Source organism: Chryseobacterium sp. ZHDP1, from assembly GCF_018603435.1.
GTDB classification, from domain to species: domain Bacteria; phylum Bacteroidota; class Bacteroidia; order Flavobacteriales; family Weeksellaceae; genus Chryseobacterium; species Chryseobacterium indicum.
In genome coordinates this window covers 3,632,578-3,690,248 of record NZ_CP075682.1, presented here as the reverse complement: position 1 = coordinate 3,690,248, position 57,671 = coordinate 3,632,578, and the positions used below count along the sequence as shown (strand labels likewise).

At 35.9% G+C, this 57,671-nt stretch carries 53 protein-coding genes and 1 riboswitch (2 of these 54 only partly in view); of the genes, 19 read left to right on the top strand and 34 right to left on the bottom strand.

Annotated elements, in window-relative coordinates; all coding sequences use genetic code 11:
- Positions 1 to 510, top strand: the 3' portion of a protein-coding gene (locus KKI44_RS16935; protein WP_214588417.1) for a response regulator transcription factor. The gene continues 171 nt to the left of window position 1, outside the view; only the last 510 of its 681 coding nucleotides appear in the window; its start codon lies beyond the left edge, outside the window; the stop codon is at positions 508 to 510.
- A gap of 59 nt (positions 511 to 569) precedes the next feature.
- On the opposite strand, the gene KKI44_RS16930 is transcribed toward KKI44_RS16935, so the two are convergent.
- Complete coding sequence (locus KKI44_RS16930; protein WP_214588416.1) at positions 570 to 950, bottom strand: winged helix-turn-helix transcriptional regulator; 381 nt, start codon at positions 948 to 950, stop codon at positions 570 to 572.
- 108 nt (positions 951 to 1,058) lie between these two features.
- Between KKI44_RS16930 and KKI44_RS16925 the strand changes: the two genes are divergently transcribed.
- Positions 1,059 to 1,661, top strand: coding sequence for an FMN-dependent NADH-azoreductase (locus KKI44_RS16925; protein ID WP_214588415.1), 603 nt, complete (start codon positions 1,059 to 1,061; stop codon positions 1,659 to 1,661).
- Positions 1,662 to 1,818: 157 nt separating this feature from the next.
- Here KKI44_RS16925 and KKI44_RS16920 read toward each other — a convergent pair whose 3' ends face one another.
- The gene (locus tag KKI44_RS16920; RefSeq protein ID WP_214588414.1) at positions 1,819 to 3,153 is read right to left on the bottom strand and encodes a dihydroorotase; all 1,335 of its coding nucleotides are present in this window, start codon (positions 3,151 to 3,153) and stop codon (positions 1,819 to 1,821) included.
- A 162-nt stretch (positions 3,154 to 3,315) separates the two neighbouring features.
- On the opposite strand from KKI44_RS16920, the gene KKI44_RS16915 reads away from it, so the two are divergent.
- The 8 genes from KKI44_RS16915 to ribA all read left to right on the top strand — a co-directional run bounded on the left by KKI44_RS16915 (position 3,316) and on the right by ribA (position 10,344).
- Positions 3,316 to 4,734, top strand: a complete 1,419-nt coding sequence (locus tag KKI44_RS16915) for a lipopolysaccharide biosynthesis protein (RefSeq protein WP_214588413.1) — start codon at positions 3,316 to 3,318, stop codon at positions 4,732 to 4,734.
- 144 nt (positions 4,735 to 4,878) lie between these two features.
- The gene (locus tag KKI44_RS16910) at positions 4,879 to 5,895 is read left to right on the top strand and encodes a sugar phosphate nucleotidyltransferase (RefSeq protein ID WP_214588412.1); all 1,017 of its coding nucleotides are present in this window, start codon (positions 4,879 to 4,881) and stop codon (positions 5,893 to 5,895) included.
- A gap of 107 nt (positions 5,896 to 6,002) precedes the next feature.
- Positions 6,003 to 6,842, top strand: coding sequence for a DUF4292 domain-containing protein (locus tag KKI44_RS16905; protein WP_214588411.1), 840 nt, complete (start codon positions 6,003 to 6,005; stop codon positions 6,840 to 6,842).
- Positions 6,839 to 8,404, top strand: coding sequence for a peptidoglycan DD-metalloendopeptidase family protein (locus KKI44_RS16900; RefSeq protein WP_214588410.1), 1,566 nt, complete (start codon positions 6,839 to 6,841; stop codon positions 8,402 to 8,404). The genes KKI44_RS16905 and KKI44_RS16900 overlap by 4 nt, the downstream gene beginning before the upstream one ends.
- A gap of 30 nt (positions 8,405 to 8,434) precedes the next feature.
- Complete coding sequence (locus tag KKI44_RS16895) at positions 8,435 to 8,641, top strand: twin-arginine translocase TatA/TatE family subunit (protein ID WP_042721620.1); 207 nt, start codon at positions 8,435 to 8,437, stop codon at positions 8,639 to 8,641.
- Positions 8,642 to 8,657: 16 nt separating this feature from the next.
- Positions 8,658 to 9,272, top strand: a complete 615-nt coding sequence (locus KKI44_RS16890) for a DUF4254 domain-containing protein (RefSeq protein ID WP_214588409.1) — start codon at positions 8,658 to 8,660, stop codon at positions 9,270 to 9,272.
- Positions 9,269 to 9,727 (top strand): hypothetical protein, encoded by a 459-nt coding sequence (locus KKI44_RS16885; RefSeq protein ID WP_214588408.1) that lies wholly within the window; start codon positions 9,269 to 9,271, stop codon positions 9,725 to 9,727. The genes KKI44_RS16890 and KKI44_RS16885 overlap by 4 nt, the downstream gene beginning before the upstream one ends.
- Before the next feature lie 20 nt (positions 9,728 to 9,747).
- Complete coding sequence (ribA, locus tag KKI44_RS16880; RefSeq protein ID WP_214588407.1) at positions 9,748 to 10,344, top strand: GTP cyclohydrolase II; 597 nt, start codon at positions 9,748 to 9,750, stop codon at positions 10,342 to 10,344.
- Between the two features lie 80 nt (positions 10,345 to 10,424).
- On the opposite strand, the gene KKI44_RS16875 is transcribed toward ribA, so the two are convergent.
- Complete coding sequence (locus KKI44_RS16875; protein ID WP_214588406.1) at positions 10,425 to 10,955, bottom strand: hypothetical protein; 531 nt, start codon at positions 10,953 to 10,955, stop codon at positions 10,425 to 10,427.
- 117 nt (positions 10,956 to 11,072) lie between these two features.
- Between KKI44_RS16875 and KKI44_RS16870 the strand changes: the two genes are divergently transcribed.
- The 5 genes from KKI44_RS16870 to KKI44_RS16850 all read left to right on the top strand — a co-directional run bounded on the left by KKI44_RS16870 (position 11,073) and on the right by KKI44_RS16850 (position 16,244).
- Positions 11,073 to 12,767, top strand: coding sequence for a glycoside hydrolase family 3 protein (locus KKI44_RS16870; protein ID WP_214588405.1), 1,695 nt, complete (start codon positions 11,073 to 11,075; stop codon positions 12,765 to 12,767).
- A gap of 44 nt (positions 12,768 to 12,811) precedes the next feature.
- The gene (gene bshA / locus KKI44_RS16865; RefSeq protein WP_214588404.1) at positions 12,812 to 13,960 is read left to right on the top strand and encodes an N-acetyl-alpha-D-glucosaminyl L-malate synthase BshA; all 1,149 of its coding nucleotides are present in this window, start codon (positions 12,812 to 12,814) and stop codon (positions 13,958 to 13,960) included.
- 281 nt (positions 13,961 to 14,241) lie between these two features.
- On the top strand, positions 14,242 to 15,516 hold the full coding sequence (locus KKI44_RS16860) for a DUF2851 family protein (protein WP_214588403.1): 1,275 nt from the start codon (positions 14,242 to 14,244) through the stop codon (positions 15,514 to 15,516).
- Positions 15,509 to 15,730 (top strand): PspC family transcriptional regulator, encoded by a 222-nt coding sequence (locus KKI44_RS16855; RefSeq protein ID WP_029297636.1) that lies wholly within the window; start codon positions 15,509 to 15,511, stop codon positions 15,728 to 15,730. The genes KKI44_RS16860 and KKI44_RS16855 overlap by 8 nt, the downstream gene beginning before the upstream one ends.
- A 1-nt stretch (position 15,731) precedes the next feature.
- Positions 15,732 to 16,244 (top strand): GNAT family N-acetyltransferase, encoded by a 513-nt coding sequence (locus KKI44_RS16850; RefSeq protein WP_214588402.1) that lies wholly within the window; start codon positions 15,732 to 15,734, stop codon positions 16,242 to 16,244.
- Between the two features lie 50 nt (positions 16,245 to 16,294).
- Here KKI44_RS16850 and KKI44_RS16845 read toward each other — a convergent pair whose 3' ends face one another.
- The 3 genes from KKI44_RS16845 to KKI44_RS16835 form a co-directional block, all read right to left on the bottom strand.
- On the bottom strand, positions 16,295 to 17,029 hold the full coding sequence (locus KKI44_RS16845) for an SIMPL domain-containing protein (RefSeq protein ID WP_214588401.1): 735 nt from the start codon (positions 17,027 to 17,029) through the stop codon (positions 16,295 to 16,297).
- 100 nt (positions 17,030 to 17,129) lie between these two features.
- Positions 17,130 to 17,906: a carboxypeptidase-like regulatory domain-containing protein gene (locus tag KKI44_RS16840; protein WP_214588400.1), complete on the bottom strand. Its 777-nt coding sequence runs from the start codon at positions 17,904 to 17,906 to the stop codon at positions 17,130 to 17,132.
- A gap of 8 nt (positions 17,907 to 17,914) precedes the next feature.
- Positions 17,915 to 18,664 (bottom strand): carboxypeptidase-like regulatory domain-containing protein, encoded by a 750-nt coding sequence (locus tag KKI44_RS16835; RefSeq protein ID WP_214588399.1) that lies wholly within the window; start codon positions 18,662 to 18,664, stop codon positions 17,915 to 17,917.
- A 180-nt stretch (positions 18,665 to 18,844) separates the two neighbouring features.
- On the opposite strand from KKI44_RS16835, the gene KKI44_RS16830 reads away from it, so the two are divergent.
- The gene (locus tag KKI44_RS16830) at positions 18,845 to 21,985 is read left to right on the top strand and encodes a UvrD-helicase domain-containing protein (protein ID WP_214588398.1); all 3,141 of its coding nucleotides are present in this window, start codon (positions 18,845 to 18,847) and stop codon (positions 21,983 to 21,985) included.
- A gap of 218 nt (positions 21,986 to 22,203) precedes the next feature.
- Here the strand turns inward: KKI44_RS16830 and KKI44_RS16825 are convergent, their stop codons facing one another.
- The 9 genes from KKI44_RS16825 to folE all read right to left on the bottom strand — a co-directional run bounded on the left by KKI44_RS16825 (position 22,204) and on the right by folE (position 31,881).
- Positions 22,204 to 22,713: a ferritin gene (locus KKI44_RS16825; protein ID WP_214588397.1), complete on the bottom strand. Its 510-nt coding sequence runs from the start codon at positions 22,711 to 22,713 to the stop codon at positions 22,204 to 22,206.
- 127 nt (positions 22,714 to 22,840) lie between these two features.
- Entirely contained in the window at positions 22,841 to 23,305 is a 465-nt protein-coding gene (locus tag KKI44_RS16820) for a hypothetical protein (protein ID WP_214588396.1), read from the bottom strand.
- Positions 23,306 to 23,483: 178 nt separating this feature from the next.
- Positions 23,484 to 24,497 (bottom strand): hypothetical protein, encoded by a 1,014-nt coding sequence (locus KKI44_RS16815; RefSeq protein ID WP_214588395.1) that lies wholly within the window; start codon positions 24,495 to 24,497, stop codon positions 23,484 to 23,486.
- A 136-nt stretch (positions 24,498 to 24,633) separates the two neighbouring features.
- On the bottom strand, positions 24,634 to 27,285 hold the full coding sequence (locus tag KKI44_RS16810; RefSeq protein ID WP_214588394.1) for a 4-alpha-glucanotransferase: 2,652 nt from the start codon (positions 27,283 to 27,285) through the stop codon (positions 24,634 to 24,636).
- A gap of 125 nt (positions 27,286 to 27,410) precedes the next feature.
- Positions 27,411 to 28,577 (bottom strand): T9SS type A sorting domain-containing protein, encoded by a 1,167-nt coding sequence (locus tag KKI44_RS16805; protein WP_214588393.1) that lies wholly within the window; start codon positions 28,575 to 28,577, stop codon positions 27,411 to 27,413.
- A gap of 356 nt (positions 28,578 to 28,933) precedes the next feature.
- Positions 28,934 to 30,400: a cysteine--tRNA ligase gene (cysS, locus tag KKI44_RS16800; RefSeq protein WP_214588392.1), complete on the bottom strand. Its 1,467-nt coding sequence runs from the start codon at positions 30,398 to 30,400 to the stop codon at positions 28,934 to 28,936.
- A 151-nt stretch (positions 30,401 to 30,551) separates the two neighbouring features.
- On the bottom strand, positions 30,552 to 30,971 hold the full coding sequence (locus tag KKI44_RS16795) for a hypothetical protein (RefSeq protein ID WP_250902205.1): 420 nt from the start codon (positions 30,969 to 30,971) through the stop codon (positions 30,552 to 30,554).
- Positions 30,972 to 31,021: 50 nt separating this feature from the next.
- Entirely contained in the window at positions 31,022 to 31,171 is a 150-nt protein-coding gene (locus KKI44_RS22735; protein WP_250902085.1) for a hypothetical protein, read from the bottom strand.
- A 44-nt stretch (positions 31,172 to 31,215) separates the two neighbouring features.
- Complete coding sequence (folE, locus tag KKI44_RS16790) at positions 31,216 to 31,881, bottom strand: GTP cyclohydrolase I FolE (RefSeq protein WP_076395046.1); 666 nt, start codon at positions 31,879 to 31,881, stop codon at positions 31,216 to 31,218.
- Positions 31,882 to 31,978: 97 nt separating this feature from the next.
- Here folE and KKI44_RS16785 point away from each other — a divergent pair, with 97 nt between their 5' ends.
- The gene (locus KKI44_RS16785; RefSeq protein WP_214588391.1) at positions 31,979 to 33,133 is read left to right on the top strand and encodes a hypothetical protein; all 1,155 of its coding nucleotides are present in this window, start codon (positions 31,979 to 31,981) and stop codon (positions 33,131 to 33,133) included.
- A gap of 90 nt (positions 33,134 to 33,223) precedes the next feature.
- On the opposite strand, the gene metF is transcribed toward KKI44_RS16785, so the two are convergent.
- The 8 genes from metF to KKI44_RS16745 form a co-directional block, all read right to left on the bottom strand.
- Positions 33,224 to 34,183 carry a methylenetetrahydrofolate reductase [NAD(P)H] gene (metF, locus tag KKI44_RS16780; RefSeq protein WP_076395042.1) on the bottom strand — a complete coding sequence of 320 codons (960 nt, stop codon included), beginning with the start codon at positions 34,181 to 34,183 and terminating at the stop codon, positions 33,224 to 33,226.
- Entirely contained in the window at positions 34,183 to 35,181 is a 999-nt protein-coding gene (locus tag KKI44_RS16775) for a T9SS type A sorting domain-containing protein (RefSeq protein WP_214588390.1), read from the bottom strand. The genes metF and KKI44_RS16775 overlap by 1 nt, the downstream gene beginning before the upstream one ends.
- 59 nt (positions 35,182 to 35,240) lie before the next feature.
- On the bottom strand, positions 35,241 to 37,901 hold the full coding sequence (gene metH, locus KKI44_RS16770) for a methionine synthase (RefSeq protein ID WP_214588389.1): 2,661 nt from the start codon (positions 37,899 to 37,901) through the stop codon (positions 35,241 to 35,243).
- A gap of 4 nt (positions 37,902 to 37,905) precedes the next feature.
- On the bottom strand, positions 37,906 to 38,997 hold the full coding sequence (locus KKI44_RS16765) for a fatty acid desaturase family protein (RefSeq protein ID WP_214588388.1): 1,092 nt from the start codon (positions 38,995 to 38,997) through the stop codon (positions 37,906 to 37,908).
- Between the two features lie 83 nt (positions 38,998 to 39,080).
- Positions 39,081 to 40,091, bottom strand: a complete 1,011-nt coding sequence (locus KKI44_RS16760; RefSeq protein WP_214588387.1) for a homocysteine S-methyltransferase family protein — start codon at positions 40,089 to 40,091, stop codon at positions 39,081 to 39,083.
- Positions 40,092 to 40,181: 90 nt separating this feature from the next.
- Entirely contained in the window at positions 40,182 to 41,348 is a 1,167-nt protein-coding gene (locus KKI44_RS16755; protein ID WP_214588386.1) for an O-succinylhomoserine sulfhydrylase, read from the bottom strand.
- Between the two features lie 170 nt (positions 41,349 to 41,518).
- Positions 41,519 to 43,063 carry an ACT domain-containing protein gene (locus tag KKI44_RS16750; protein ID WP_214588385.1) on the bottom strand — a complete coding sequence of 515 codons (1,545 nt, stop codon included), beginning with the start codon at positions 43,061 to 43,063 and terminating at the stop codon, positions 41,519 to 41,521.
- Positions 43,056 to 44,003, bottom strand: coding sequence for an alpha/beta fold hydrolase (locus KKI44_RS16745; RefSeq protein ID WP_214588384.1), 948 nt, complete (start codon positions 44,001 to 44,003; stop codon positions 43,056 to 43,058). The genes KKI44_RS16750 and KKI44_RS16745 overlap by 8 nt, the downstream gene beginning before the upstream one ends.
- A gap of 56 nt (positions 44,004 to 44,059) precedes the next feature.
- A riboswitch (SAM riboswitch) is annotated at positions 44,060 to 44,167 on the bottom strand.
- A 188-nt stretch (positions 44,168 to 44,355) separates the two neighbouring features.
- Between KKI44_RS16745 and KKI44_RS16740 the strand changes: the two genes are divergently transcribed.
- Entirely contained in the window at positions 44,356 to 46,971 is a 2,616-nt protein-coding gene (locus KKI44_RS16740) for an MGH1-like glycoside hydrolase domain-containing protein (RefSeq protein ID WP_214588383.1), read from the top strand.
- 80 nt (positions 46,972 to 47,051) lie between these two features.
- Here the strand turns inward: KKI44_RS16740 and KKI44_RS16735 are convergent, their stop codons facing one another.
- The 8 genes from KKI44_RS16735 to KKI44_RS16700 form a co-directional block, all read right to left on the bottom strand.
- Positions 47,052 to 47,477 (bottom strand): OsmC family protein, encoded by a 426-nt coding sequence (locus tag KKI44_RS16735; protein ID WP_214588382.1) that lies wholly within the window; start codon positions 47,475 to 47,477, stop codon positions 47,052 to 47,054.
- Between the two features lie 8 nt (positions 47,478 to 47,485).
- A complete protein-coding gene (locus tag KKI44_RS16730) occupies positions 47,486 to 48,202 on the bottom strand; it encodes a phosphodiester glycosidase family protein (protein WP_214588381.1) in 717 nt (238 codons plus the stop codon).
- Positions 48,203 to 48,269: 67 nt separating this feature from the next.
- A complete protein-coding gene (locus tag KKI44_RS16725) occupies positions 48,270 to 49,592 on the bottom strand; it encodes a DUF58 domain-containing protein (RefSeq protein ID WP_214588380.1) in 1,323 nt (440 codons plus the stop codon).
- Positions 49,593 to 49,651: 59 nt separating this feature from the next.
- Positions 49,652 to 50,683, bottom strand: a complete 1,032-nt coding sequence (locus KKI44_RS16720; RefSeq protein WP_214588379.1) for an AAA family ATPase — start codon at positions 50,681 to 50,683, stop codon at positions 49,652 to 49,654.
- A 90-nt stretch (positions 50,684 to 50,773) separates the two neighbouring features.
- On the bottom strand, positions 50,774 to 51,931 hold the full coding sequence (locus KKI44_RS16715) for a hypothetical protein (RefSeq protein WP_214588378.1): 1,158 nt from the start codon (positions 51,929 to 51,931) through the stop codon (positions 50,774 to 50,776).
- A gap of 12 nt (positions 51,932 to 51,943) precedes the next feature.
- The gene (locus KKI44_RS16710; protein WP_214588377.1) at positions 51,944 to 52,735 is read right to left on the bottom strand and encodes a DUF4129 domain-containing protein; all 792 of its coding nucleotides are present in this window, start codon (positions 52,733 to 52,735) and stop codon (positions 51,944 to 51,946) included.
- Complete coding sequence (locus KKI44_RS16705) at positions 52,728 to 53,687, bottom strand: DUF4013 domain-containing protein (RefSeq protein ID WP_214588376.1); 960 nt, start codon at positions 53,685 to 53,687, stop codon at positions 52,728 to 52,730. The genes KKI44_RS16710 and KKI44_RS16705 overlap by 8 nt, the downstream gene beginning before the upstream one ends.
- Positions 53,674 to 54,657 (bottom strand): stage II sporulation protein M, encoded by a 984-nt coding sequence (locus KKI44_RS16700; RefSeq protein WP_214588375.1) that lies wholly within the window; start codon positions 54,655 to 54,657, stop codon positions 53,674 to 53,676. The genes KKI44_RS16705 and KKI44_RS16700 overlap by 14 nt, the downstream gene beginning before the upstream one ends.
- A 27-nt stretch (positions 54,658 to 54,684) precedes the next feature.
- On the opposite strand from KKI44_RS16700, the gene KKI44_RS16695 reads away from it, so the two are divergent.
- Positions 54,685 to 55,425, top strand: coding sequence for an RDD family protein (locus KKI44_RS16695; RefSeq protein ID WP_108410658.1), 741 nt, complete (start codon positions 54,685 to 54,687; stop codon positions 55,423 to 55,425).
- 702 nt (positions 55,426 to 56,127) lie between these two features.
- Here the strand turns inward: KKI44_RS16695 and KKI44_RS16690 are convergent.
- The 3 genes from KKI44_RS16690 to KKI44_RS16680 all read right to left on the bottom strand — a co-directional run.
- Positions 56,128 to 56,634 (bottom strand): hypothetical protein, encoded by a 507-nt coding sequence (locus KKI44_RS16690; protein ID WP_214588374.1) that lies wholly within the window; start codon positions 56,632 to 56,634, stop codon positions 56,128 to 56,130.
- A 166-nt stretch (positions 56,635 to 56,800) separates the two neighbouring features.
- Positions 56,801 to 57,598, bottom strand: coding sequence for a GLPGLI family protein (locus tag KKI44_RS16685; RefSeq protein WP_214588373.1), 798 nt, complete (start codon positions 57,596 to 57,598; stop codon positions 56,801 to 56,803).
- A gap of 9 nt (positions 57,599 to 57,607) precedes the next feature.
- On the bottom strand, positions 57,608 to 57,671 hold the 3' end of the coding sequence (locus KKI44_RS16680) for a hypothetical protein (RefSeq protein WP_214588372.1). 248 nt of this gene lie beyond the right edge of the window; 64 of the gene's 312 nt are visible here — the last part of the coding sequence; its start codon lies off the right edge, out of view — the gene reads right to left on this strand; the stop codon is at positions 57,608 to 57,610.

Sequence of the window (57,671 nt, the reverse complement as noted above, 5' to 3'; positions counted from 1 at the left end):
GAAATGAACGGTTTTGAGGTTGCACAGCATATCAGGGAAAAAGATGCTGAAATTCCCATTATTTTCATTTCTGCCAAAGCATTGAAAGAAGACCGCATTAAAGGACTGAAAATCGGAGCGGATGATTATCTGGTAAAACCTTTCAGCATTGAAGAGCTTATTCTTAAAATTGAAGTCTTCCTGAGAAGATCTAAGAAAAAAGACTCTTCGCCACAAAAATACAGAGTCGGAAAATATGATTTTGATCCGAACAATTATACTTTACAAAATTCTGACAGCAAAGTAACACTTACTCAGAGAGAATCTGAACTGTTGTTATTTTTTATCCGTAATAAAAATACTGTTCTCAAAAGACAGGATATCCTGAAAGCAGTCTGGGGCGATGATGATTATTTTATGGGAAGAAGCCTTGATGTTTTTATTTCAAGACTGCGAAAAGTTTTTTCCGGTGAAGAAAATATTTCCATTGAAAATCTTCATGGGATTGGCTTTCGTTTTTCTGAGAAATGATTTTTTTATCTTTTGTTAATCGTAAAGGCACAAATTTTAATTTAAAATAAACGTTTTATTTAAAATTTAAAATCTTCTTTAATTTTTCGTTTATGCGTCTTTCCCCACTGCGAAAGTGCAATAATAACGGGTTTCAGGGTTCTGCTGTAATCTGTTGAGATATATTCTACGATAACCGGAGTCTGCTCTGCATGCACTACTCTTTTTACGAAACCATTCAGCTCGAGATCTTTTAATTCGTTTGAAAGAACCCTCGCCGAAATTCCGGGGATATTTCTCTGCAGATCGTTGAATCTTATATTCCCTTTATCCTGCAAGACAATAATGATTTTCAGTTTCCATTTTCCGCCGATTACATAGATTGCATCTTCAACGGCGGAAAGATTTTCTGAGCAGGCCTGCGCTGTGGCAGGACCTTCAAATTCGAGTGTATTTTCCATAAAACAGATGGTAACTAACCCAAAAGTTACCGCTAACCTTTTGTATACTGCTAACTTTTGATAAGCAAATGTACATAATTTTGCTAAAGAAATTTTAACATTTTAATAATGAAAAATATACTTCATATCATCTCAAGTCCGAGAGCTGAACTGTCGGCAAGCAGAAAACTGGGAAATGCCGTTGTAGAAAAAATTAAGGCAAAATACACAGATGCTGTTATAAAAGAACGTGATCTTGCTAAAGACCATGTTCCGTTTCTGGAAGAAAAACACATTAATACATTTTTTTCTCCGGCAGAAAACTATTCTGCAGAGCAATCTGAAATGAGCAGATATTCAGAAGGACTGATCGCAGAGCTACAGGAAGCGGACATCATTGTTGTTGATTCCCCTATGTACAATCTTTCTGTTCCGGCAACTTTAAGAGCTTATTTTGATTTCACTTCGCGGGCAGGATATACTTTTAAATACAGTGAAAATGGACCTCAGGGTTTACTGCAAAACAAAAAACTGTATATCGCTTTTACTTCCGGAAATATTTATTCCGAAGGTCCATACCAGATCTTTGACTCTAATGTTCCTTATGTAAAAAATATTTTTAGTTTTTATGGAGTTTCGGACGTGAGTGTAGTGCGTGCTGAAGGCTTATCTATTCCCGAAATTATGGAAACTTCTTTGGAAAAAGCAATTGAGGGTATTCGTATTGACTAATTTTTAACGACTGTTAGTAAATTGATCCTTGTTGAGGTTTTGAGCTTTAACAAGGATTTTTTTTGTTATCAAGTTTCGGCTAAAGCCATTTTCCGTTTTAAAATGGAAAAAGCGGACTAAAGTCCGCTCCTATTGATATCGTTCTATTTTATATTTATCACTCAACTTCAAAAAGCAAACGCTCCCCGAATTTCTGTTCATTGATTTTTCCGTTTTCGTAAACCAGATTTCCATTGACAAAAGTGTGGGTGACTTTAGAATGGAAATTCATCCCTTCCAACGGGCTCCAGCCGCATTTGTAAAGAATATTGTCTTTTTCCACCGTCCAGTTTTCGTTTAAATCAACCAAAACAAGATCTGCTTTATACCCTTCTCTTATGAAACCTCTTTTTTCAATTCTGAATAAAATGGCAGGGTTATGAGCCATTTTCTCAACAATTCTTTCTAAAGAAATTTTTCCGTTTTTGTAATTTTCCAACATTACAACCAAAGAATGCTGTACCAAAGGTGCTCCGGAAGGACATTTTGTATACACATTCTGTTTTTCTTCCCAAGTGTGAGGTGCATGATCCGTTGCAATCACATCAATTCTGTCATCCAGTAACGCTTCCCAGAGTCCGTCTTTGTCTTTTTGCGTTTTTACAGCAGGATTCCATTTGATCAGTCCACCTTTGGTTTCATAATCTTCATTGGTGAATGTTAAATGATGAACACAAACTTCCGCCGTGATTTTTTTATCTTTTAGAGGAATATCATTTCTGAAAAGTTCTGTTTCCTTCGCAGTCGATAAATGGAAAACATGAAGCCTTGCTCCTGTTTTCTTTGCTAATTCGATTGCTTTGGATGAAGATTTATAACAGGCTTCCTCACTTCTGATTAAATGATGAAATTTCACAGGAATATCTTCTCCATATTCATCCAGATATTTCTGAGTATTTGCTTTAATTGTTGCTTCATCTTCACAATGAACGGCAATCAGCATTTTTGTATTGCTAAAGATTTTTTCTAAAGTTTCAGGATTGTCAACCAGCATATTTCCGGTGGAGGAACCTAAAAACAATTTAATTCCGGGAACATTTCTTGGATTGGTTTTTAAAACTTCTTCCAGATTATCATTGGTTCCGCCCATCATAAAACCGTAATTGGCGTAAGATTTCTGAGAGGCAATTTCATATTTATCAGCCAACAACTCCTGTGTTACCGCATTCGGAACGGTATTGGGCTGTTCGATAAAACTGGTTGTTCCTCCTGCAATGGCTGCTCTGGATTCTGTTTCAATATCGCCTTTATGCGTTAATCCCGGTTCACGAAAATGCACCTGATCATCAATGACTCCCGGTAAAAGATATTTTCCCTCCCCATCAATAATCCGGTCTGCTTCTTCGGAAATTTGTGAATCTATTTTAGAAATTAAATCGTTATCCATTAAAACATCACCTTCAACGATCTTTCCTTCGTTAACGATTTTTACATTTTTGATTAAGGTTTTCATTTTTACTTTTTTTACAAATTAGAGATGGAGCTAAGCTGCCCACTTTGTCAAAGTTTAAAACTTTGACAAAGTTCTTCAAAATTAAGGTTTATGAATGAATTTTAATGCGGCTGATAAAAAATCAATTTCTAAATATTTACATTTGCATAAAAATTTCAGATTTTGAAAAAACTTCTTAACGAAACTATTATCTATGGAATCGGGGCGATTATGCCTAGGATAATTGTCGTACTGCTTAATTATCTGTTTATTAAAAATATCGACAATAGTGCTTTTGCCATTTTCACGAATCTTTATGCGCTGATTTCTTTCGTCAATATAGTCCTTTCGTTTGGTTTTGAAACCGCTTATTTCAGATTTTCCTCTGATAAAGATAATGAACAGAAGGTTTTCAACACCTCTTTTTGGTTTTTGACAGGTTTATCCTCTGTTTTTTTAATCTTGGTTTTATTATTTAATCAACCTATTGCAGATCTTTTTGATTATTCAAATACTCCGGAATTCATCAGATGGTTTGCATGGATTGCATTTTTCGACAACATTCTAGTTATTCCTCTGGCTTGGTTCAGATTTCATAACAGACCCATAAAATATACTGCAATCCGAGTAATTCAGGCTGTTTTTCAAAGTGCATTTGCAATTGCACTATTTCTTTATATACCTCAGGAATTTTCTTTGAAATTAGGCTTAAAAGAAAAAGTTTCTTATCCTTTTTACAGTAACCTTGCTGCAAGCTTTTTAGGGGTTCTGCTGGTTTTACCTGTAATTTTAAAAGTTAAATTTCAATTTTCAAAAGAGCTTTTTCTTCAGATGATCAAATATTCATGGCCGATTATGATTGCCGGTTTGGCGTTCATGGTAAATGAAAATTTTGATAAATTCATACAAAGATTTTTAATTGAAGATGGTGACGCAGGAGCTTATGGAGGATGCTACAAAATGGCTGTTTTAATGACGCTTTTCGTTACCGCTTACCGAATGGGAATTGAGCCGTTTTTCTTTAAACAAATGCAGAATGAAAACGCTAAACTTACATATGCAAAAGTGACGGAATATTTTTCTTTTTTTGCATCTGTCGTTGCTTTGGGAATCATCGCAAATGTTTCATGGATAAAACTTTTGCTGGTTCCGAACAGTTCTTACTGGATTGCCATAAATATTATTCCTATTATCGTTATTGCTAACTTATTTTTCGGAATTTATTATAATCTTTCGACTTGGTATAAAGTAACCGACCGGACAAGAGTCGGAACTTACATTTCATGGACAGGAGCAATTATTACCATTATTTTAAATTTTGCTTTTCTAAAAATCTATGGTTTCATGGTTTCAGCATGGGTAACTTTGGCAGCCTATTTTTCAATGATGGTTCTTTCGTATTGGTTAGGTCAAAAATACTATCCGATTCCTTACAGAATGAAGAAAATATCTTTTTTCATTGTGCTTTTGGCTTTATTTAGCTACATAATTGTTGAATTTTTTGACTACAATTTATGGATCGGAAATTTTTTATTCATCATTTACACCGGCATTTTAATCTATTCCGAAAAAGAAATGCTATTATCAAAAATCAAAAAATAACGGGCTCCGGATTTGCTTATAGCAGTTTCTGCATAACATCATACAAAAACATTGAAACTATTGGCAACAATACCACACTCAACGGTTTTATTGCTATCTTTATAAAAAATTAGAAATAACAAAAAAAACATATTTATATCATTTATGAAAATCATTGTTCCTATGGCTGGACGCGGTTCCAGATTACGTCCACATACACTGACTGTACCAAAACCTCTTATTCCGATCGCAGGAAAACCGATCGTACAGAGATTGGTGGAAGATATTGCTAAAGTTGCGGGAGAAACCATTGAAGAAGTAGCTTTTATCATCGGAGATTTTGGTCCTGAGATTGAAAAATCTCTTATTCAGATTGCCGAAAAACTGGGAGCAAAAGGAAGTATTTACTATCAGAATGATCCGCTTGGAACGGCTCATGCCATTAAATGTGCAGAACAGTCGATGACAGGAGATGTAGTAATTGCTTTCGCAGATACATTATTCCGAGCAGATTTTGTTTTAGATAAAAATTCAGATGGAGTGATCTGGGTAAAAAGTGTAGAAGATCCTTCTGCTTTCGGAGTGGTAAAACTGGATAACTACGGCTTCATTACAGATTTTGTGGAAAAACCTCAGACTTTCGTTTCGGATCTTGCGATTATCGGTATTTATTATTTCAACAGTGCCGAAAAACTGATGGATGAAATTAATTATATCATGAACAATGATATTAAAAACGGAGGTGAATATCAACTAACCACAGCATTGGAAAACCTAAGAACAAAAGGCGCAAAATTCACGCTTGGAAAAGTAAACGACTGGATGGATTGCGGAAACAAAAATGCGACCGTAGAAACCAACAGTAAAATTCTGGAATACGAAAGAGATGCAATGTCTCATTTTCCTGCTTCTGCTCAAATCGAAAACTCTTTAATTATTCAGCCTTGTTTTATCGGGGAAAATGTGAAAATTTCAAACTCAAAAGTGGGTCCCGGAGTTTCTTTAGGAAACAACACCATCATCGTTAATTCAAATATAGAAAATTCTCTGATTCAGGAAAATACAAGAATTAACCACGGAAATCTTTCCAATTCCATGATTGGTAATTCTGCACAGTATTTCGGTGTTGCAAGGGAAATTTCTTTAGGAGACTATTCGGTTCTGGATTTTTTATCTAAATAATTTTCCGAAAATATAAAATATTACCATAAATAAATTATCTTCAAGCCACACAAAATGTTTTGTGTGGTTTGGCGTTAATATTGCAACAATTTATCAAATTTTCCGGCATGAAAAAGTGGCTTCCATTACTTATTTTAACATTATTTCTTTTCAACTGTAAATCCAGAAAAACAGCCATGCAGCAAAATCAGAATATTGATAGTCTTGCTGTAAATGATGTACAGGATCCGGATAAGAAGGAAAATCATGTTGGAGACAGGATGGATTTCTACCAGAAAATCTATCTTCATCCGCAGTTCGATTATCTTAAAATAACCAGTAAAATAACTGCGGACAATATTAAAGTAAGTCCGCTGGATGCCATTATTTATATTGAAACCGATAAAAAAATCTGGTCAAGAATAGACTTCCTGTTTTTCAATGCAGCAAGAGCTTTAATTACTCCGGAAGGAATTAAGGCGATGGACAAATACAATAAAAATTACATCGATTCGGATTTTGAGTATTTAAATAATCTTCTTAACGTTAACTTTATTGATTATAAAAATCTTGAAAAACTTTTAGAAGGGAGAACGTTTTTCACTTTAAGCGACAGAAATGCCAAAATTGTAAAGAACAACGACGGCTACTTATTAGAATCCATTTCCAATCTCAAAATTTCTACAGAAAATATTGAAAGGGAGTATAAAATTATGATGCAATATTCGAATGATTTTGATCTTACCACGGTAAATTTAAGGGATGCTAAATCCAATGATGCCATGCAGATCGTATATAGTGATTGGGAGCTTCAGCCGAATAATGTAAAGTTGCCAAAAAATGTTAAAATAATTATAAAAGGAAGTAAAAACAGCCAGATTTTAATAGAAAATACGAAATTTGACTTTTCGAGGATGGAAACACCTTATTCTGTACCATCTAGTTATAAGAAAATCGAGATTCAATGATTAAAAAATTTAGCTTTTTAATAGGTATGTTACTGTTCGGATTCCACCATGGGCAGAATCTGAAAAAAGAGCAGCTGCAAAAGCAAAATGCCGAACTTAAAAAACAAATTGCACAAATAAATACAGATCTGGCAAAGACAAGAACAGAATCTAAGCTTTCTGTCGCTTATCTTGATAATGTGAACAAAAAACTGGCTTTAAGAGAAAAAGTTTATACCAATACCCAAAAGGAAAAAAGATTTATTGAAGACGATATCTATCTTCGTCAGTTAGAAATTAACCGTCAGAATAAAGAGCTAAAAGTCTTAAGAGACAACTATGCTAAAGTTTTGGTAAATGCCTACAAAAATAAAGGAGTGCAGAACAAGGTTACGTTCATCCTTTCAGCTAAAAATCTGGGAGAAGCAATCCGAAGAGTACAATATTTAAAACAGTACTCTGATTATCAGGATAAAAAAGCAGCTGAAATTACAAATGCCGCAGAAAAAATAAAGCAGACGATTGCCAGAAGACAAAATTCTGTAAAAGAAAAAGCCAATTTATTGGTAAGCCAGCAGAAAGATTTAACAACGATTAATGCAGAAAGGGCGCAAAAAGAACAGCTGGTTGCAGAATTCAAGAAAAATGAATCTAAACTTACTGCTGAACTAAGACAAAAACAGACTCAGTCGAAAGCTCTGGAAGGACAGATCAGAAGCATTATCGCCGAAGAAATCCGAATTGCCAAAGCTGAAGAGGAGGCAAGAAAAAAAGCCGAAGCAGAGAAAATCCGTTTAGCAAAAATAGCTGCGGAAAGAGAAAAAGCAAGAATCGAAGCAGAAGCAAAAGCAAGAGCAGAAGCGCTGGAGAAAGAAAGATTAGCTGCTGAAGTTGAAGCGAGAAAAGCAAGGGAATTAGCCGAAAAAAGAGCGGAAGAAGAGAGAAAACGTAATGAAGAAGCAGCCCGTTCTGAAGCTACAGCAAGAGATGAAGCCAGAAAAATAGCTGCAAAAAAAGCATCTGACGAGGCCGCAGCGAAGGCGAAAGAAGCATCCGACAAATTAACAGCCGCAAGAGCTGCGGAAGCAGCTTTAGCAAAGAAAAAAGAAGATGATAAAAAAGCTGCGGAAAGCAAGGCTATGACAAGTTATGGTGTTACAACTGTAGCAGGAAGCAATTTTGCAGACAGTAAAGGACGATTGGGATCTCCTGCTGACAGAGTTGGACAGATTACCCACCGTTTCGGAAGACATCCGCATCCGGTATTTAAAAATATTGATGAAGAAAATAACGGAATTAAAATTTCCGTACCATCCGGAACCAGAGCAAAATCTGTATTTCCGGGAACCGTATCTTCGGTATTGGCAAACAGCGACGGAACAAAAACCGTTATGTTAAGACACGGAAATTATTTTACCATCTATTCCAACCTTTCCGCTGTAAGTGTTTCCAAAGGACAACAGGTTTCCGCAGGAACACCTGTGGGCGTTGTAGGACAGGATTTTGACGGAACCTATACCCTTGATTTTCAGGTATGGAACGGAAGTACTCCGGTGGATCCATTAGGTTGGGTTTCTTATTAAAAAAAGACTAACTTTGTAAAAATTTTAGAAATGAATACATTAACAATACTGTCATTATCTTGGCAACATATTTTGATCGTAGCGATCATCCTGCTTCTTCTTTTCGGAGGTAAAAAAATCCCTGAATTGATGAGAGGTGTAGGTTCTGGTATCAAAGAATTTAAAGATGCTGTAAAAGAAGAGGACAAACCCGGTTCTGAAAACAAAACAACAAACAACAACTCTTCGAGCAACTAAAAATTCTTTACATTCAATGAATTTTACTGAGACTGCATGGAAAGTCTTCAATCAGGCTATTGAAGACTATCACGTGTCTGATGACGTTAACACTCTAATTAACAACCCGTTCGAAAAGGATACTTTGGAACGGATTTTGTATGCTAAAAACTGGATTGACACCGTTCAATGGCATTTGGAAGATATAATTAGAGATGAAAATATAGATCCCGCTGAAGCTCTTCAATTAAAAAGAACTATTGACGCTTCCAATCAGAAAAGAACTGATCTGGTAGAATTTATAGACAGCTGGTTTCTTAAAAAGTTTGAAAATATTACTCCTAAACCTGATGCAAAAATTAATACTGAAACAATCGCCTGGGCGGTAGACAGATTATCAATTCTGGCATTAAAGGTTTATCATATGTCGCAGGAAGCATACAGAGAATCGGCTTCTGAAGAACACAGAGCTGCCTGCAAGGCTAAACTGGATGTTCTTCTTACGCAGCATGAAGATCTTTCTACTTCCATTAATCAGTTGCTTGCTGATATAGAGAACGGAAATGTTAAGATGAAAGTGTACAAACAAATGAAAATGTACAATGATGAAAGTCTTAACCCAATCCTTTATCAAAAGGGGCAGCAAAAATGAAACGACTAATTTTTTTTGGAGTATTACTAATTATAACGTCTTCCTGTGCAACGGAAAAACAGAATTTTTCTCCGTTGTCTAACAGTTTTTATAGCGAAACAAAAGGTTCAGATTCCGATAAAGGAGACAAAAGCAGTATCGAAATTAATGTTCGTGATAATGTAAATGCTTCTGAAATATCCAATCTTATTGCTACTTTTCCACAGTTCAAGATTACCGCTTTAAATACAGAGATTACTACGTTGAAATACAGTCTTCAGAATTATCTGTATGCAATAGACGCCGGAAATCTTCAGGGAAAGAACAGAGCGATAAAAGACTTTGAAAAATCCTATAAAAAAATTCAGAAGCTCAGACAAAATCTTAAAGAGGACGATAACGAAGTTCTCAACAGATATTTGGTAAGATTAAAAACCAACATTTCTGCAATAGAAGATTCTGTAAAAAGAAATTAAAAAAAACTAATTGGAAATTAATGATTAAAATTCAGGCGGAATCCAACGTTCCAACGGAATACGGAACGTTCCGAATGATCGCGCTCTCTGAAAACGAAAACGACTGGATGCCTCATATGGCAATTGTTGCGGAAAATACGGATTTTTCCAAACCTGTAAACGTTCGTTTTCACTCAGAATGCATTACCGGAGAAGTTTTCCATTCCAAAAAATGTGAATGCGGCCAGCAATTAGATGCTGCCATGAAATACATCCATGAAAATGGAGGAATTATTATTTATCTTCGACAGGAAGGTAGAAATATCGGGATCATCAATAAATTAAAAGCATACTCTTTACAGGAAAAAGGTTTTGATACCGTAGAAGCGAATTTAAAACTTGGGCTTCCTGCAGACGACAGAAACTTTGGTGTGGCTATTGAAATCCTGAATTTATTGGGGGTACAAGATATCAATCTGCTCACCAATAATCCTGAAAAGGTAAAATATGTAACAGAAAGTAATATCCATCTCAACTCAAGGGTCCCTTTGCAGATTCCTGCAAACGAGATCAGTAAAGGATATTTGCAGACAAAAAAAGATTATTTCGGTCATCTTCTTGATGATAATGACAAGTAAATAATTATATAAAAAAAGCAAAGCTCCGGAATTTCTTCCGGAGCTTTTTTGTAATTATAAAAAACTGAAAAGATATATTCTTACTTTGTAACCACGGTGTTGATTACTTTAGAATCATCAAGATTATAATATTTAACTACACTGTTATAGTCTTCATAATTAACACCTGAATTTTTTGAACCGCTTGCAGGAACTAAAACAATTCTGAATTTTTGATTGTTTAAATACTGATTGGCTTCCGCAGTGGTTAAACCTGTTGCAAGATTGAAGTTCTCATCATCAATTCTGATTTGTACATTTTGACTGTCAAAAACAAAATTGTACTGAAACTCTCTGTTGGTAGGCATTCCCGTTGAATTAGGAATATATTCCATTTTAGGAATTAACTGCCATGCAGCACCTAAATTTCTGTAAACTAAAACTACATCTGTGCTTTGTATATTGATACCCTGTGTGAAGGCATAACTGTTTGCGGAAGTAAAACTGCCGGTAACATCACGCATCTTAGAATACGTATCATTATCCTGAGTAACAGTATCATTACTATTATCGCAGCTGAATATAAATAAGCTTACAAAAGCCATTATTAAGATTGGAAGAATTTTTTTCATTTTATAAAAGTTTAGTTGTTTATTATTTATAATCCGTATTCAAATCATATACCAAAAATTACAAAAACATTGTTTTCATGATTTTTTTAATTGTATTTTTGTTCTTATTCAAAAATTATGAAGAAACTTATTTACAGTTCACTTTTCATTTTCATATTCTCAAGCTCTAAAATATCAGCTCAATATCAGCCTAAAAACATTTCCAAAGACGATCTGAAAAAGGCAAACCAATGGGTTGACAAAACCTATAAGAACCTTTCTCAGGACGAAAAACTCGGACAGCTTTTCATTGTGGCACTTTACACCAACAGAGGAGAAAGTGAAATTGAAAAAGTAAGAAATATCGTCACCAATGATAAAATCGGGGGACTGATCCTGATGCAGGATGATGCAGCAAGAGAAATTACACTGGTAAATGAATTTCAGCAGAAATCTAAAGTTCCTCTAATGATCGGGATGGATGCGGAATGGGGACTGTACCAGAGAATTGCGGCCGCGCACAAATTTCCGTGGGCAATGACTTTGGGAGCTATTCAGGATAAAAGTTTAATTGAAAAAATGTCGGCTAAAATTGCGGAAGACTGTCACCGGATGGGCATCAACTGGGATTTTGCGCCGGTTGTGGATGTAAATACCAATCCCAACAACCCTATTATCGGAAACAGAAGCTTCGGTTCGGAAGTAAGTAATGTGGTGAATTCTGCATCAGCTTACGCAAACGGACTTCAGAATAACAATATTTTAGCAGCAATTAAGCATTTTCCAGGACACGGAGATACAAGCACAGATTCGCACACCGATCTTCCAGTGGTAACACACAATCTTGAAAGACTGAACAATGTAGAGCTTGCTCCTTTCAAAGCGTTGATGAATAAAGGAATCGGAGGCGTAATGGTCGCGCATTTATACGTTCCGGCTTTAGAACCCAATAAAGGAATTCCTGCTTCGGTTTCTAAAAACATCATCACCGGTATTCTAAAAAATAAATTTGGCTATAAAGGCTTAATTATTACAGATGCTTTAAATATGGGTGCTGTAGCCAACAAATATAAACCGGGAGAACTGGATGCAATGGCTTTTAAAGCAGGAAACGATATCATGCTGTTTTCGCAGGGAGTTGCAGAAGGAAAAAAACTAATTCAGAAAGCTATTGAAAGCGGAGAAATTTCGCAATCTCGAGTGGAAGAAAGTGTGAAAAAGATCCTTTTAACCAAATATTTTTTAGGACTTGATAAATACACCCCTAAAAATCCTGAAAATATTAATACAGACTTAAATAACGACTCTCACAAAACTTTAGTTCAGAATCTCTATTCAAATGCGATCACTTTACTGAAGGATGAAAAAAAACTGCTCCCATTAAACGGAAAACAAATATATTACGTTCCGTTGGAAGAAGCTCCTTATCAGACATTTGTCAATCGATTAGGTTCAAATATTACAATTAAAAAAGCTGATGAAATTGCTACGATTCCTGCAAATTCTACAGTAATTGTCGGTTTCCATAAAGATAATTCCACGGCTTACAAATCGTATAAAATTTCAGACGTTTCAAAAAAAGTATTATCCGATCTTACGAAAAATCAAAATGTGATTCTTAACGTTTTCGGAAGTGCATACGCCTTGAAAGATATTGACATTTCAAAGGTTTCTACCGTTCTGGTTTCGTATGAAAACAATGAAGACTCGATGAACGCAACAGCCGATGCATTCAACGGAAAAACAAAAATCCAAGGCAGGCTTCCTGTTTTGGTGAATGATACTTTGAAGGCAGGGATGGGAATGGATCTCATTCCAGCAATTGTAAAATAAAGGTGTAAATTCTAAAATTTACAACATCAAAACCCCAAAAATAAATGAAAATAGGCATACTTTGCTATCCCACCTACGGAGGAAGCGGAATTGTAGCAACAGAACTCGGAATGTCTCTTGCCAACAAAGGCTATGAAGTCCACTTCATCAGCAGTGCATTACCTGCGAGATTAGATATTACCAATCCGAATATTTTCTTCCACAGGGTAAATGTTCAGACTTATCCGCTTTTCCAGTATCAGCCGTATGATATTGCGCTGAGCTCGATGATTTACCGAGTGGTGAATCTCTACAAACTGGATCTGCTTCATGCACACTACGCGATTCCTTATGCTTATGCTGCGTTTACAGCCAAACAGATGCTGAAGGAAGATGATAATGATATTCCTTTGGTAACAACACTTCACGGGACAGACATTACATTGGTAGGACAGCATCCAAGTTACAAACACGCCGTGGAATTTTCCATCAACCAGTCAGATGCCATCACTTCGGTGTCGGAAAGTCTGAAAAGAGATACACTCCAGTTTTTTAAGATTAAAAAAGAAATTCAGGTGATTACAAATTTTATCGATAATTCTGAGTTTGATGAATGCAACGAATGCCAGAGAACACAGTTTGCCAATCCGGACGAAAAAATCCTGATCCACGTATCGAACCTGCGTCCTGTAAAACGTGTGGAAGAAGTATTGCAGATCTTCAAGAATGTTCAGAAAAAGGTAAAATCCAAGCTTATCATCATCGGAGAAGGTCCCGATATGGAGAAAGTAAACCAGTTTCTGGAAGAAAATCCGGATCTGATTTCGAAAATCCGTCTTTTGGGTAAAGTAAATGATCTTTACCGAATTTTACAGCTTTCGGATGTGTTTTTACTGCCTTCCGAACAGGAAAGTTTCGGTCTTGCCGCACTGGAAGCAATGGCAGCCAATACTCCGGTTATCAGCTCGAATGCAGGAGGAATTCCGGAAGTAAACATTCAGGGAGAAACAGGTTTTCTTGCAGAGATCGGAAATGTGGAAGCGATGAGCAATTACACGATTAAACTACTGAGCAACGATGAGCTTCTGGCGAAAATGAAAGTCAATGCAAAGGAACAGGCGATAAAATTCGACCTTAAAAATATTCTTCCGATCTACGAAGAAATGTACAGAACCACCATCGAAAATTTCAAAAGTGAACTTACCAAAGCATAGTTTTATATTGAAAAAATTTGGAATTGGAATTACAAAACCTCACAGGTTTTAAAAACCTGTGAGGTTTATACCATAAAAAAACAGTGGCTGCATTCATTTGGATGCAGCTTTTTCTGTATATCGAGTTTCGGAAGATTAACATTTTTCATGCAAACAATTATTTTCCATGAAAGAATTTATAAGTTTTGAATTACTTGTAAAATAATTTTTATTATTTATCTGATTTTTAAACACTTAATATTATTCAAATTATTTTTATTCTATATTTGCAGTAAACACTCATGACCGAAAAACTACTGCAATATCTCTGGAACTATAAAGTGTTCAAGCATTTCGACTTCAAAGATCTTGAAGGCAATCCTGTTGAAATATTAGACTTCGGAAAGTGGAATACAGATTCCGGTCCGGATTTTCTGGCGGCGAGGGTGAAGATCAATGAAATTACTTTTGTAGGAAATATTGAACTTCACGTAAAATCTTCCGACTGGATCTTTCACAGCCATTCACACGATCCCAACTATCAGAATATAATTCTTCATGTCGTTTTTCAGAATGACTGCGAGATTGAGGAACTGAAAAACAGAAACATTCCTACCATAGAATTAAAAGATCATATTGAAGAAAATATCCTGTGGAAATATGAAAAACTGATCGGCGGAACGCAGTTTATTCCCTGCGAAAATATTTTTGATCCCGGTAAAATTCCGGTTTATTTTCATGAAGAAAATGTTTTGAAAAAGCTGGCTGAGAAATCTTTAGAATTTGAGATGAACTTGGCACAGTTTAAAAATAATTTTGAAGCCGTTTTGTTTCATTCTTTAGCCTATTCTTTCGGATTAAAAGTGAATGCATTTATTTTCAGGCAAATTGCGGAAAGCATAGATTTTACCATCATTAATAAGATCCGGCAAAATGAAATTCAACTGGAAGCTTTATTTTTCGGTGTTTCCGGCTGGCTGGAAAATCCTGAGGATGAAACGATGAAAATCTGGAAGCGGGAATTTGATTTTATTAAGGCTAAATTCAACATTTCCAATCTTAAATTTCATCCTAAATTTCTGAGATTACGACCTCCCAATTTTCCTACGCTCCGTTTGTCGCAGTTGGCGAATCTCTATTTCACACATCAGAACTTATTTTCAAAAATCATTCATGTTAAAAATACAGGGGAGCTTTTCGAAATTTTTAAGGATGTAAAAGCTTCGGAATACTGGAATAATCATTATAATTTCGGAAAAATATCATCGGTAAATCATACCAAATTTGTATCGCGGGATTTTATAGAATTAATTATTTTAAACACCATTTTGCCTTTAAAATATACCTATCATCAATATCACAACGAAGAAATTGCAGACGAAATTCTACTTTTTTATAAAAACCGTCCGTCCGAAAAAAATTCAGTTATTACGGATTGGAAAAAGCTGGGCATGAAATGTAAGACAGCACTGGAATCGCAAAGCCTGATTTATCATTTTAAAAATTCCTGTGAAGAAAAAAATTGCTTAAATTGCGGTATTGGATTTAAAATTTTAAAAGAATCTTCAAATGCTTGACAATATCCGCCATAAAATGGAAAGAGAATGGTTTGGCGTTCTTACAAGAACGGGCGCAAAACTCGGAATTCCTGTTTCTAAACTGAGAGTTTTTTTCATCTACTCTACTTTTGCCACGGCAGGATTTTTCTTTTTAATTTATCTGGGACTGGCATTCACACTTTGGGTGAAAGATATTTTCATTACCAGAAGACCCAATGTTTTTGATTTATAATATGGAATTTTTACAAATTACTTCTACAGAAGATTACAGGGTTAAAGAGATTTTTGAGGCATACTGCAAAACGTTTCCGGAAGATGAAAGAAGAGACTGGAACAAATTGTCTCCGCTGTTCTCACACCCTAAAGTGAAAATAATTTCTGTGCTTCACGAAGCTAAAAATATTGGCTACCTCATCATCTGGGAACTCAGCCATTTTGCTTTTGTGGAACATTTTGAAGTGTTTGAAGAATTCAGAAGTCAGAAACTGGGATCACATATTACCAACTATCTTTTTGAAAATTATCCCAGAATTGTTCTGGAGATAGAACACGGGCATTTAACAGAAGATACGAAAAGACGCTATTCTTTTTATCAGAAAAACGGGTTCAGCCTGATTGATGAAATGTACGTTCAGCCAAGTTACGGCGAAGGAAAAAACCCTTTGAATTTATGGCTTCTTGCTAATTATCAGCCCGAAAATCTAAAGGAAGTAAAAGACGAAATCTACGATATTGTTTATCATTAAAATATAAAATCCGAAGTTTCAAATGCTTCGGATTTTTTTCCAGTTAAAAACTAATTTACCTGATATTCCAGCTTTATGGTAATACTTGCTTCCTTATCTTTTGAAGCGGTATTAAAGGTTCCTCCATAAGAATAATCTTCATTGGAATTCGGAGCCGTGATCTGGATAACGCCCATGGTTGCTTTTTTCAGATTTCCCAGGCTGCTTCCTGAATTTTCAGCAATTTTTTCCGCACGTTCTTTAGCATCTTTTGTGGCAGAGGCAATCATTTCCTGTTTCACCGTTGCTAATTTGGTATAAAAATAATTTGGCGAAGACGATGTAAATTCTATTCCTCTGTTGATAATTTCCGTAATATTTCTCGAAAGATTTTCGATTTTCGCAACTTCTTTACTTTCAATCGATACAGTCTGCGTAAGGTTGTATCCGGTAAATTCATTCTGAACGTTATTCCCGTTATTATCTGTATAATTTTTGAACTGTTTCTGGATATCAACAGAAGAAAAAACGATCTCATTTTGCTTTACTCCTTTTGATAATAAATAATCGTTGATGGTTTTTCGGTCTAAAGCCAGTTCATCATAAGCCGATTTCAGGTCAAAATTATTCTTAGAAAAACTTCCCGACCACGTAATAAGATCAGAAGTAAATTGCTTGGTTCCCAAACCCGTTACAGAAATGGTATTTTCAGATTTGTTTCTGTTTTTAATGGCGTTTCCTAAAAGTCCGAGACCGATAACGAAACCCAATGCTGCAATAGCAATCGAAAGAATGTTTTTATTCATAAAAATTTGTGAATTTGTTTGTTACAATAATTTTAATGTCTGTTTACTGAAACTATTGCATCAATTCTTATTCCAAATTTTAAGATTTTCTTAACATTTATTAATGATTTTTACTCTCTTTGATTCTGTTGACAAAAACAGGTATTGCATCGTCCATTCTGGATAAAGCTCCGGATAAATTTTTAGCTCTTACGAAAGTTCGCGTTTGCGGTTTATTCACAAATGCAAATTCTATAAATTCTGAAATTCTTTCGGCAGGAATGCCTTCTTTTGTAAAATATTCGTCTTCTACCCTGTTTCTTATCCACGCAATGTCTTCCTGAAGATCATCATACCTGTATTGACGCTTCATTCTTCTTGCGTCGCCACTGATAAGATCATACAATCCCTGAACATTCAGGCTTCCTAAAAGAATCGGAATTAAAACCTGCTTTACTTCTGCCGGTTTTTCTCGCATTTTCCCGACAGGCTGAGGTAATCCGACCGCATCTTCCACTATTTGTCCTTGATCGGTTTTTGCAACAGCCTTTGAATCTTTATCAAGATCTCCGGTAATTTTAGCCACTTTTACTTCTTCAATTTGTTCTGCAATTCTCGTAAGCTTAATATTCAGTTCTTTGTTTAAACCATACATTGCTTTTATGGAAGATCTTTCGAAACCGTTTCTTACAAACCGGATTTCGTCATCCGGCGAAAGAATATCTATGGAAAAGGTTCCGTCATCCGCGGTATACGTTTTTTTATCCGCAGAAATATTCATTATGGTAACGGATGGCAGACTTACTCCGTCTTCATCGGTAATCTTTCCCGAAATTTTTTGCTGTGAAAAACCATTCACAAACAGAAAAAGCAGAATAATAATTAACCTGATATTCATAAGATTATTTATTTTTGAGGCTGCGGCGATTTGTAGGCTGAAATTCTGCCCAACACTGCATTTTTAAACCGATTCATATCTGCTTCTGTACAATAGCCGTATTTCAGAATGTTTTTCCTTTCAAAACCTGTTCTTAAAATATAGAGAATAAAATGCTGAATCTGCGGTTTGGAAATCTGAAGCTCCTCAAAGAAGGTATTTCCTAAAGAATTTTGCAGATAATTCATCAGATCCACATCGTCCCATTTGTTTTTAACTTTCCCGAAACTGTAAATTCCTTTGGTTACCGGCTGTACAAATTCTCCCGGTCTGGCTGCCAAAACTCCCGGAGCCGACTTTTGGGACATATATTTTGCCAGATCGTTCTTCAGTTTTTCAACTTTTCTTGGCGGATTAAGATTTTTAGCATCGATCTTAATATCTCCGGTGATATTTTTCTTAATTTCAACTTCTGCAATAAGTTCCGCCGCTCTTATCATTGTTACATTCACCGGAGCCGTAATATTTTCCTGTGTAATTTTACGGTTTGTACGCTCGTAGCCGGCTTTTATAAAACGAAGTTCGTCTCCCGCTCTTCCCGAAATCATGAAATGACCATCACGATTCGTAAGAACCCTTTCATCTGTCCGGATGTTAATTACCGTTACTTCCGGCATCTCATTATTATCTTCGGAAGTTACTTTCCCGAAAATATAATTCTGAGCGTGGCTGTTGATGAAAAAAAGAGAAGCTAATACAAAGAATAGTTTTATTTTCACAGGTTATTTTTTATAAAGCAAAACTAAAGTTATTTTTAAATTAAACCATAAGTTTAACCACAGTTAACGTGTTTTAGGATTTCTTTTAGAATTTTATTTTTAAAACTGTTAAATAGCAGCAGAAAATTGTTAAAATTTCACTTAAAAATTAGCTAACTTGCACTTTGAATTCCACTAAAAATGCAAAATTCTTACACGGTAATTAATGCTTCGGCAGGTTCTGGGAAAACCTATGTTCTGGTGCAGAGGCTTTTAATGATCTGTCTTCGGTATCCTAATCAGCAGCAGTCGATCAGGAATATTCTTGCGTTGACATTTACCAACAAGGCAGCCAATGAGATGAAGGAAAGAATTCTGACGTGGCTCGGAAATTTTTCCAACGATAATTTTGCAGAAAATCCGGATTTAAAAAATATTCAGAAGGCATTTGAGGAAGAAGGTCTGAAAATAACGATCGATGAACTGCATCACCGCGCAAAAAAAATGCTGGATTATGTGCTTCATAATTATTCTACTCTGAATATCGGAACGATTGACCGTTTTAATTCCCGTCTGGTAAGAAGTTTTTCTTATGAACTGGGACTCGCCAAAAACTTCAATCTGGAAATTGAAGCGGAACCTTTTCTGATTGAAGCGGTTGATAAAATGCTCGATCAGATTGGCGAAAACGAAGTGATCTCCAACTCTTTCATGGATTATGTGGATTACAGTCTCGAAAATAATGAAAGAATAAACCTGAACAAAAGTCTTTACGGTTCGGCAAAAGAGTTCGTGAAAGATATTCATTACGAGCATCTTAAAAGCAATAAAGATTTCGACAGTACGAATTACGAAAACATCAAAGACACGCTCCGAAAAGAAATTGCCCAAAACAAAAAACAGGCGGTTGAACTCGCTACACGATCCATCGAATTATTCAGATCAAGGAATATTGAAATCGAAGATTTTGCACAGGGAAAAAACGGAATCGGAGGCTTTTTTACGAAAGTATTAGACTTTTATCATCAGAAAAGACCTGGTTTTCCTTTTCCTACGACTGCAGAAGAATCTGTTGTGAATAACTACCGGAAAGGAGCTTCGGCAAAATCAAAAAACAAGGAATCTGAAATTCTTGAAATTCTTGATCAATTACTGGATTACAGAATGCAGCTTATTCGGCTGTACATAGAAACCCAGAAAAAAGAGAAAATTTTATCCGCACTTTTACCTTTGAAGGTAAATAAAGACATTCAGGATGAGCTGAAGAAAATTGAGGAAGAAAACGACCTTGTTTTGCTTTCTAAATTTAATATTTTAATTAACGAAAACCTTCGGAATGAGCCTTCGGCATTTATTTATGAAAAAGTAGGTTCGCAGTTTCAGCATTATTTCTTTGATGAATTTCAGGATACTTCAGAATTGCAGTGGCAAAATTTTATTCCTTTGAGAGATCATGCCATTTCATCAGAAAATACTTCTTTTACGTTGGTTGGAGATCCGAAACAGAGTATTTACCGTTTTCGTGGAGGGGAAAGTAAACTGATGCTCGATATCATCAACAAAAAAGAATTTTCTCCTAAACAGGCAGATTTGCTGGTTTTAAAAGACAATTGGCGAAGTGCAAAAAATATTGTCCACTTTAATAATGAATTATACAAATTTCATTCTGAATCTTTAGCAGAAGAGCATAAAAATATTTTCGGAACTGATGCCGAACAAAACCCGAAATCTTCCATCGAAGGCCGTGTAAAAGTAAATCTGATTGAAAATCTCACCAATGAAGATTTTTACAACGATACGTCCGAAAGCATGAGGAAAGATATTCAGGAAATTCTGGATAACGGCTTTAAATTCTCGGACATTACGATTCTCTGCCGCGGAAATTTTGATATTTTCAGCTATTCTCAAAAACTGGGAAATCTGAAGGTAAATTACAAAGGGGAAGAAACAAATATTAAAACGATTTCCGATAAAGGTCTTACCTTAGAATTATCCAACACGCTTAAAGCCGTCGTTGAATTCCTGCGATGGGAAAGTAATCCGAAGAACAAGCCCAACCTCATCATGATGATGTATTATCTGAATAAACTGGGAAGAATTCAGATGAAAGATTTCACTTTGGAGATGAAGGAAATTTTAGGATTTGAAACGCATGAAGAGACCGTCCATTTTATTCAGGAAAAATATGCTCTGAAGATTAAACAGGACAATTTTCCGAGATTCAATCTGTACAACTTTGTTGAATATTACATTAATGAGTTTTCTGTTGAAAATAAAGAGACTGATTTCCTGCTGAACTTTCTTGAAATGCTTTTCAATTTCACACAAAATGCAGGAGCGAGTACGAAAGAATTTCTGAAATATTGGGATGAGGAAGCTTCGGCGTATACTATTCAGGCTTCGGAAAATATTGATGCAATTCAGATTATGACGATCCACAAAGCAAAAGGTTTGGAATTCCCGATTGTTTTTATCCCGATGATTAATAAAAACCGTGATGCCGAGTTCACCAATTGGTTTGAAACGAGCAATGACAGTGCTTTAAAGTCTGTGAATATTAATCAGTTCAGTAAAAATCTTGAGGTGTATGATGAGGAAATCCAATATTTCAATCTTCAGAATTCTTATAAAAACTTTGTAGACAGGCTGTGTCTGCAATATGTTGCGACAACACGACCTGTAGAACAATTGTACTTTTATATCCAAAAAGCGAATAAAACGTCTAACAATCTGGAATTGTTGGAGTTTTTACAATCTAAAAATCCGGAAAATCTGGAAGAATTTGATTTGTATGAAGTGAATCCGGAAATGCTGAAAAAACATTCAAGAGATAAAACCTCGCATTTTGAAACAAAGGATATTCAGAATTTAAAAAATATCAACGAAAAAAATACATCGATTAAAATTGCCACTCCGTCAAAAAATTATCAGGTACGGGTTGAAAAAGTAAGAATCGGGCTTTTCGTCCATGAATTACTCTCGCAGATTAATACAGCGAAAGACATCAGAAAAGTTCTGGAATGCTACGTTCTCGATGGTCATATAACCCTTAAAGAAAGTGCCGAAATCGAGAAAAATTTAAAAGAAATCATAGAAAATAACGCTGAATTTTTTGATGAAAAATGGCAGGTTATCAACGAAAAAGACATCATGATTTCCGAAAACGGTGAAAGCAGTGTGTATCGTCCGGACAGAATTTTAAAAAACGCTGAAGGTTACGTAATTGTAGATTTTAAAACCGGTGAAGAATCTGAGAAAAATGACAGACAAATTGCCCATTATAAAGATATTCTGGAAAAACTGGGAAAAAAGGTTTTGAAAACGCAGCTTATTTATTTGTAATGATAAATTGGATCAGAAAATATCATGTTTATTTTTGGATTATTCTTATTGAAATTTCGGTCAACTGGAAGATAAAAATGTCCTTCTCAAAAAGCCCGGAGTAGAAAATATACTGGAGAAAATTCCTTCTTCTGGCTGGTTTTGGGAAAATTACTTTTAAAACAAGTTTCGGGGGCACCAAAGGTGCCGCCGAAACTTATTATTATTTAAATACAGAATTAAGCTGTTGTATCCGGTGCGAAAACTCTCTGCGCCAATTCCTGATCAAAAAGATATAAAGCGGATGGATTATCGCTTACCATTTTGATTTTGGTAACCAACTGAGATGCACTTGCTTCTTCTTCTACCTGCTCGTTGATGAACCACTGCAGGAAAGAAGTCGTAGCAAAATCGCCCTCGTCATTTGCATTTTTCACAATATTGAAGATGCTTCTTGTTACTTTTTTCTCATGTTCCAGTGCTTTTTCAAAAATGTCGATTGCGCCTGCAAATTCGTGGGGTGGCTTTGCGATTTCTCCGATAATAATTTCTCCACCTACGTCATTTAAATAATCGAACATTTTGTCGGCATGCATTAACTCTTCTTTGCTCTGTACACGGAAATAATTGGCAATCCCGTCAAGATCCTTACCGGAAAACCATGCAGACATAGAAAGATAATATTGTGCAGCGTACTGTTCGTGAGCTATTTGTTCGTTAATTAATTTTGCAATTTTTTCGCTAACCATAAGTCCTAAATTTTCAGTCAAAATTAGGGAATAAAACCCCGAAATCAAAAGTTTTAGCAGAAATTAATAAAAAGGACGGAATAAATCCCGTCCTCCTACACATTAAAAAATCAAAATTATAAACTACTTAATTCGCATCCGGAGCAGCCGTGTTCATTGGCTTGTGCATCCTTCCGCCCTTCATTCCTCTTTCTTTCATTGCCACTTTTCTCTCTTCCATTTTTGCTTTTCTGTCCGCCTGCCATTTATCATATTGCTGAGGAGTAAGAATCTGTTTCATGTCGGCATCCATCTGTGCTCTTTTTGCCTTCATTTCTTCCATTTTAGCCTGTCTCTGATCTTTATTTTTTTCAAAATCAGCTTTCATTTCGGCTTTTCTTTTTTCGTGAAGTGCTTTAATTTTATCTACCTGAGCCTGATTTAAGTTTAAATCTTTCTGCATCTGCGCCATATGTTCCTGCTCTCTCTGCTGAAATCTTTCTTTCATTTCAGCTCTTTTAGCCTGTCTGTCCTGTGGTTCAGGAGTTACCTGTTGTGCCATTGCAAAACTTCCCATTCCGATAAATGCTATTGCTAAAACTAACTTTTTCATTTTTTTAAATCTTTAATTAATTGTTATACATCTTTTTGATTATTAGTTAAAATGAAAGTTAAAACACAAATCACATAAAAAAATGTTAAATTTTAACATTAATTTTTTAATGATAAAAATAAAAAAGAGCAGATCATAAAAATCTGCCCTCACACCACTTAAATATAATATATGAAAATTAATTTCTTGCAAATCCGGTTCGGAATCCGCCGTTTCCTCTGCTTTCTCCTCCCCCTCTGTTCTGTTCTCTGGGAGCTGAATTTTCGTTTCCTCTGAATCCTCCGTTGTTTCTGAAACCGCCTCCATTATTTTCAATTCTCGGAGCTTCTTCTCTTCTTACTTCTCCGCCTCTGAAACCTCCACCTCTGGTTCCGCTGTTTTCAGTTCGCTCGTTTCTGAAACCGCCATTGCCCCTAGTAGAACCTATTTCATTCCCTCCACGGAAACTGCCATTATTCCGTACTTCATTATCGTTTCTGAAAAACGGACTATTGTTTCTGTTTTCTGTTTGATTGCGGAAACCTCCGTTATTTCCATTTCCATCTCTTACACCGCCACGGAAACCATTATTAGGTCTGTCGCTTCCTCTTACGATATTAAAAGTAGGGTTATCATAGCTACGGAATCTAGTTCGGTCTACTCTGTAGATATTGATGTTTACATTTCTGTAGCGCGGCATCGGTCTGCAAATCCCTGCATAATGCGTTCTTCGGTAATTCTGGAAATAAACTACAGGGCTGTATCCTCTGTAATAATTATTCTGGAATACAACGAAAACTCTCGGTCCCATAATTCTTTCCAATGCATAGAATCTGTCATAATACCATCTGTCCGGATTGTATCTGTAGAAATTGTTCCATGTGGAAAAACTTACATACAGATTATTCAGTCTCAGGATCTGGTCTATCTGCCAACGATTAAGCCTGTTTTGGGCGAAAAAGCCATTCCAGTTGATGCTTATAATGCTGTTCCTGTAATCATTGTAATTGGTCTGGTAATAATCCTGTGGATAATAATCCTGCGGATAATTGTAGTAATAATCATCAGGGAAATAATTCTGATCGTCTTCATCGCTGTAATAGCCTCCGTCATTCTGATAATAGCCGTCATCTCCCCAGCCATTATTCGGATACTGCTGAGCAAACGATAAAGTCGCCATACCCAAAGCAAAACTGATTAATATTTTTTTCATTTCTATAGTCGTTAATTGGTTAATATAGTCGAATTTTCTCTTCTATCTTTTGGATATAAATAAAAAAAAGAAGTTAAATCTTCCGATCCAACTTCTTTTAATTTATCATTAACTAACTGATAATCAAATGTTAAATTTATATTCTCCCGCTATCTTTAATCCAGTAGGCTATTTTTTGATTGAAATCTTTCTGCTCCTTCAGATCTTCCAGATTAAGATGCATTCTGTATCTCCAGTAATGTGGAAAAACCGCAGGATTGTTGATTCTTTCATTATCCATTTTAGGATTGCGAAGATTTTTATCCGTTGCTAAAAACTCCTGAATCGGGAAAATTGCCAGCATCGAATCATTATAAAGATGCTGTTTCATTATAATTTCAGCTAAATGAGGATCCAGTTCTTCCGGAGCTTTTCCATACTGTACCAACTGCTGATTGAAATACTTTTGTGTAAGCGCAGGATCTTCTTTCCACCATTGTCTCAACGTCGAACTGTCATGTGAGGAAGCCGTAACAACATTCAGATAACCTGCATCTTTTGGATTATAAAAAGGAATATTATCCGAAGGCATTCTCTGAACTTTTAAAGCAATAATCGCGAGTTCATCCATTACAACAGGAACACAGTCCGGAACAAGGCCTAAATCTTCTCCGCAGATCAGCATTTCTGTAGCATTAAGAATCATCGGAAGTTTTTCCATCGCTTTTTCAAACCAGAGATGATCCTGTCTTTTGAAGAAATAATCGTGATAAAGGTCATAGATGGATTTTTTCTCCCAATCCGAAAGATATTTATAAGATTCTGTGTTGTACACATTAAATCTCGGATGATAAACAACCTGCCCGTTTCGTTCTTCAATTAAAAATAAAACATTGGCACAAAGAGAAATCAACTGATCTTCAATCGGACCTCGTGGATTTTTCTTAAAAAAGTCAGCTAATTTGCGCTGTGTATTAAATTCTTCTTTAAATGAATAGGTTCCGTTCTGGTTATTATTGATGAACTCAAGCGCTTTTCCACTGTTTTCGCCTAAATATTTCCAGAGAATCTGATCATTAATAAAAGGTTTGCAGTATCTGTCGAAATTAAAAGGAATATGTCTTGCACTGAATTCTTCCAGCGTAATAGGAACGGCAGGATAAAAATATCCTAAAATTCCCTGAGTTGCAGAGACCGGCATTCTCCATATTCTGAAAAATCCTAAAATATGGTCGATTCTCATCGCATCAAAATACTGTTCCAGTGCTTTGAATCTGTTTTTCCACCACTTGTAATCATCAGCTTTCATGGCTTCCCAATTATACGTAGGAAACTCCCAGTTCTGCCCCAATTCTGTGAACTGATCCGGCGGTGCTCCAGCCTGAAAATCCATTCCGAAAAGTTCAGGTTCCGTCCAAGCTTCCACAGAATGTCTGTAGATTCCGATCGGAAGATCTCCTTTCACGGAAATTCCAAGGTTATGCGTATAATCAATCGCATCCTTTAATTGCTTATGAAGCTGATACTGAACCCATGCATGAAGCATAGAAGCATCATAATCTTTACTTTTTGCAGAGAAAAATGCAGAAACCTTTCCTGCAATGTATTTTTTATGCGTTTTCCATTCGTTGAAATTCGGAGTTTTGTATTTATCTCTCAACACACAGAACGCGGCATAAGGAAGAAGCCAGCTTTCGTTATCTTTTATGAATTTCTTAAAGTTTCTGTCTTTGTAGATTTTTTCTTTATCTTCATTGAAAACGGCGGTCAGATATTTCCATTTTCCGGAAATCATCTTTTCGTAATCGATTAATTCTAATGAATTTAGTTCTGACTTTTCAGCCTGATAATCTTCAATTAAATCTTTCGGTAACGCAAAATCGAGATTCTCAATGGAAATATACTGCGGATGAAGCGCGTACACAGAAACTGCCGCATAAGGATAAGAATCTGTCCATGAATAATTTGCCGTTGTATCGTTAATCGGCAGAATCTGGATAATTCCGAGATTAGTTTCCTTTGCCCAGTCTGCCAGTTTTTTCATGTCAGAAAATTCACCAACACCGAAACCGTCTTCTGTTCTCAAAGAGAAAACAGGAACCGCAACTCCTGCATCGTGATACATCTGATACAGTTTAAACTTAAAATAATGATCTGAAACAATCTGTAAAACGTCTTTCGAATGATTTGGTAATGCAAATCTGTTTTCGCCGGTTTCCACATCGATCACTTTATCTTTAGCTGTATCGTAAAGACAATACTTATATTGAATAACTTCGTTTTCGGGAATTTCCAGAGAAGTTTCCCAAATTCCGAAATCAGTCTGAGACAAATGAATTACTTTTTCGTAATTCCAGTTTCCTAATGAAGCCGTACTTCCGAATACAACAATCTTCCAGTCCGGATTATAAATCGGAGCCTCTATTCTGAATACATGCGTATGCTTTTTCAGCACAGAAACTTTTTCCGGCTTGAAGGTGTTCAGTTTGTTGTAGAGAATTTTATTATTGAGATAATTTTCAGGGAAATTTTTATTATTCCATTCATCAAAAATTACAAATTCCTTGTAATTGTGCGGAAAAGTAAGATGATGCGGAACAAATTCCTCGCGAAGAATATTTCCTCTTTCATCAACAAGCTGATAGTAGTATGATATGGTTTTGGAAAAGTAATCTACCTCACACTTCCACAATCCGTTTTCTCCGTAAAACATAGCATGAGTCTGATGTACAGAGCCTTCGTCTTTGATCATCAATTGCAGATTTTCTCCAACTTTTGTACTGTAACCTACATTAAAGTATAGCTTCATTTATATTTTTTTATAAAAATACATTATAATCCTGAAAAATAAAACTTATTGAATATCAAATATTCATTAAAAAAACCTTTTCAAAATGTCTGAAAAGGTTTCTAAGCTTTATACAAAGTTAAAGATTATTCTGTAACTAAGATTTTCTTGTTTAATAATACTTTTCCGGATTCGTCGGTAATGTTTACCAGATAAGCTCCGCTGATTAGATTTTTAAGATAAACCTGTTGATTTAATAAACCGTCTTTTACAGATAAATTCTGCTTCATTACATTTTTTCCTGAGAGATCGAAAACATTCAGTTTAATATTTCCTTTTACAGCTTTATCATTTACATTGATGTTAATGTACTTTTCATCCACTCTTGTCGGATAAATATCCAGACTGGCAAAAGCATTATTGGAAATGGCTTTATCGTTCGCAAAATATTTACTTGCCAAATCATAAATATGCAGATTCTGCTCTCCTCCAAGCGGTTTTGCCTGTAAAGTAGCTAGATCCACTTCGTAGAGAGGAGCTCCTTTTGCACTTGCAATCACCACTTTCCCTTTTGAATTTACAGCAGATCCGTTTACCGAATAATTTTCAGGAATTCCTGCAATTTTACCCATGAATTTTGCTTTCATTTCTTTAGGTGAAACCTTGAAAACATTTCCCGAAGCTGAAAAAACATAGAAATTATTTTCTGCATCGGCAATTATATCTCCACCGAAACCCGTTTCAATGGTGGTAAAAGAATTTTTTCCGTTGGAACCGTCATCTTTGATGATTCCCAAGTCGTTAACCACATATTGATTTCCTTTTCTGCTGATCTGCAAAAATTGTGTCCCGGAATTGTTGATCGCGTAAATATTTCCGTCGTAGCCTGTCGTCATTCTCGTTACATGAGAATTGATGTCACATGAAGTAACTCTTGCCACACTGTTTTCCACCAATGTAATTTCCTTTGTTTTGGCATTTAAAACATAAATATTGGAAGAAAACATTGGCATATAGATCAGATTATTGTTGTAAGAATCATAAGCCAGCGTTGCCATATTTACAGCCTGTGCGTTATTGTAGGTATTTTTATCCTCGGTTACAGCGCCGTTTCTACTTTGTGAAAAAACTCTTGCAGAAGAATCTGCATTAAAAATCTGTTCTCCGGAAGTTCCGCTAGTTCCGTCGATGGCACGGAAATCATTGAAAACAATACTCTGAGTATCTTTCCCGACCAAAGCAAAAAAATCCTGCTGCGCCGAAGCGTTTGCGCCCATCAACAACAGGAATAAAGGGAATAAATGTTTTTTCATAGTCTATTCATTTAAATTTTTAATCATTTTATTATGACTAAGTTACGTAATTTTTGGATTGGATTATAATTTTTTTAGGTTGAGATTAAGGTTTAGGCTAAGCTTTGAAGATAGATTTCTCCTTCATCAAAATTCATAATTTTTAGATTCACAATGTATTTGTCATTCCGACGAAGGAAGAATCTTAAGCAGAATTATACATTAGAGATTCTTGATTACGCTTCGCTTCATTCAGAATGACAGCAGCGCACAAAAAAACTCTCGCAGATTTTGCGGATTTGGCAGATGAATGTGTTTAAAAATCTGCGTAATCTGTAAAATCTGCGAGAGATATATTAAAAGCTCTAAATTTTATTTTAATTCAAAACATAAGAAGTTCCGTCTCTTCCGTCTTTCAGTTCGATACCTTCTGCAAGAAGCTTATCGCGAATCTGATCGGAAAGTTCGAAATTTTTTGATTTTCTTGCCTGATTTCTCAACTCGATTAAAACTTTCAAGGTCTGATCCAATTTTTCGTTGTTATTTTCCTCAATCGTCTGAAGTCCCAAAACGTCGAAAACCAAAGCATTTAAAGTAGATTTTAGATCATCTAAATCTTTCGTTGAAACAGTTTCCTTTCCATCATTTAAAGCAAATATATATTTTACCGCTTCAAATAAGTGGGCAATTAAAACCGGAGAATTGAAATCGTCCGTTAATGCATCATAGGCTTTATTTTTCCACTCTTCAAGACTGAAACCGGATTGTTTTTCATCATTGGGAGTGACGCTATTCAGTACTTTAATGGCTTCCATCAATCTCGTGTATCCTTTTTCACTCGCAATCATGGCATCATTTGAAATGTCTAAAACACTTCTGTAATGTGCCTGCAAAAAGCAGAAACGAACGATGGAAGGATGGAAAGGTTTTTCGAAGAAATCGTTTTCTCCTGTCACCAACTGCATCGGCAAAATATAATTTCCGGTGGATTTGCTCATACGCTGAGAATTCATCGTCAACATATTGGCGTGCATCCAGTAATTTACAGGAGAAGCATCATTGCACGCTTTTCCCTGTGCAATTTCACATTCATGGTGTGGGAATTTCAGATCCATTCCGCCTCCGTGAATATCGAAAGTTTCTCCCAAATATTTTGTACTCATTGCAGTACATTCCAGATGCCATCCCGGAAAACCTTCTCCCCAAGGCGAATTCCATCTCATGATATGTGCCGGAGAAGCTTTTTTCCACAATGCGAAATCCTGCGGATTTTTCTTTTCACCCTGTCCGTCGAGATCACGCGTATTGGCAAAAAGTTCTTCTATATTTCTTTTTGAAAGTTCACCATAATTCAAGCCTCTACTGTTGTATTCCAAGACATCGAAATACACAGAACCGTTGCTTTCGTAAGCAAATCCTCTTTCAATTAATTTTTGAGTCAGCTCAATCTGTTCCACGATATGACCGGTTGCAGTCGGTTCAATATTCGGAGGAAGCAAATTAAACATATCCAACACTTTATGAAAATCGACGGTGTATTTCTGTACGATTTCCATTGGTTCAAGCTTTTCAAGACGAGTCTGTTTAACGAATCTGTCGTTATTCACGTCTCCGTCGTCGGTAAGGTGACCTGCATCGGTAATGTTTCTTACGTATCGAACTTTATAGCCCAAATGCATCAAACTTCTGTAGATAAAATCGAAAGAAAGGAAGGTTCTTACATTTCCCAAGTGTACATTGCTGTAAACGGTCGGTCCACAAACGTACATTCCTACATTTCCTTCCAAAATCGGTTTGAATATTTCTTTTTCTCCCGCAAGCGAGTTGTATATTTTTAGTTGCATTTTTTTAATTTGATTTAATGATTTTAAATTTAGTTTAAAGTTTTATTGATTAAAAGATTTTCATCTTTTAAAAGCAGCAGTTACAGCAACAACAAATAATGGTTGTTACAAATATCTTGTATGAAACTTTTTTAAATTTTATCATTATAATTTACTTCCAGAAAATTTCAGGTTTAATATAAAAAACGGTATCAATAAAATATAACACTCCTTTTTGTGTAATGACATTTTCGTCATGGAGATCTTCCAGAATAATTCCTAAGGAAGAGTTATAATAATCATTGTTTCTTATATTTTCAAATCCATTATTACCAAGAAAACTTTTAACTTCTCTGAGATCAGTTAACTGATCTAATTTAACAAATCTTTGTTTAACAACTGCATATAAACTGTCTGAATTCAAATAAAATCCAATTAATTCATATGCTGTATCCGGAAAAAAATAATTATTTAAAAGAAGATTATGAAAGTAATCCAGCCATGATTCATAGTAAATAGAATCATTCAGCTTTAAAACAAAACTATCATCTTTCAAATATACTTTTTGTTCCGCTCCTTCTGATACAAACAGATTAAAATCTATCGTATTATACCAAAAGTTATTAAAATTAATCCAATCGATTAACTATAATGTTTCTTTTCTTTTGAAATACTTTTCTTTTGAAGCCAGCCTGCCTGTTTCTTGGCTTCTTCTAAGGTAACCGGCGATTGTTTGGATAGTATTTCCATACTTAACTTCGCTCTTTCCTGAAAGGATATATTGGAGTTCATATTTAATATCATTTAACATTGTTAAAAATAGTACAATTTTTCATTTAATCCAATTTCGCATGGCTTCCCACATAGTGCAGGAACTCCTGTCTTGTGATAGGATTGGTTCTGAAAATACCGCTTAATTCTGCGGTAATGGTAGAACTTGCGGTATCTTTTATTCCTCTGCAGTTAACGCAAAGGTGTTTTGCATCAATGATACAGGCGACATCTTTTGTTCCTAAAGCTTCTTTTAAAGCGTTTACAATCTGCATCGTCAGCCTTTCCTGAACCTGCGGCCTTTTTGCATAATAATCCACAATCCTGTTAATTTTTGAAAGACCTATAACTTCTCCGTTCGAAATGTAAGCAACGTGTGCTCTTCCGATAATCGGCAGGAAGTGATGTTCACAGAACGAATAAACGGTGATATCTTTTTCCACCAACATTTGGCGGTATTTGTATTTATTTGAGAATGTGGAAATTCCCGGTTTGTTTTCTGGAAGAAGTCCTCCGAAAATTTCATTTACGTACATTTTAGCAACACGTTTCGGAGAGTCTTTCAGAGAATCGTCGGTCATGTCTAAACCCAGCGTTTCCATGATCTCCCCAAACAGTTCGGTAATTTTTTCTATTTTTTCTTCCGGTGATTTATCAAAAGCATCTTCCCTTATAGGCGTATGTTCTTTTCCTGTGAAAATATCATCGTCGTTATCCGTAAAATCAACCATTTTTATTTAATTTGCACAAAAATACGGATAAAATCTGTTCGTCATATTTAATTTGGGCGAAAAACATTATCTTTCGCGCCTACTATCATTTTACATCATGATTATTGCTGAAGAAGTACAAAACGAATCCCAGAGGAAGGAATTTTTAGAATTTCCGGCAAGGCTTTATCGAAAAGACAAAAACTATATAAGACCCAGAAATATTGATATTGAAGATGTTTTTAATCCTCAGAAAAACAGGTTTTTTAAAAACGGGGAATGCGCAAGATTTTTGTTTAAAAATAAAGAAAATAAAACCGTAGGCAAAGTTGCGGTTTTTATCAACGAAAGCTATCAGCAAAAACAGCCAACCGGCGGAATCGGATTTTTCGACTGTGTAAACGATCAGGAAACTGCAAATTTTATTTTTGATCACTGCAAAAGCTGGCTCCAGGAAAGGGGAATGGAAGCAATGGACGGACCGATTAATTTCGGGGAGCGTGACAAATTCTGGGGATTGGTAATTGAAGGTTTTATCGAACCTTTGTACGGAATGAATTATAATTTCCCTTATTACAAAGATCTTTTTGAAAACTACGGGTTTAAAATTTATTTTGAACAGCTTTGTTTTTCAAGACCTATTTTTGCCGAAGTTTCGAGACTTTTTACGGTAATGCACGCCAAACACAGTAAAAATCCTGATCTTTCCGCAAAACCCATGACGAAAAATAATCTGGAAAAATTTGCCAAAGATTTTACTGAAATTTATAATAAAGCGTGGGCTGCACACGGCGAAGGAAAATGTATGCAGGAATCTAAAGTTCTGAAAATGTTCAAAACCATGAAACCGATCATCAATGAACATATTTCATGGTTTGTTTATGAAAATGAAAAACCGATTGCGATGTGGATGAATCTTCCGGATACGAATCAGTGGTTTAAATATCTGAATGGGAAATTCGGGATCTGGGAAAAGCTGAAGTTTCTCTGGATCAAACAGTTTAAGAAGAACGAAAAAATGGTTGGTCTGGTTTTCGGTGTTGTTCCGGAATGGCAAAAGAAAGGTCTTGAAGGCTACATGATCTGGGAAGGAACACAGCATTTGAGAAAACATACGGATTTTAAAGTGACAGAAATGCAGTGGATTGGGGATTTTAATCCTAAGATGATTAAGATTGCAGAAAATCTTGATACTACAGTCACCCGAAAATTAGCGACATACCGTTATCTTTTTGACAGGAATAAAGAGTTTGAAAGACATCCTGTTTTATGATTTATAGGGTTTTCGGCGGCTTCGCCGCCGAAAACCCTATAAAAAAGTTCTGCATTCTGCAGAACTCTCAAATATTCATTTTTCACTTTATTAGAATAGCGCTCCGGCTACTTTTTTAATATTATCACTTTTCCCCATCGAATAAAAATGCAGAACAGGAACTCCGAATTCCAGCAGTTCTCTGCACTGTGCGATTGCCCATTCGATTCCGATTTGTTTTACGGCTTCGTTATTTTTGGCATTTTCGACTTCATTTATTAAATCTTCCGGAAGATCAATTTTAAAAACCTGAGGCAAAATCTTTAAATGCTTTTTCGTGGCAATTGGTTTAATTCCCGGGATAATAGGAACCGTGATTCCCATTTCTCTGGCTTTCTGAACGAATTCAATGAATTTTTTATTATCGAAAAACATTTGGGTCACGATATAATCTGCTCCTGCATCTACTTTTTGTTTCAGCCATTTCAGATCATAATTCATTGAAGGTGCTTCCATGTGCTTTTCGGGATAACCGGCAACGCCGATGCAGAACTTATTATGCTCATCACAAATTTCATCCTGATTATGCAGATATTTTCCTCTTCCCAGATCGTTAATCTGGTGAACCAATTCCATTGCACTTCCGTGACCACCCTGAGTTGGCTCAAAATACTGATGTCCTTTCATCGCATCGCCTCTGAGAGCCATTACGTTATCAATTCCGAGATACATACAATCCACCAGAAGATATTCTGTTTCTTCTTTTGTAAAACCTCCGCAAAGCAGATGCGGAACGGTATCTACATTGTATTTATGTTGAATGGAAGCACAGATTCCCAACGTTCCGGGACGCATTCGGGTAATTCTGCGTTCCATTAATCCGTTTCCTTTGTCGATGTAAATATATTCTTCTCGTGAAGTCGTAACGTCGATGAATGGCGGTTTAAATTCCATCAAAGGGTCAATATTTTTATACAGATCTTCGATTCCGATTCCTTTTTGTGGCGGAACAACTTCAAGAGAAAATAAGGTTTTTCCGTTTGCGTTTTTTATATGGTCTGTGATTTTCATTATCTGACTTTTAGAAATTTTAAAGTTTTTTCATGTTTTTCTAAAATTTTAAGAAAGTATTCCCCTTCTTTTAGATTAGAGATATCTATTTCAGATTTCATTTTTAGGTTATTCATTATTTTTTTTCCTGAAATATCATAAATATCAATATTATAATCTGAAATACCATCCGGAGATTTAATTTTAAGGATATTATTTTTTATAGGATTTTCAATAATACGAAACTCATTTTCACTCCTTTTGTTATCATTAATCGCTAAAGTCTGTAAATTTTTCAGGTCATTCCAATTCATACAAATTTTAGGCTGAGATATATAAGCCTTAAATCCATTATAAGTTGCATTATTTTGTGTTAAATAAATTTTGTTTATTGCTAATGAAGAATTAACATCACTTCCTGAGTAATTTGTATAATGAGGAAGCGGTTCATTTAAGCTTACATCCGGATTAATAAACAATGAAATATTATCATCTGATAAACTTGCGGAATTTTGTGAGTATTTAAAAACCAATAAATAGGTTTGATTAAAATTAAGAACCGTAGGAGCCACTTCTGTATCCATTTTTCCAAATCTTATTTGATATCCGTTTCCAGTTCCGGAAGTCATTATTCTAAATACAAGATTATTTCCTGAATGTAATTGAACAAAATCCAATGATGTAATTTGATCTGTTATAATTGCACTTTGCACGTTTAATAAGAAGGCAAAATAGTAGTTTGCTTCTGTAGTAGTTGTGTTATTTGCAAATATTTGTAATGGCGTATTTAGATTAGGAACATAATGTAATGCCTTATTTGTAGTCCCATAATTCAAATAACTCATTGGAAAGTTTTCCACCTGCATATGATTATTGTATGTACTTAAATACGGTACTTCACTCCATCCATATTGTCCTAACAAACTTTGTCCGGCTTGGTAATTTGAAATATCTGCTGAATAAATAATTTGTGCTCTAACAAGATTAGTAAGCATCATTAGAAATAATATTTTTTTCATCTTTTTTTTATCAATTTATGTATTATCATTTTTTTGTCTTTAATTATATGATAGAAAAATTAATCTGCTAAATTAGGATTCAACCACTTTCTCGCTTCCTGCAAAGAAATTCCTTTTCTTACGGAGTAATCTTTCAGCTGATCTTCTGCGATTTTCCCCAATCCGAAATATTTGGCGTGCGGACTTCCGAAATAATATCCGGAAACTGAAGCAGTCGGGAACATTGCTAAACTTTCCGTCAGGTAAACACCGATATTTTCTTCCACTTTTAGTAAATCCCAGATTGCGTGTTTTTCCAAGTGATCCGGACACGCAGGATAACCCGGAGCGGGACGAATTCCTTTATACTTTTCAGCAATCAATTCTTCATTGGTTAAATTTTCCTGATTGGCATAGCCCCAATATTCTGTTCTCACTTTTTTATGTAAAAATTCTGCGTAGGCTTCTGCAAAACGGTCTGCCAAAGCTTTTACCATGATGGCGTTGTAGTCGTCATTTGCTTTTTCGTATTCCTGTGCCAGTTCATCTGTTCCGAAACCAGTTGTTACACAGAAAGCTCCCATATAATCGGTTTTTCCTGAACTTTCAGGGGCAATAAAATCGCTTAACGCCAGATAATCTTTCCCTTTTGAACGTTGAGCCTGCTGTCTCAAAGTAATGAACTTCGTTTTCTGATTGTTGTTTTCATCAAAAATTAAAATATCATCCGTTTCGTTGGAATTGGCTTTGAAAATTCCGAAAATAGCTTTTGCCGTTAATAACTTTTCATCCAAAATTCTTTTTAAGATCACCTGAGCATCTTTGAACAATTCTTTTGCCTGAGCTCCTACAATCTCATCTTCTAAAATTTGCGGATATTTGCCATGAAGATCCCAGCTTCTGAAAAACGGCGACCAGTCGATGAAAGGCAATAATTCTCTCAGATCCTGATTTTCAACAACGGTAATTCCTAACTGATTGGGTGTAAAAATTTCTTCATTTTCCCAGTCGATTTTAAACTTATTCTCTCTGGCTTCTTCAATAGAAACGTAGTCTTTTTCCACCTGTCTGTTCAGGAACTTTTCACGGAATTCAGAATATTCACTTTTCAGATCATCAACATATTCTTTATTTCGGTCGCCCAATAATGAACTTACCACGTTTACCGCTCTGGAAGCATCATTGACGTGAACTACTGCGTTTTTATATTTTAAATCGATTTTTACAGCAGTATGCGCTTTTGATGTCGTTGCACCACCGATCAGCAAAGGGAAATTTAAATTCTGTCTTTCCAGTTCCTGTGCGATGTATACCATTTCATCCAGACTTGGTGTAATTAACCCACTAAGTCCGATCACATCGACTTTCTCTTCAATCGCGGTCTGAATAATTTTTTCAGCCGGAACCATTACGCCAAGATCTACAATTTCGTAGTTGTTACAGCCTAACACAACGCTTACTATATTTTTTCCGATATCATGAACATCTCCTTTTACCGTTGCCATCAAAATTTTTCCATTGGCTGGTTTTGTTCCGTCTTTTTCTGCTTCGATGAACGGCTGTAAATAAGCCACCGCTTTTTTCATCACTCTCGCCGATTTTACAACCTGTGGCAAGAACATTTTTCCGCTTCCGAACAGATCTCCGACAACGCCCATTCCGGTCATTAAATTAATTTCAATCACATGAAGCGGTTTTTCTGCCTGTAATCTTGCTTCTTCCACATCTTCCTCGATAAAACGGTCGATTCCTTTTACCAAAGCATGGGTGATTCTTTCCTGCAAAGGATGATTTCTCCATTCTAAATCTTCAAACTTTTCTTTCTTAACGGATTTATGTTTTTCAGAATAATCAAGAAGTCTTTCTGTAGCATCTTCTCTTTTATCGAGAATCACATCTTCAACAAGCTCCAGAAGTTCTTTATTGATTTCATCATAAACTTCCAGCATCGCAGGATTTACAATTCCCATGTTCATTCCTGCCTGAATCGCATGATACAGGAAAACCGAGTGCATCGCTTCTCTTACCGTATCATTTCCACGGAACGAGAACGAAACATTGGAAACTCCTCCACTTACGGATGCATACGGAAGATTCTGACGAACCCATCTTGTTGCTTCAATAAAATCGATGGCATTTCTGCGGTGTTCATCCATTCCTGTTGCCACAGGGAAAATATTTAAGTCGAAAATAATATCTTCGGCAGGGAAATTTAAACGATTCACTAAAATATCATAGGAACGTTTTGATATTTCGATTCTGCGTTCGTAGGTATCGGCTTGTCCCACCTCATCAAAAGCCATGACGATCACAGCGGCTCCGTATCTTTTGATGGCTTTTGCCTGTTTGATGAATTCTTCTTCACCTCCTTTTAAGCTGATGGAATTAACCACACATTTTCCCTGTGCAACCTGCAATCCTGCTTCCAGAATTTCCCATTTTGAAGAATCGATCATCAGAGGAATTCTTGCGATGTCCGGTTCTGAGGCAATCAGGTTTAAAAATTTAATCATGGAAGCCTTTCCGTCGATCAGTCCATCGTCAAAATTAACGTCGAGAATCTGCGCACCGCCTTCAACCTGATGCCGTGCAATATCGAGCGCTTCCCCGAACTTTTCTTCTTTTATTAATCTTAAAAATTTCTTTGAACCGGCAACATTGGTTCTTTCTCCAACGTTGATAAAGTTGCTTTCCGGTGTAATAATCAAAGGCTCAAGCCCCGATAATCTTAAATATTTCATCAATTTATTCTTCTAAAATAAAATATGCATTATTGGCATTTTGCTTCAGCAAATCGATATGTTTGCCCAAAGCGGTAAAAATCGGAAACCGTTTATAACCCAGATTGTGTTCTTTGGCAAACTGTTCGATTTCTTCTGTAATTTCATTATAATAAGCATAACTGTAATTCGGAAAAAGATGGTGGGCAACGTGAAAGTTGAAATTCCCCAAAATATTCCGCACAAACCAGTTATTTTCTTTTAAATCGTTGGTGACTTCAAACTGATGATGAAGCCAACTGTAAGGAAGTCCGTTTTTCTCATCCAGTTTCGGGAAGGCATTATCGGGAAGCGGATGTAATGGCAACAGGACAAAAAGGGCAAAAATACTCGCCGCAATTACCTGTAAAAACCATGCTTCCAAAGCCAAGCCTAAAGAGACTTTAAAAAACAGAACGGGAACGGCAATCTGATAGAAAAAATAAAACAGTTTATACGCCACCATTTTAATTTTTTCTTTTACCGGAATCGCTCCCTGCGTTTTCAGGATCACTCTTTCATTATCGAAAAAATCTCTGAAATCGCGGATAAACATCCAGTTGAACAGATATAAAGGATAAACCAGAAAGAAAAAGCGGTGCTGGTATTTCTGAATTCCTTTTGCTTTGATCCATGGAATAATTAGTAAAAGTCCGCTCTGCTCAATGTCTGTGTCCCAACCGTCTACATTCGGATATGCGTGATGGCTTGAGATGTGTCTTTTCTTCCAGATGTAGGAATTGGCTCCCACAAAATCGAAAATCTGTAAAACCAGACTGTTCAGTCTTTTACTTTTAAAAATATTATTGTGAGCAGCTTCGTGAATTAAATTCAGATAAATTAAAACCAGAGAAAGCCCCATCAGAATGAAACTCAGGATATAAACTCCAGACTGATCTGCATTTAAAAGTGCAAAGACATATAAACCAAAATAGACCAAAGGCAGAATAACCGCTTTGATCTGAATGTAAATGTCCCTGTTTTCGGGAATGGCTTCTACTCTTTGGTTCACTTTTTTTCTGAGTTCATTAAATAATCTGGCATCCTGCGGATCTTTAAAGTAAGTAGGTTTTTCCATTATATTTAATTTTGTGTGATAATTAAAGATAATATTAAAAACTGTTCCTTTTTTTCCTGATTTAATTAAAAAATTCTATTATTTCAGACCAATTCTTTCAATTTTCTTGGCGGATATTGCGAAACCAGATCTGCAATTGCCTTGATATGTTCCGGCGTTGTTCCGCAGCAGCCTCCGATAATATTGATTAATCCTTTTTCCACGTATTCTTTAATCTGTCCTGCCATATCTTCTGGAGTTTCATCATACTTCCCGAAAGCATTTGGTAAACCCGCATTCGGATAAGCTGAGACAGCAAATTCTGAATTATGAGCCAGTGTTTCCAGATAAGGCGTTAATTGGTTTGCTCCCAAAGCGCAGTTAAATCCTACACTTAAAAGATTTAAATGGGATACTGAGATCAAAAATGCTTCCGCAGTCTGTCCGCTCAATGTTCTTCCTGAAGCATCAGTAATGGTTCCTGAAACCATGATCGGAATTTTGATATTTCTTTCGTCCTGAAGTTCATCAATAGCGAAAAGGGCTGCTTTTGCATTCAATGTATCGAAAATGGTTTCTACCAAAAGAATATCTGATCCTCCGTCTAATAAGGCTTCGCACTGTTGTTTGTAAGCAACTCTTAATTCTTCAAATGTGATTGCTCTATAACCCGGATCGTTTACATCCGGACTTAAACTCGCCGTTCTGTTCGTTGGTCCGATAGAACCTGCCACAAATCTTGGTTTATCCGGATTTTTCGCGGTGTACTCGTCGCAGGCTTTTCTTGCAATTTTTGCAGATTCGTAATTCAGTTCGTAAACGAGATCTTCCATGTGATAATCTGCCATGGCAATGGTTGTTCCTGAAAATGTATTGGTCTCGATAATGTCTGCTCCCGCTTCAAGATATTTTTTGTGAACTTCTTCTATTGCTTGAGGCTGCGTTAAAGACAACAAATCATTGTTTCCTTTTACCGGATGTTCCCAGTTTTTGAAACGTTCGCCACGGTAATCTTCTTCTTCGAATTTATACCGCTGAAGCATGGTTCCCATCGCTCCGTCGAGAATTAAAATTCTTTCGGATAATGCTTTGTATAGTTGTTCTGAATTTTTCATTTATTATTTATTTCGTCGTGAATCAATTCGCTGATATTTTCCCATAGGTTTTACCTACGGCTATTGTTATTGAACCCTTCGGGTTCGTTGTTAATCCAACGCCTGTTTTAAATCTGCAACGATATCTTCCACATTTTCCAGACCTACCGAACAACGAACCAGACCGGCTGTAATTCCGACTTCGTTTCTTTCTTCATCGGATAGTTTAGAGTGTGTTGTAGAAGCAGGATGCGTTACAATGGTTCTGGTATCTCCCAAATTAGCGGAAAGGGAACACATTTTTATTTTATCTAAAAAGTTTCTTCCGCCTTCAATTCCGCCTTTGATTTCGAAGGCAACGATGTTTCCGCCTAATTTCATCTGCTTTTTCGCAATTTCGTAGCTTGGATGAGATTTTAAGAACGGATATTTTACCAGTTCTACATTTGGATGATTTTCAAGAAACTCAGCTACTTTTAAAGCGTTCTCGCAATGTTTTTCTACACGAATGGCTAAAGTTTCCAAACTTTTTGACAAAACCCAAGCGTTGAAAGGCGACATTGCAGGTCCTGTATTTCTGGCGAAAAGATAGATTTCACGAATTAAATCTTCTCTTCCGACTGCAACTCCGCCCAAAACACGACCTTGCCCGTCAATTAATTTGGTTGCGGAATGCACCACGATGTCTGCTCCGTATTTTATTGGCTGTTGCAGATAAGGTGTTGCAAAGCAATTATCCACAATGAAAATTAAGTTGTATTTCTTCGCAATCTGTCCGAAAAATTCTAAATCCAAAACTTCAATCGCAGGATTGGTCGGTGTTTCCAGATATAAAATTTTTGTATTGGGCTGAATATATTTTTCTACATTTTCTGCATCTTCTGCTTTGAAATAGGTTGTTTCGATATTCCATTTCGGGAAATATTTTGTGAACAAAGTATGCGTAGATCCGAAAACGGACTGACAGCTTACAATATGATCTCCGGCATTTAACAAAGTCGCAAATGTGGAGTAAATCGCTGCCATTCCTGTTGCAAAAGCATACCCTGTTTCTGCGCCTTCCATTTTGGCAATTTTATCGGTAAATTCTGTTACGTTCGGATTGGAAAAACGGCTGTATAAATTTTTTGGTTTTTCTTCCGCAAAGCTCGCTCTCATGTCTTCCGCATCCTGAAAAATAAAGCTGGATGTGAGATACAAAGGGGTTGAATGCTCATCAAACTGGGTTCTTTCAGTCTGGGTTCTTATGGCAAAGGTTTCAAAATTTTCGTTTTCCATTTCTATATTTTCCGTAGGTTTTATTTACGGTTGTTTTTTATTATTTCATGACATAGGTTTTACCTACGGCTACTAATGTTGAACCCTTCGGGCTTAAACGCTGTTTTATTTCGTTCCATAGGTTCTACCTACGGCTATTAATATTGAACCCTTCGGGTTCCTAGGTTCTTTTATTTTGTTTCACTTACTCTTAAAATGTCTCCGAAAACGCCTCTTGCTGTGACAATTGCTCCGGCTCCGGCTCCCATGATAACGATTGGATTTTCTCCGTAACTTTCGGTGTAGATTTCGAAGATAGAATCTGAGCCTTTCAGTTGTCCTAAAGCGGAAGTTGCCGGAACGGAAATTAACTTCACATCCAATTCTCCTTTTTCTTTCTGCAAATCTCCGTGAAGATCTCCCACATATCTTAAAACGTGTCCTTCTTCCTGATTTTCTTTGATTTTCTGATATTCCGCATCTAATTCGTCCAGTCTTGAAAGGAATTCTGATTTGGAAACAGAAAGCAGACTTTCCGGAACAAGATTCTGAATTTTAATATCTTCAAATTCGTTGATTAGGTCTAATTCTCTAGCTAAAATCAATAATTTTCTTGCCACATCGTTTCCTGACAGGTCTTCTCTCGGATCGGGTTCTGTATATCCTTTTTCCAACGCTTCATTGATGATAGTGGAAAAATTATCGTCTCTCAAAGAAAAATTATTGAAAACATAGCTTAATGTTCCTGAGAAAACGCCTTTAATTCTGGTAATATTTTCTCCTGAAAGGTGTAGAAGCTTAATGGTATCGATCAATGGTAAACCCGCTCCCACATTGGTTTCATAGAGATAGCGTCTGTTGTTTTTATTCAACGTATATCTTAGTTGACGGTATTCTGAAATGGGAAGGGTGTTGAAAATTTTGTTGGAAGAAACGAGATCGAAGCCGTTTTCCGCCAATGTGTGGTAATTTTTTACGAAGTCTTTGCTTGCTGTGTTATCCACAACGATTAAATTTTCAAGCTGATTTTCTTTGGAGAAATTAATCAGTTCCTGAACATCGGAAGGTTTTTCTGCCGTTAAAACCTCATCATTCCAATTGCTGTCGAATCCTTTTTTGTTGAATGCTATTTTCCTGGAATTGGCAACTGCAACTACTTTCAGATCTATTTTTTTTCGTCTTTTAATTTCTTCCGAAGATTCCAAAACCTGCTGTATTAAGGTTTTCCCTACGTTTCCGTGACCGATAATTGCCAGATGAACGGTTTTCGGTTTTTTAGAAATTTCAGATTCGATGATATTTTTTGCTTTTTCGTCCTGTGAAGATGTCACAACGATATTTACCCGTTTTTCGGCTGCAATCTGGTTCAAAAGCAATGGGAAAACATTATTTCTCGCGAGTTCCGCTAAAACTTTGTTGAAGTCTTCTGCAACAAATCCTAACACCGACACATTATTGATGCTGTAAATCTGGGAAACTTTTCCTGATTTTCTTTCTGGTTCAAATTCGTCAATCAGACAATTGACTGCTTTTTCGGAATCGTTTTCATGAACTAAAATGGAGATTCCGTTTTCAATTGCCTGCTGGGAAATTACTCCCACACTGATTCGCGCCAAAGTAAGCGCTTTAAAAATTCGTCCGTCAATCCCGATTTCACCTAAGAAATCTTCTCCTTCAAATTTGATGATGGATCTGTTTTTTAAAAATTTTATTTCTTTAGCATTAATCTTACTCATTTTTCAAAATATTTTTAATGATCGTATTTAATTGTTTATATTCCATTAAGAAGGCATCGTGCCCATGAACTGAGGTGATCTCGTGATAGAAAACATCTTTGTTTTTCTCTTTCAGCTTTTCAAAACACATTCGGATTTCTGAAGCGGGGAAAAATAAATCTGTATCTACAGAGATCATGTGCATTCGCGCCTGAATTTTATCTAAATATTCTTCATTGGCATTGATGTTCATCAGCAAATGATTCATAAGTTTATATGATTTTAAACTAAACCTTTCGTTTAAAGCTTTTCCGTGATAAATAAGCCAGTCTTCCGACTCTAATCTTTGCTTTTCCTGATTATATCTGTTTTGAAATCTGTTATTTAATGATTCAGGAGTTCTGTAACATAACATCGCATGAATTCTTGCTTTTTGCAATGGTTCATCGTTTTGGTTTAATAAAAATTTCTGAACCAGACATTGTGCATGCAGCCAGTCGTGGGTTTTAAAATCGCAGGCTACAGGGATGAAAATTTCGGTAAGATGAGGCTGTTTTACCAGCATTTCCCAGCCGATTCCGCCTCCTAAAGAACCTCCAATAATGGCGTGTAAACTTGTGATATTTAAAATTTCAAGACCTTTTAAAAAGATATTTGCAATATCCGAAGGCGTAAAATCTTCATATTCATCAATAAAAAAATCATCAAATCCGTTTCCGGGAATATTGAAACACAGAACGGTATATTGGTTGGTATCGATTACCTGATGTTCTCCAATCAGTTGTTTCCACCATCCTTTTTCTCCTGAAACATTGGAATTTCCGGTTAACGCATGGTTTACCAAAATAATCGGGGCAGAAAACAGGTCTTTCCCGAAAAGCTGGTAGCTCAAAGGGATATTGTATTCCTTCCTGGAATCTGTACGGTACGAAAAGTTAATATGTCTTAGTTCTGTTTTCAATTCTATTATTTAATACAATTGAAAATGCCACAGGAAATGGCTGAAAGAACTTCAGTGAGTTATCTGTCCAAAATAATTCTGGTAGAACGTAGCACCTTCATTGCCTGCGCAAAGGGTTGCTAAGGTTTCACAGGGTCTAATCCCTCAACCTTTCTTGATAACATTTTCAATATTTGAATGATCGAATGGTGCAAAGATAAAACTTTTCTTTTAAATATTTATAAAAATTTAACTTAATATGATAAACCCCGATAAACAGAAGGCTTTCAGGGAAATATTAATAATAATTCAAATTTAATGAGTTGGAATTTTTTCGTAAAAAAGCTAACTTCGTAATGAAAAATGATGAAATATGATTGCTGAAAAACAAAGATTACAAGACACAAACTGGAAAAACTGGGGACCTTACGTGAGTAATCGGCAATGGGGAAATGTACGTGAAGACTACAGCCCGAACGGCGACGCATGGAATTTCGCCAACCACAATACTGCAGAAAGCTATGCCTACCGCTGGGGAGAAGAAGGAATAGCCGGAATTTCTGATGCAAAGCAACTCTTCTGTTTTGCGCTCTCCTTTTGGAACAAGAAGGATAAAATGGTGAAAGAACGCTTCTTTGGTTTGAGCAATCCGCAGGGAAATCATGGAGAAGACATTAAAGAACTCTTTTACTATCTGGATAATACACCTACGCACAGTTATATGAAAATGGTGTACAAATATCCGATTAATGAATTTCCTTATAATGATCTTCTTTCCGAGAATGCGAAAAGAAGTAAGAAGGAACCCGAATACGAGATTTTCGATACCGGTATTTTCGATAAGGATGAATATTTTGATATTTTCATTGAATATGCAAAGGCTGAACATAATGATATTTTAGTGAGGGTAACTGTCTGCAACAGGAGTAATAAAGATGCTCCGATTATAGTTGCTCCCATGGTATGGTTCAGAAATAACTGGAAATGGGGCTATAATACCTATAAAGGGCAAATCAATGCTTCTCACGAAGGCTGCATCAATGTAAATCATGACAGTATTTCGGTTAAAAAGTTTTATTCAAGAAATATTCTGGCGGAAAGTGTTTTCTGTGATAATGAAACCAACAGTCCGAAATTATACGGAACGCCTTATCCGGGAAATTCTTTTTACAAAGACGGAATCAACGATTACATTACATACGGGAGCAATACCGTAAATCCTGAAAAGAGAGGAACCAAAGCCTCTTTTTTAATTGATGAAGTTATTGAGGCAGGACAATCGAAAACATTTGATTTCAGATTATCTCCTAATGAACTGGATAATCCGTTTTATGATTTTGATGAGATCTTTAGAAACAGAATTTCTGAAGCGGATGAATTTTATGATGAAATACAGAATGATGTAACCAGTGATGATGAAAAAAATGTGCAAAGACAGGCTTTTGCCGGACTATTGTGGAACAAGCAGTTTTATCACTATAATGTCGGCAAATGGCTGAAAGGCGATCCGAATTTTGAAGCTCCGAGAAACTTCAACCATTATGTCCGAAATACAGAGTGGAATCATATGCACAATAAAGACATCATTTCGATGCCTGATAAATGGGAATATCCTTGGTATGCGACATGGGATCTTGCCTTCCATTGTGTTCCGTTTGCCATTATTGATGCTGAATTTGCGAAAGGACAGCTTCTTTTATTAACTAAAGAATGGTATATGCATCCGAACGGACAGCTTCCTGCTTATGAATGGAACCTGAGTGATGTAAACCCGCCCGTTCATGCGTGGTCATGTTTCCGTGTATTTAAAATTGATGAAAAACAAAACGGAAAACCGGATCTTTTATTTTTGGAAAAGGTTTTTCAGAAATTACTATTGAATTTCACATGGTGGGTAAACCGAAAAGATAAAAATGGAAAAAATATTTTCGGAGGCGGTTTTCTAGGGCTTGATAACATCGGGGCTTTTGACCGGAATATGGTGTTAAAAGACGGACAGCATCTGGAGCAGGCGGACGGAACTAGCTGGATGGCAATGTACGCTCTGAATATGATGCGAATTGCCATGGAACTCGCACAATATTATCAGGTGTATGAAGATATGGCGATTAAATTCTTTGAGCATTATCTCTATATTGCCGAAGCCATGGAAAATCTGGGGGAAGGAACAAAAGGGCTATGGAATGAAGAAGACGGCTTTTTCTATGATGTGCTTCAGCTTGGGAACGGCGACAGTGTTTCCCTGAAACTGAGAAGTATTGTGGGATTGATTCCTATGTTTGCTGTGGAAATTATCGATCATCATCTGTTGGATAAAATGCCCAACTTTACCACAAGAATGGATTGGATTCTGAAAAACAAACCTGAACTTACGAAACTTGTTTCGCACTGGGAAGAAGAAGGCCATGGGAGAAAGCACCTGATGAGTATTCTGAGGAAAAACCGTCTGACAAAAGTTTTGACCAGAATGCTTGATGAGAAAGAATTTTTAAGCCAATACGGAATCCGTGCAATGTCGAAAGTATATGAGGATAATCCTTTTAAATTTTCTGTTCATGGCACCGAAAATATTGTGTATTATACTCCTGCAGAAAGCGACAGCAGAATGTTCGGGGGAAACAGCAACTGGCGTGGTCCGATCTGGTTTCCGATCAATTTTCTGATTGTTGAAAGTTTACAGAGATTCCATTTCTACTACGGAAACAGCATGAAAGTAGAATTGCCTACGGGAAGCGGTGATAAGAAAAATCTTGATGAGGTCGCTCACGATATCAGTAACAGACTTTGTTCTATCTTTCTAAAAGACGAGAATGGAGAACGTGCTTTCAACGGAGGAAATGCGAAGTTTAATTATGATGAAAATTTTAAAGATTACATTACCTTTTTCGAATATTTTCACGGAGACAACGGACGCGGCGTAGGAGCGTCTCACCAGACAGGATGGACTGCTACGGTTGCAAAGCTTTTGAAGCCAAGACTATTGATGTAATGGAGGTTTGATAATAAATTTAAAAGAGGCTGCCCAAACTTTTAGGACAGCCTCTCTTTTTTTATTGAACTTAGCTCAATCTAATCTTTTACACTTTCGCCATTTACAAAAACCTCATACCCTATTTCCACATTCGGTTCCAGTGTTTTGGAAACCGAGCAGTATTTCTCGAAAGACAACTGGGCTGCTTTCTGCGCTTTTTTAGGATCAATATGTCCTTCCAGAAGAAATTTAACTTTTATCGATTTGAAAGGTTTTGCATCATCTACTGGAATTCTTTCGCCTTCTACTTCTGCTTTAAAATCAGTGATTTCCTGTCTCTGTTTTTTCAGAATAGAAACAACGTCTATTCCGCTGCATCCCGCAACTGCCATCAGAACACTTTCCATCGGAGAAACGCCTTTTGCGCCGGGTTGTGTTGTATTATCCAAAAGAATTGAATTTCCCTGAGAATTGGTACATTCAAATAAAAAATCGTCGTTGATTCGGTTAAGTGATATTTTCATTTTTAAATTTATTTTTTAGATGTGGTAACCCCGATCATGACTCCGAAGTTTCCGTCTTCCTGCGTCCATTGCTGTTCGGGGCAATAGGTTCTGGAAACGAAGCCATCAAGATACAAAGCTTTTGTACAGCCTGATTCTTTAAATACGGAAGCAAAATTATAAAAATTAACCTCTTTTTTAGACATTATTAAAACTATATTTCCATCATTTAGAATTCCGACTCCATTTCTGATGTTGATATTTTTTGAATCTTTTTTAAATATTGGATTTATCTCTCCGTCAATCAGCAATATCGGTCCGGATTGTGTTGCGTATTTTATTTCAGGATTGTTCCTAAAAGCTTTTGTTTCAACAATTTCAGCTTCATTATTTTTTGTGAGATAAAATATTCCGTTAGGAGGGAGATAAAAATTTCCTTTGCCAGATAAAGTATCTGTTTTATTCAGGATTTTAAAATTTTCAATATACAATCCTTTGGGAAAGTTATTGGGTTCAAACATTCCGCCGTTCATGGCAAATATTAATTCTTTATTTTCCTGCTCTGTTTTATTCTTTAAATGAGCAATGCTTTTAAGAATTGTTCCGTTATCATCTTTCCAGTAAAAAGCGACATTTTGTATTTTAGAATTTACTTTAAAAATGACAAAATCATCCTCTTGTTTTATTTTCTTGTCGCAGGATAAAAAACAACAGATACATACTATGAACAATGCAATTTTTCTCATTTATAAATTTGCTTAAATCATTTGTAAATTTTGCGGTTCATTTTAAAATGAGATCCTTATTTAAAAATTACAAAATCCCTCTCGCTTTAATTTCCAGATATTTATTGATGACATCAATATTCAGATTTTCCGGTAAAGTGTACACTGTGTAAATTCCGTATTTGCGGAGTTCCTGAATGATCAGTTTCTTTTCAAACTCAAATTTTTCGGCGATGATTTCGTCGTATACTTCCTGCATACTTTCAGGATTTTTATGAATCAACGTCTGCAATTCTGAATTTTTGAAAAAAACCACGACGAGTAAATGGTTTTTAGCAATTCCGCGAAGATATTTTAACTGACGGTTTAAGCCATCCAACGTTTCAAAATTTGTAAATAAAAGAATCAAACTTCTCTGATTCAGCGAATATTTTACATCCTGATACAACCTGTTAAAATCACTCTCAAAGAAATCGGTTTTGATGTTATAAAGCGCTTCCGAAATTTTTCTAAGCTGTCCCGATTTATTTTCTGCCGCAATTTTATTTTCAGTTTTTTTCGAAAAAGTCATCATTCCGGCGCGGTCGCCTTTTTTCAGAATGATGTGGGATAAAGCCATTGTTGCATTAATTGAATAATCCAAAAGACTCAGTCCTTTGAAAGGCATCTTCATCGTACGTCCTTTATCAATCAGCATAAAAATACGTTGTGATTTTTCGTCCTGAAACTGATTAACCATCAATCGGTTTGTTTTGGAAGTGGCTTTCCAGTTGATCGTTCTGATGTCATCTCCCGGAACATATTCTTTAATCTGTTCAAACTCCATCGTATGTCCCAGTTTTCGGATTTTCTTGATTCCGCCCAACAGAAATTCACTCTGCAAAGCCATCAGTTCATATTTTCTTAGATGAATAAATGACGGATAAGCCGGTAAATTGGCATCTTTCTGAAAATTAAACCGTTTTGCGACAAAACCTAAAGGAGAAGAAACGTACACATTTAAACTGCCGAAATTGTACTCTCCTCTTTCCTTTGGCTCCAGAATATATTGAAAAAATATATTTCTTCCCGGTTCTATCTGTTTTTCGATTAAAAAATCTCTCTTCTGAAACTGAAACGGAATTTCGTCAATTACTTTGACATTGATTTTGAAAGCATAGTTGTTTTTAATATCAACTTTTACGGGATTTTCATCACCATTGGATAATTTTTCTGGCAAAATTCTTTGCGCGGAAATTCCTTCTTTCCTGTTGAAAACAAAAAGATAATCCACCATTGCCGCCAAAAAAACCAGAAGCAAAACGATGTGCGCTACCCACATGAGTAACGGAAAGAAAAAAGCGAGAACATACAGAATCCCCACTCCGATGAGCGTGAAGAAAAAGCGTGTATTGAGGTATAAGTTTTTCATGAACAATATTCAGCAGGATATTAGCTGAAAGCCATCAACTTTCAACTAACAACCAATTTCTATCTCGGAATCTCTATTCCCTCTAAAATCTGTCTGATAATTTCGTCTGCGGTAAGGCCTTCCATTTCTCTTTCCGGCGATACGATGACTCTGTGTCTCAGAACGGCATAACTGGCTTCTTTAATGTCTTCCGGCGTTACGAAATCTCGTCCTCTTAAAGCTGCAAATGCTTTTGATGCGGTTAACAAAGCCAGACTCGCTCTCGGAGAAGCTCCTAAATATAGAAACTGGTTTTCTCTGGTGTTGATGATAATTTTAGCGATGTACTCCATCAACTGAGATTCAACAATGATCTCTTTTACCAGATGCTGATAATTTTTCAGTTGCTGTGCAGTAATCAATTCGTTAACAACCTCTGTTTTATCCTCCTGCTTGCTTTCGTGCTGATTTCTGATAATGGCAATTTCCTGCTCCAAATTCGGATAACCCACATTTATTTTAAACAGAAAACGGTCAAGCTGGGCTTCCGGAAGTCTGTATGTTCCTTCATGCTCAATCGGGTTCTGGGTTGCCACCACAAGGAAAGGTTCTTCCATCGGATAGCGGGTTCCGTCCATCGTGATCTGCCTTTCTTCCATCACTTCAAACAAAGCTGCCTGAGTTTTTGCCGGAGATCGGTTGATCTCGTCAATCAGGATGAAATTAGAAAAAATAGGTCCTTTTTTAAATTCAAATTCAGAATTTTTTACGCTGAAAACAGAGGTTCCCAAAATATCGGAAGGCATGAGATCGGGTGTAAACTGAATTCTGCTGAATCCTACATCAATGGTTTTTGCCAGTAATTTTGCCGTGATGGTTTTGGCAACGCCGGGAACACCTTCAATAAGAACGTGACCGTTCGAAAGAAGTGCCGCCAAAAGATGTTCCACCATGTTTTCCTGACCAACGATTACTTTTGCAATTTCGGCTTTTACTTTTTCAAGACTTGTACGAAGCTCGATCATATCGATTCTCGACTGAAACTGATCTTCTTTTTTATCTAAGCTGATAGAAAATTCGTTTTCTATATTTGGGTTTTCAAAGTTTTCCATATCCTATAATTTATCAATAGAACAGTGTATCCAATTACCAAGTACCTTGAGAATTACAACACTGTTGTATTTTCAGATTGTTACATTTTTTTAAATAATTTCATCCAAAATTTTATTCATTCTCACAAGATCTTCCTTCATTACGTGCGCATAAGGATCCTGTCCTTTTTTAATCAGCCCAATGGCTTCATCAATCATTTCCGTTGGTTTTCCGGTTTTCAGATGGAGTTTTTTTGCAAATTCTTCATCTAATTTCTGGGTATCGATAAGGAGATCCATTCTTACTTTGTTCAGGAAATACTGTGCTTTTTTCGACATCATGTCATGAAAATCGCCTTCCTGAAGATAAAGATTTCCGATACTTTTCACAAAATCCATCGAGTTATTTTTCAGCGGTTCCACAATAGGGACAATGCGCTGCTTTCTTTTGGCATTAAAGAAAATAAACAAAGCCAGACCGCCCAGAAGAACCCACCACGCGTACTTTAAAGCTGGGTTTGAAAGGATAAACCTCAGCAGAAACTGCGAAGATTTCGAATTGCTTTCCAGAAACAACAATGTTTCTTTATCATCCAGATAAGAAAAAACGTCCTGTGCATATTTTACATTTCCGGGTTTCAGAAGATAGTAATTGGTAATAAAAAGCGGTTCGCAATGAACGTAAAAATAACCTTCCCCGAATTTTACTTTAATAAAATTTGCCTGATCGTCATTATTTTTTTCTACCGTTTTTCCCAAGACTTCAGATCCCGGTTTAATGAAAGTAAAACCTCTTCCGGATGGAAATTTATCCAGTTTAATGAAATCGTTCTGGTATTTCGTGTCGGTAAGTTTTAAAACATTTTCGTCCCGAAAAGAAATCATAGAATCATAATAACCGATGCTGTCGGAAATTTCTTTCGGCATTTCGCTGATAATCAACATCGCGTTGGAACCTTTGGAAACTTCTTCCAGAATCTTATTCCACGATTCTGTATCTACTTCATGCTCAATGACAAGGATATTATGACTGCCTTTTTCTTTATTCTGTGTATAATAATCGTAAGGAGTCTGATCTATTTTTTTAACTTTATTCTTAAAAAGATCTTTGATCTCGTTATTAAAAACATACAATCCGAACGGTGATTTCTGGTAAGTCTTGAAATTCTTCCTCCAATCCGTACTTTCTGTTTTGTTGACTTCAAACAACGCCAGAATAATCATCACCACGACGAAGATTACAGCATATATTTTGAAAGTTTTGTTCATGATAACAATTAATTACGGTTTAAAGGATTGATATTGGTTTTTAAATTTCAGGTAGTTTTCTTCATCAATAGAGAATTCTCCGTACCAGACATAATCGAAAATATAGGCAAGATCGTAAAAACTTTCTTTTAAGTGCGGTGCTTTCAGCTCTGCCGCATAATCTTTATTGGTTTTTTCCGGATTCCAGACGATGAGTTTCTTATCGCTTAATTTTTTTAAGAAAAATAAAAACTGATAACGCACTGCTGAACGGAAATCCCCCGATTTTTCAAATTTTAGAATACTTTCCGGGAAATTAATTTCGTGAATATTTTCATGAAGTTCTTCTTCGCGGATATCCACTTTCCGGTTTTTCTTTCCGAAGAATGAAATTCCGCCGTTCCCGATGAGATATTTAATAATAAAATACAGCAGGAAGCCAACAAGAACAATCACAAAAAGACGCATTAAAATCCCTGCGAAATTTCCGGATTTTGTAAATACGGTTTCCCCGAAAATACTGTCTAATAATTCTGCGAGCTTCTTCATCAGCTTCTGCCCGAAAGACATTCTGGGTTTTACCGTAGTATAATCGAAATCTTTGTCTTTGTATCTTGAAGGGATGTTGTCTTTAAATTTTTTAGGATAAACGGTGTTTTCCGTTACTGGATTTTTATACAATACAGAATCTGCACGGTACATATTCCTATAATGTCCCGTTTCTATCGAGTCCAGAAAAACAGCTCCTTCAGGAGGCAGATCGTCCTGCTGAGAAAAAACAGTTCCGAAGCTGAAAAAAAGCAGTAAAAGAAGAAGCCTATTCATTATTTCCTATTGTTTCTATTTCTGCCAGTTCCATTTTCTGATGAAGATCGGTGCGGCTGTCGTAATACATCAATCCTGAATTTACATACAGAACATTCATTAATATGGTTGAAACCAATGTTGAAAGTCCGTAGATAAAGAATATAACAATTCCGAAATTTCCGGAGAAAGGATTCTGTTCAAAATTCGCATCCGGAGCGGTTGTTGAAAGTTTAAGAATGTATAAAACCATCGGAACTCCGGATAAAAATCCGCTTACAATATAAAAAAGCAGTCCCAAAATAATGGTTGCTCCCCAATATTTCCAATAGGGAGATTTTTCTCTGCCATTAGGATAAGAAAACTGAGATCTTATAGCATAACTGAGGCTTTCGAAAAAACCTTTATTTCCGTTAAAATAATCGTAGCAGAGAAAAGTGATAATACTGAATAAATTCGGCAGGATAAAAAGCAGCAGAAAAATTCCAATGAAAAAAAATACCAACAGATAAGAAAATCCAAAAATAGCCGTTGCAACAGGCATTACCAAAAAGGTAAGTCCGAAATAGGCAATGAAAACTTTTTTAGAATTCACTTTAAAATCACTGATGATATCGTCTGTTTTTATTTCTTTATGTCCTTCCGCAACTCTTTTCATATAAAATACAGGAAAAAGCAGATTAACCGTCATTAGAGCTGTGGAAAGTACAAAAAGTACAATTCCAGCAATCATAATCAGTCCTAAATTATCCTGAAAATACTGTTCAAAATAATAGCTTTGTCCGCTCATATTCGATCCGAAAATGGCTCCAAAGAATTCTCTGAATCCTACCACCATCACAACGACGGTTAAAATAAGCAGCAAGCCGTTCAGCAGAATAAAATTTTTAAAATAATTCTTACCGTATAATTTGAAAAAAGCAAAAGTATCGCTGATGAAACTTCCGAAATCTCTTTTTTTATAAAACTGCATCCTGAATCTGGTTATTAATTTTTTTGCTGACAACAGACGGATAAATACAGTAGTAAAACCCGATGATTGCCAAAGACCCGAAAATAATAATTAAATTTAAAATTAAAGGCATTTTCAGGGCGTGTCTTGTTACATATCCCTCAATAATTCCTGCACAGATGGTGAAAGGAACCGTACTCAGGAATATTTTGAATGAATCTTTAAATCCGATTTTGAAAGAATTAAATCTCGACAGTGTTTTAGGGAATAAAATAGAGGCTCCCAGAATAAGACCGCACATCGCTTCCACTACCATCGCAAAGATTTCAAAAACTCCATGAAGCCAGATTCCTCTTGCGCTGTCCTTCAGTGCGCCGTAATCGTAAAAGAAATACTGGAAAGAACCGAGCATCACGCTGTTGTTCAGCAATGCCCAAAGCGTTCCCACTCCGCCTGCAATTCCGTAGATATACAGTCTTGCACCAACTTTTATATTGTTGAAAATAATCCCGATTGTACTTCCCCATGTAGAACCGCTCTGGTAAACTCCTACCGCATTTCCTGCCTTAATGTTTTCAATCGTCTGGTTCACATATTCTTCACCCAGAATAACTTTGGCAAAATCTTTATCGTAAATTCCGGAAAGCAGACCGATTAACGTAAATAAAGTAAAAAACAAAAAAGCATATCCCAAATATCTTCTGTACTGGTACACCAGCAAAGGAACTTCGGTTTTGAAGAAATGCAGAAATCTGTTTTCTTCTACCCTTTTGGTTTTATAAATTTTCTGGAAGATCTGTGCAGACAAATGGTTAAGATAAACCGTGGTATTACTTTTCGGGTAATACGTCTGTGCAAAAGAAAGGTCGTTAACGAGGTTGATGTACAGCGAAGAGAGATCATCAGGATTTTTTTTAATTTTCCCCTGAATAACCTGTTCGATTCCCAACCATTTTTCTTTATTTTGTTTAATGAAATAAACTTCTCTCATAATTGTAAGGCTAAAATAATAAAAATAATGTCTCAAATCGCGATAAATACTTCACAAAATGTAAATATTAATTTCAACATTGCGGGTGTTGGAGAAAGACTTCTTGCTTATATTATCGATCTTCTTATTCAAATTGCTTACACCATCGCTATTCTGTATCTTTTTTTCAATATTCTGAATCTGGGATATGTGATGGACGGGCTTGATCAGTGGTCGATTATTGCTATTTACAGCATTCTTCTTTTCCCGACTGCTATTTATCCGCTTGTTCTGGAAAGCCTGATGGAAGGGCAGACTCCGGGAAAAAAAGTCATGAAAATCCGTGTGGTGAAAATCGACGGTTATCAGGCGGGATTCGGAGATTATATGATTCGCTGGGTTTTCAGGATCATCGATATTTCTATTATCGGTCTTATCTCTGCCATTGTTTCCAAAAACAACCAGCGTTTGGGAGATATTGCATCGGGAACCGCCGTTATTTCTTTAAAAAACAACATCAATATTTCGCATACGATTCTGGAAAACATTAAAGAAGATTATGTTCCTACTTTTCCGCAGGTCATTGCTTTAAGCGATAATGACATGAGAATCATCAAAGATAATTATCTGAAAGCTTTACGAGTGGACGACCGACAAATCATCAGCAAACTTTCTGATAAAATTAAAGGAATTCTGAAGCTGGAAGTAGATCCTACCAAAATGACAGAAAGACAGTTCATCGGGGTTGTTATTAAGGATTACAATTATTATACGGGGAAAGACAGTTAGAAAGGCGAATTTGAAATATTTTAAAACCACTCTGCTTATAAAAACTCCCGCAGATTTTGCGGATGATTCTGAAAAATTCGTCAAATATTTTTTATTAATTTGATTTAGAAACTGCAATCTAAACGCAAAGAAAAAAGTTTTCACCTCATTAAAGAGAAGCAAAGGTACTCCGTCGCAGACGGATGATGAAGCCCGCTTCTTAGCAGATGAAATCTGCCTTCACTTTGCTGCCTAAATATATTCATTCTCAAAACAAAAACTTTGCGTTTAGATAATCCGGAACAAAGTTTGTCATGCTGAAAAGCATCTCTAAGATTATATTTGATAGATTTCTCCTTCGTCGAAATGACAGAGCTGTTTATGAAAGCTCCCGCAGATTTGGCGGATTTTGCAGATGATTCTGAAAAAAATATCAAATGCTTATACAAACATTTTTTTATTGATTTGAAGACTGCAATCTAAACGCAAAGGAAAAAGTTTTCACCTCATTAAAGAGAAGCAAAGATACTCCCTCGCAGACGGATGATGAAGCGCGCTTCTTAACAGATGAGATCTGCCTTCACATTGCTCCCTTAATATATTCATTCTCAAAACAAAAACTTCGCGTTTAGATAATCCGGAGCAAAGTTTGTCATGCTGAAAGGCGTCTTTAGGATTGTATTTGGTAGATTTCCCCTTCATCGAAATGACATAATATTCAAACTAAATCATTCTAAAACTACGTGTATAAAAGAACTGAGCAACCATTGCCAAAATCAACAGTACAAAATGCAATACTCTAATTTTTAGTTTATATCTACGGATGATGCAAAGAAAAATGATGTTGATAACGGATGTAAAAAGTATCGCCACATCATGCATATTTTTCACTTCTGAAATATCAATATCTAAAACGCAGCGCCTTACTGTTCCAAAATTGAACCTGCAAAAGTGAATGAATAAAGACAACATACACGAGAGGTATAAAATGATAACGTATTCTGAAAAATCTTTTACAAATTGGTTTCTTTCTTTACCAATCAGAGCAAAACCTAAATTTATAAGTGACAACAGCAAACAGGAAGTTATGGTAAAAAGAATATCATAATTCCCAAAATTCAGAAGATGGTACACCACAAAATACTGAATGGAAATATACAGCGCTCCCACCGTTACAGGAAGCCAAAAGAAATGATAAACGAAATAATTTAAATTTGATCTTTCCGGCATTTTAGTTTTTTGATAATGTTAATACTATTCAGAATTTCAATAAGATATTCTGTTCCATATTCATTAGATTTCCCTTTGTAAACTATAGAAATCTTACAATGTGAATCTTTGTGAAATGATAAGAGGGCATCTAAATTTTAGAAAGCCCTCTTTTGTTTAATTAAATTTAGTCTAAAAAATTATTGATATTTCTAATATTCCTGATGATGGCTTCTTCGCTTCCTTTTGGCGGAAGTTTTCCGAAAGTTCCAAAAAATGAACTTAAAGGATCATCCATTCTTTCTTTTCTTTTTTTGTAGAACTTCTCATAAGTTGTATCAATACCATTGGGTAAAGATCCGATAGGTTTTTTAGTATTTTTCAAGCCAACTAAAGAAAAATTAAAATAATTTTTATCATCATATATTTCTAAAATTAAACCTGGTAATCCTTTAAAGGAGTAAGGTCCTTCCTGAATTGGAATTTCGTCTGTATACCATGCTGTCATAATTTTTTTTCTGTATTTACATACAGCTTTTTTACATTGATAGCCCTGTATTATCTTCGATTCGGATTCCAGCTTCCACTCTATTTTATTATTGAGATCATAGCGATATCCATCTCTTGATATTTTATCATAAATGGTTACTTTTCCATCACTATAAAAAACTTCCGGTTTAAATTTAGCCGAAGGAAGAGCAGAAGCATTGATTACAACCTGTCCATCAACAGGATTATTCATACTTTTTTCAATCATTTTAATTCCTAAAGAATCTGCAAATGCTTTTTGATTGCTTTTGAAAATAGACGATTTCCTGCCGATTAATAAAGATGCAATTTCTTTTTTCTGAGTTTTAATATTGGCTGTATCAATTAAAAAGGTAACTAAATATTTACATTCAATATAAGAGCTGTCCGCTTTTTGGGAAAACAAAAAATTATTGCAAAATAATATGAAAAATAGAAATAACTTTTTAGACATCATTTAAAAATTTTAACCACCATAATCAGGCGAACCACAAACATATTCATTGTACAAAGCTCCGTTTTCTCTCATA

Bases quoted from the DNA above. Each gene is read 5' to 3' on its own strand.
- KKI44_RS16930 (WP_214588416.1), bottom strand. From the start codon at position 950: ATGGAAAATACACTCGAATTTGAAGGTCCTGCCACAGCGCAGGCCTGC.
- KKI44_RS16925 (WP_214588415.1), top strand. From the start codon at position 1,059: ATGAAAAATATACTTCATATCATCTCAAGTCCGAGAGCTGAACTGTCG.
- KKI44_RS16920 (WP_214588414.1), bottom strand. From the start codon at position 3,153: ATGAAAACCTTAATCAAAAATGTAAAAATCGTTAACGAAGGAAAGATC.
- KKI44_RS16910 (WP_214588412.1), top strand. From the start codon at position 4,879: ATGAAAATCATTGTTCCTATGGCTGGACGCGGTTCCAGATTACGTCCA.
- KKI44_RS16905 (WP_214588411.1), top strand. From the start codon at position 6,003: ATGAAAAAGTGGCTTCCATTACTTATTTTAACATTATTTCTTTTCAAC.
- KKI44_RS16900 (WP_214588410.1), top strand. From the start codon at position 6,839: ATGATTAAAAAATTTAGCTTTTTAATAGGTATGTTACTGTTCGGATTC.
- KKI44_RS16895 (WP_042721620.1), top strand. From the start codon at position 8,435: ATGAATACATTAACAATACTGTCATTATCTTGGCAACATATTTTGATC.
- KKI44_RS16890 (WP_214588409.1), top strand. From the start codon at position 8,658: ATGAATTTTACTGAGACTGCATGGAAAGTCTTCAATCAGGCTATTGAA.
- KKI44_RS16885 (WP_214588408.1), top strand. From the start codon at position 9,269: ATGAAACGACTAATTTTTTTTGGAGTATTACTAATTATAACGTCTTCC.
- ribA (WP_214588407.1), top strand. From the start codon at position 9,748: ATGATTAAAATTCAGGCGGAATCCAACGTTCCAACGGAATACGGAACG.
- KKI44_RS16875 (WP_214588406.1), bottom strand. From the start codon at position 10,955: ATGAAAAAAATTCTTCCAATCTTAATAATGGCTTTTGTAAGCTTATTT.
- KKI44_RS16870 (WP_214588405.1), top strand. From the start codon at position 11,073: ATGAAGAAACTTATTTACAGTTCACTTTTCATTTTCATATTCTCAAGC.
- bshA (WP_214588404.1), top strand. From the start codon at position 12,812: ATGAAAATAGGCATACTTTGCTATCCCACCTACGGAGGAAGCGGAATT.
- KKI44_RS16860 (WP_214588403.1), top strand. From the start codon at position 14,242: ATGACCGAAAAACTACTGCAATATCTCTGGAACTATAAAGTGTTCAAG.
- KKI44_RS16855 (WP_029297636.1), top strand. From the start codon at position 15,509: ATGCTTGACAATATCCGCCATAAAATGGAAAGAGAATGGTTTGGCGTT.
- KKI44_RS16850 (WP_214588402.1), top strand. From the start codon at position 15,732: ATGGAATTTTTACAAATTACTTCTACAGAAGATTACAGGGTTAAAGAG.
- KKI44_RS16845 (WP_214588401.1), bottom strand. From the start codon at position 17,029: ATGAATAAAAACATTCTTTCGATTGCTATTGCAGCATTGGGTTTCGTT.
- KKI44_RS16840 (WP_214588400.1), bottom strand. From the start codon at position 17,906: ATGAATATCAGGTTAATTATTATTCTGCTTTTTCTGTTTGTGAATGGT.
- KKI44_RS16830 (WP_214588398.1), top strand. From the start codon at position 18,845: ATGCAAAATTCTTACACGGTAATTAATGCTTCGGCAGGTTCTGGGAAA.
- KKI44_RS16825 (WP_214588397.1), bottom strand. From the start codon at position 22,713: ATGGTTAGCGAAAAAATTGCAAAATTAATTAACGAACAAATAGCTCAC.
- KKI44_RS16820 (WP_214588396.1), bottom strand. From the start codon at position 23,305: ATGAAAAAGTTAGTTTTAGCAATAGCATTTATCGGAATGGGAAGTTTT.
- KKI44_RS16815 (WP_214588395.1), bottom strand. From the start codon at position 24,497: ATGAAAAAAATATTAATCAGTTTTGCTTTGGGTATGGCGACTTTATCG.
- KKI44_RS16810 (WP_214588394.1), bottom strand. From the start codon at position 27,285: ATGAAGCTATACTTTAATGTAGGTTACAGTACAAAAGTTGGAGAAAAT.
- KKI44_RS16805 (WP_214588393.1), bottom strand. From the start codon at position 28,577: ATGAAAAAACATTTATTCCCTTTATTCCTGTTGTTGATGGGCGCAAAC.
- cysS (WP_214588392.1), bottom strand. From the start codon at position 30,400: ATGCAACTAAAAATATACAACTCGCTTGCGGGAGAAAAAGAAATATTC.
- KKI44_RS22735 (WP_250902085.1), bottom strand. From the start codon at position 31,171: ATGAACTCCAATATATCCTTTCAGGAAAGAGCGAAGTTAAGTATGGAA.
- folE (WP_076395046.1), bottom strand. From the start codon at position 31,881: ATGGTTGATTTTACGGATAACGACGATGATATTTTCACAGGAAAAGAA.
- KKI44_RS16785 (WP_214588391.1), top strand. From the start codon at position 31,979: ATGATTATTGCTGAAGAAGTACAAAACGAATCCCAGAGGAAGGAATTT.
- metF (WP_076395042.1), bottom strand. From the start codon at position 34,183: ATGAAAATCACAGACCATATAAAAAACGCAAACGGAAAAACCTTATTT.
- KKI44_RS16775 (WP_214588390.1), bottom strand. From the start codon at position 35,181: ATGAAAAAAATATTATTTCTAATGATGCTTACTAATCTTGTTAGAGCA.
- metH (WP_214588389.1), bottom strand. From the start codon at position 37,901: ATGAAATATTTAAGATTATCGGGGCTTGAGCCTTTGATTATTACACCG.
- KKI44_RS16765 (WP_214588388.1), bottom strand. From the start codon at position 38,997: ATGGAAAAACCTACTTACTTTAAAGATCCGCAGGATGCCAGATTATTT.
- KKI44_RS16760 (WP_214588387.1), bottom strand. From the start codon at position 40,091: ATGAAAAATTCAGAACAACTATACAAAGCATTATCCGAAAGAATTTTA.
- KKI44_RS16755 (WP_214588386.1), bottom strand. From the start codon at position 41,348: ATGGAAAACGAAAATTTTGAAACCTTTGCCATAAGAACCCAGACTGAA.
- KKI44_RS16750 (WP_214588385.1), bottom strand. From the start codon at position 43,063: ATGAGTAAGATTAATGCTAAAGAAATAAAATTTTTAAAAAACAGATCC.
- KKI44_RS16740 (WP_214588383.1), top strand. From the start codon at position 44,356: ATGATTGCTGAAAAACAAAGATTACAAGACACAAACTGGAAAAACTGG.
- KKI44_RS16735 (WP_214588382.1), bottom strand. From the start codon at position 47,477: ATGAAAATATCACTTAACCGAATCAACGACGATTTTTTATTTGAATGT.
- KKI44_RS16730 (WP_214588381.1), bottom strand. From the start codon at position 48,202: ATGAGAAAAATTGCATTGTTCATAGTATGTATCTGTTGTTTTTTATCC.
- KKI44_RS16725 (WP_214588380.1), bottom strand. From the start codon at position 49,592: ATGAAAAACTTATACCTCAATACACGCTTTTTCTTCACGCTCATCGGA.
- KKI44_RS16720 (WP_214588379.1), bottom strand. From the start codon at position 50,683: ATGGAAAACTTTGAAAACCCAAATATAGAAAACGAATTTTCTATCAGC.
- KKI44_RS16715 (WP_214588378.1), bottom strand. From the start codon at position 51,931: ATGAACAAAACTTTCAAAATATATGCTGTAATCTTCGTCGTGGTGATG.
- KKI44_RS16710 (WP_214588377.1), bottom strand. From the start codon at position 52,735: ATGAATAGGCTTCTTCTTTTACTGCTTTTTTTCAGCTTCGGAACTGTT.
- KKI44_RS16705 (WP_214588376.1), bottom strand. From the start codon at position 53,687: ATGCAGTTTTATAAAAAAAGAGATTTCGGAAGTTTCATCAGCGATACT.
- KKI44_RS16700 (WP_214588375.1), bottom strand. From the start codon at position 54,657: ATGAGAGAAGTTTATTTCATTAAACAAAATAAAGAAAAATGGTTGGGA.
- KKI44_RS16695 (WP_108410658.1), top strand. From the start codon at position 54,685: ATGTCTCAAATCGCGATAAATACTTCACAAAATGTAAATATTAATTTC.
- KKI44_RS16690 (WP_214588374.1), bottom strand. From the start codon at position 56,634: ATGCCGGAAAGATCAAATTTAAATTATTTCGTTTATCATTTCTTTTGG.
- KKI44_RS16685 (WP_214588373.1), bottom strand. From the start codon at position 57,598: ATGATGTCTAAAAAGTTATTTCTATTTTTCATATTATTTTGCAATAAT.